This window comes from Iodobacter sp. BJB302 (assembly GCF_002735645.1).
Classification (GTDB): Bacteria; Pseudomonadota; Gammaproteobacteria; order Burkholderiales; family Chitinibacteraceae; genus Iodobacter.
Map to the genome: position 1 here is coordinate 1 of NZ_PDZG01000042.1, position 41,826 is coordinate 41,826.

The window sequence follows — 41,826 nt, forward strand, 5'->3', positions numbered from 1 at the left end:
TCGTTTTGATACCCGCTTCGCCAGTTAAATATTGCTGAACGACAGAGAGCTTGAATTGCGTTGAGTACTTGGACATAAAAACACCCCAAAAATATGGACGGGTGTCCAACTTTTGGGGTGCAGTTCAGAAACGGGGCTTTTTTTGATTGGATGCACTATGTATATTATTTTGATTGGCTATTTATACGTGGTGATGATGTTTTCTATCGTGATGGGCAGCATCGCCAAAGGTTTGCTTGTTTTCTTCATCTTTGGCTTCATGCCCACCGTGATTCTTATCTGGCTTAAGCGTGGTAAGCAGATTGTGAAGGAGCGTAAGCGGGAAGAAGAGGAAGACCTGTAGGGCGTATAAAATTCGCCATTTTCTTGCCTGAGGCCTGCACAGACCCGTATCTGAATGCAAAAAAGCCAATGTAAAAAAACCAGAGTCATCAGACTCTGGTTTTTTTGTTTGCCCGCTCAAAAAACTAGCAAGGGCATTTGCTGATTTTCCCTGCACCCGGAAAGCGCGCTTCAAGGCAGTATTGATAAAACTCTTTGCGCGTTTTAGCGGGTAATTCCGGGTGGTGGGCCTGCATATGTGCCAGATAATTTTCATAATCATGCACGCCCACCATCAGACGGCAGGTTTGCACCACCTTATAAGCATTGCTTCTGAAAGCGGAGCCGGGTTTTAGAAACTTAAGCATGGCTTGCCTCGCTGACTAATGGCCCGCCAGTTTCATGCACCGAGATATTTTTATTACTTAGTGCTTTGCGGATTTGAATAATGGCCGCCACCAGCATGGTCATGGCAACCAGCATAAAGAAGGCGCAAAGGGCCGTGTTGATCTGATTGTTAAACACAATCCTTTCCATGTCTGCAATGCTCTTGGCCGGAGCAAGCAGTGTGCCGTCGCTAATGGCGGTATTAAAGCGTTTTGCCTGTGCCAAAAAGCCGATTTTAGGATTCTCATGAAAGATCTTTTGCCAGCCAGCTGTCATTGAGGTGATAAACAACCAGATGGTTGGCAAAATGGTGACCCAGGCATAGCGCTGTTTTTTCATCTTAAAGATAACTACCGTACCAAGCAGCAGCGCCATCGTAGCGAGCATCTGGTTGCCAATCCCAAACAGCGGCCACAGCGTGTTGATCCCGCCCAGCGGATCAGTCACGCCCTGATAAACAAAGAAACCCCAGCCTGAAACCGCTACAGCAGTGCCGATTAAATTACCAACCCAAGATTGGCTTTTTGCCATGGCAGGAATAAATACACCCACGGTATCCTGCACCATAAAGCGGCAAGCCCGTGTGCCTGCATCGACGGCAGTCAGAATAAAGAGTGCTTCAAACAAGATTGCAAAGTGATACCAAAAGCCCATCATGGCCGTGCTGCCGGTAATGGTGCTGATGATATGCGCCATACCTACGGCAAAGGTAGGAGCGCCACCGGCACGGGACAGAATCGAGTGCTCGCCTACATCTTTGGCAATTTGTGCCAGATACTCTGGCGTAATAACAAAACCCCAGCCATTAATCACTTGCGATGCGCTTTCTACCGTGGTGCCAATCAGTGCTGCAGGAGAGTTCATGGCGAAATACACGCCCGGCTCCAGCACAGAGGCACAAATCAGCGCCATCAGAGCCACAAACGATTCCATTAGCATCGAGCCATAGCCAATCATGCGGATATGGCTTTCTTTCTCGATTAGCTTAGGCGTGGTCCCTGATGCCACTAAGGCGTGAAAGCCAGAGATTGCACCGCAAGCAATGGTGATAAACAGAAAGGGGAACAGGCTGCCGGCAAAAACCGGGCCGCTGCCATCAATAAAACGGCTGACGGCAGGCATTTTTAATTCGGGAGCGGCAAAGACAATCCCCACTGCAAGGCCCGCAATCACACCAATTTTTAAGAAAGTAGACAGGTAATCTCGGGGTGCTAAGAGCAGCCACACCGGCAATACCGAGGCAATAAAGCCGTAAATAATCAGTGCCCAGGTCAGCTCCGTGCCACGCATGGTAAAGTGCGGTGCCCATTCCGGATTGGCTGCAATATCGCCACCAAATACAATCGCCGCCATCATCAGTACAAAGCCAATCAGCGAAATTTCGCCAATATGCCCCGGGCGCAGATAGCGCATATAGACGCCCATAAACAGTGCAATAGGAATGGTTGCGGCAATTGAGAATACGCCCCAAGGGCTTTCAGCCAGGGCTTTTACAACGACCAAGGCCAGGGCAGACAGAATAATAATCATCACGCCCAGCGCACCCAGCATCACAATCACACCAGCAAATGCACCTAATTCCTGCTTGGCCATTTCGCCTAAGGAACGCCCGTCGCGGCGGGTAGAAATAAATAAAACTAAGAAATCCTGCACTGCTCCTGCCAGCATTACGCCGACCAGAATCCAGATGGTGCCGGGCAAAAAGCCCATTTGTGCCGCCAGAATTGGCCCAACTAAAGGGCCTGCACCGGCAATGGCGGCAAAGTGATGGCCAAATAACACCCATTTATTGGTGGGCACATAGTCTAGGCCATCATTGCGGCGTTGGGCCGGAGTAGGGCGGTTGTCATCGAGCTCGAATATTTTTTCGGCGATAAATTTGGAGTAAAAGCGGTAAGCAATGCTGTAGCAGGAGATGGCAGCTAAGACCAGCCAGACTGCGTTGACATGCTCTCCGCGGCTAAGCGCCAGCATGGCAAAGGAGAACGCACCGCCCAGTGCAACCAGCAGCCAGACCCCCCATTTTTTAAAATGATTCATCATCGTCCCTTGATTACTGTTTTTTTTGAATAACTTACGGTGTGGCTCATGATGAAACGATGCAAGTGATCGTCCCATAGGTGCTTTCCCTAGTGGTCAGTTAAAAATGGGATCTTTACAAGAATATGCCTGAATTTTGTTTCAAATAGCTGTGAATAGAGCGCTCAGGCGCTATCCCATGGCTTGCACGGGGCTGTTGTGATTTTGGAGGGTATCAGAAGATTGGGTATTGCTGAGGGGCGTGACTGAAGCACATTTGTGCCCCGGCCACGCAATACGGCGGATTAGTGCGGAAATAAAAAGTGCGGCACAGCAATAAACCCTACCCCTGCAAGAATCAGTGTTACCTGCTGAGCGGTATCTTTTAGCTGAGGGCGTTTATGCAGGCCAGGGATGAGGTCGGCAATGGCGACATAAATCATGCTGGATGCGCCCAGCGCCAGCAGGTAAGGCTGCCAGTGAGTCACCGTTTGCAGCGACCAGTAAGCCAGGAGTGCACCAATCAGCGCGGCAAGAGAGGACATTGCATTAAGCAGCAAAGCCTTGGTTTTGCTATAGCCAGAATGCAAAAGCACAATAAAATCGCCGACTTCTTGCGGCACTTCGTGTGCAATAATCGCCAGCGATGTGGCTATCCCAACGTTAATATCGGTCATAAAGGCTGCGGCAATCAGCGCGCCATCCAGAAAATTATGGAAGGTATCACCAATGATTATCATCAGCCCGGCGCGGCCGTGGCCATGCCCGTGTGAGTGTTCGTGCGGCTCTAATTCTTCACATTCTTCGTGATGGCAGTGCCGCCAGATCACGAGTTTTTCCATAATAAAAAATGCCAGAATCCCTGCGAGCAGCGTTAAAGAAATGCTTGATGCCGAGGGGTTTTGTGCGTGTTCTTCGTGGGCCGGGCTTGCTGCATGCCCGTGTTCTTCATGGCTGGGCTCTGCAATGATCGGGCCGCCGCTGTTTGTCGTTTGGACAACTGCGGGCCGGTGATCATGTTCACCAAAGGCATGGGGAAGGATTTCCAGAAAGGATGCGGCAAGTAGGGACCCGACCGCAAAGCTGACTAATTTAGGAATCCAGCTGGGCCGCGCAGCGTAGGCAATGCACGCAGCAGCAAGCACACTCAGCAGGCTGCCCGCCACGCTGGCGGTCATAATCCAAGCAAGAACACTCATTTAAATACTTTCAGAATATTTGTAGATGCAACAGTGTATCATTTCAGCATTCATCGGTCAGCCAAATTAAGCTGGCCATACGGCCTGTGCGCTGATCACGGCGGTAAGAAAAGAAGCGCTCAGAATCTGTAACCGTGCAAAAATCGCCACCATAAATTGCATTTACACCGCTGGCCTGAAGTCTTTGTCTGGCAAGCAGATAAATATCGGCAAGCCATTTTCCTGTGTTTGGGCTGGGTTTAAATGCGCCGGATGAGCGATGATCGTGCGCTATAAATGCCGTACGGACTTCATCTCCCACTTCAAACGCATCTGGCCCAATGGCCGGGCCCAGCCATGCCATCAGTGTTTCAGCAGGCGCTTGCATTTGCCGGATCGTGGCTTCGATAACACCGTTACAAAGGCCGCGCCAGCCTGCATGAGCCGCGCCAACTACCGTGCCTGCCTGATTACACAGTAAGACGGGCAGACAGTCTGCAGTCATCACAGCACATACTGCATTGGCCGTGTGTGCTGTGATGGCGTCTGCTTCGGTGTTTTGAGAGGCAGTAGCGGCATTTGCCACCTGCACACCGTGTACCTGCGTCAGCCAAACCGGGCTGGCAGGCAAATACTGGCGCACGATGGCCCGGTTGCGGGTAACGGCCTCAGGCGAGTCGTCAACATGGTTTCCCAGGTTGAGGCTCGCCCAGGGCGCGCTGCTGACACCTCCCTGGCGGCTGGTCGAAATAGCCTGCACCGTGGCAGGTGCAGGCCAGTCCGGCCTGATCCACATTGAGGGCAGAGGTTTATTCACGGACATACATGACTTCGCAATCACTGTCGTCAACATCCCAATCGTCGTCCCAGTCTTCTTCCAGCATGCCCGCGTCTAAGCGCAGTACATTCACCAGGATATCCATATCTTCTGGCAATGGTGCTTTCCAGGTCATGGTTTTGCCCGTTTCAGGGTGAATAAGCGACAGTTTGCGGGCATGTAATGCCTGCCGTGCAAATTCACTCAGCGCAATACTGACTTCTGGCGAGTGTATTCTGGGTTTCCCGCCGTAAATCGGGTCGGCTGCAAGCGGGTGGTTAATGTGGGCCATGTGTACGCGAATCTGATGCGTGCGGCCAGTTTCAAGCTGGCATTCAACCAGAGTGTGCGCTGTAAAGTGCTCACGAATCTTGTAATGCGTTACAGCATGTTTGCCTGAGTAGACGACTGCCATCTTGATTCTTTCTTTAGGATGGCGGCCAATTGGAGCGTCTACTTTTCCGTCGTTAGAAAGCAAACCCTGGGCGATTGCCATATAGTGGCGCTTAACGGTACGTGCTTGTAATTGTTGTACAAGGCTGTTTTGTGCCATTAAGGTGCGTGCAATTACCATGAGCCCACTGGTATCCTTGTCCAGTCGGTGTACGATGCCTGCGCGGGGAATGGTTTTAAGCTCCGGGTAGCGGTGGAGTAAGCCGTTAAGTACAGTGCCTGTCCAATTGCCTGTGCCAGGATGCACAACCAGCCCCGGTGCTTTGTTCAGCACAAGTAAGGTAGCATCTTCGTAAATAATATCTAATTCGATATCTTCAGGCTGAAAGGCACTTTCATCTGCTTCGGGTTGGGGTAAGACGCTAATCGTTTCACCACCCCATAATTTTGTTTTGGGGACGGCAGGGTTGCCGTTAAGAAAGACTAAGCCGTCTTTGATCCATGTTGAGAGTCGGTTACGGGAAAACTCGGGCAGCATCTTGGCTAAAGCAGCGTCCAAGCGCTCCCCTGCCAAATCGGATGGCACGGTCAGGACACGCGCCTGCTCGAAGTCGTTATAATCGTTTAATTCGTTTTCGGAATGCATCATGAATAAGATTCTACCGCGATTCATCGTCTCTGCAGTACTTGCCGGATTATTGGCAGCTTGCGCATCCACTCCTGATGAACAGGATGAAACCCGTGGCTGGACAGCTGAGAAGATTTTTACAGAGGCAAAAGCAGAGCAGGAAAGCCGCAATTTTGATCGTTCAAACAAGCTGTTTGAAAAGTTAGAAGCGCGTTTCCCCTATGGTCGGCATGCTCAGCAGGCACAAATTGAGACGGCTTATAACCATTATAAAAACCAGGAACCCCTCTTGGCTTTTGCGGCGATTGACCGTTTTATTAAGCAATATCCGGCGCATCCAAACATTGATTACGCTTACTATTTAAAGGGTTTGGTTAACTTTAATGAGGCGCAGGGCTTTTTGTCCAGCCTGATCAAGCAGGATATGTCAGAGCGCGATCCTAAGGCTGCCCGCGAATCATTCGATACCTTCCGCCAGCTTGTGACACGTTTCCCTGATAGTAAGTATGCGGCCGACTCAACCGTGCGGATGGGCTATCTGGTGGGGGCTCTGGCCAGCCATGAATTACATGTAGCCAAGTACTATTACAACCGCGGTGCATTTTTGGCGGCAGCAAACCGTGGTAAATATTTACTGGAAACATATTCGGGCACTAAGCAGGTTGAGCCTGCTTTAGGCATTATGGCGCTGGCTTACGATAAGCTTGGTTTGGTCGAGCTGCGTGATGATGCAAAAAAAGTGTTGTTTAAAAATTATCCGCAAACCACCGTGCTGGACGAGAGTATTTTGTTCTCCGATGCTGACTGGTGGAAACCTTGGTAAGAAATATTTAATTTATTTTCGATCTGGGGGTTTACAGGCTGAAATTTGCTCTGTAATATTCGGATCTCTTTCGGGGGGTATAGCTCAGTTGGTAGAGCGCTTGCATGGCATGCAAGAGGTCAGCGGTTCGATTCCGCTTACCTCCACCAGATTGAAGTAAGTCATAAAGCAGCATGGCTTACGATTAAAGAAGTATGTTCCCATCGTCTAGAGGCCTAGGACACTGCCCTTTCACGGCGGCGACCGGGGTTCGAATCCCCGTGGGAACGCCATGATTTAAAAGTTTTATCGTGCGGCTGTAGCTCAGTTGGATAGAGTATCTGGCTACGAACCAGAGGGTCAGGAGTTCGAATCTCTTCAGCCGCACCAATAGTTTATGTTCCCATAGTTTAGCGGTTAGAACACTGCCCTTTCACGGCGGCGGCCGGGGTTCGATTCCCCGTGGGAACGCCATCTAAAAAACCTGCCCATGTGGCAGGTTTTTTTTCGTCTGTAAAATTCAGCTTTAAGGTTTCCCGTGTAAGATCCTGGCGGGAAGCTCTCCTTTTTCAGGAACACAATCAATATGACAGCGTTGGGTCGTTTTCTTTCGGTAGAAGGTATTGATGGCGCGGGTAAAAGCACTCAATTAGCCTGGATTGCACAGTGGTTATCGCAAAAGGGCGTAGCGTTTGTACAGACGCGTGAGCCTGGTGGCACTGCTTTGGGCGAAAAACTGCGTGAACTACTCCTGACTGAGCCCATGCATCTGGAGACAGAAACCCTGCTGATGTTTGCCGGGCGGCGTGAACACCTGGCTCAGGTGATTTTGCCCGCATTAGAGCGCGGCGAATGGGTGCTTTGCGATCGTTTCAGCGATGCAAGCTACGCCTATCAGGGCGGCGGGCGAGGCTTGCCGCGTGAGAAATTTCTGGCTCTGGAAGAATGGGTACAGGGCAGCGGCCTACATAAAATCCAACCTGATTTAACCTTAATTTTTGATGTACCCTTGTCGGTCAGTCAGGAGCGTATGTCTGCCGGGCGTGCACTGGATCGGTTTGAGCGTGAAGCGGCCGATTTTCATGCGCGGGTACGTGCCGCATATTTAGAAAGGGCGGCCAGTGAGCCTGAGCGGATTCGTGTGATTGATGCCAATCGCACCCTAGAGCAGATTCAAGCCGAGCTGGCAGAGATACTGAGCGCCATCCTTTAACGCGAGTGCCACGATGAAAACACTTTACCCATGGCAAGCCGCACCTTGGTCACAATTGATGCGCGAAATCGACCGCTTGCCTCATGCCTTGCTGATCACAGGTGAGGAAGGGATAGGGAAGAGGCGTTTTGCCGAATATCTGGCTCAGCTATTATTGTGTGAAGACAGTGCAAAAACGACAACACCATGTGGCGTATGCGATGGCTGCCGCTGGTATCTGGCAGGGAATCATCCGGACTTTCGCCTGGTTTCCCCCGCAGATGCTGATGCAGAGGCGGGTGAAGATGCTAAACCTAAGCGTAAATCTCAGGTGATTGGTGTAGATGATATTCGCGATCTTGCCGATTTTGTCAATCTGACGGCGCATCGGCGCGGAATTCGTGTCACCCTGGTGTATCCGGCAGAGGCATTAAATATTGCTGCTGCAAATGCGTTTTTAAAAACACTGGAAGAACCACCCTCTGGTGCTGTGTTTATTCTGGTTTCAAATCACTGGCGGCGTTTATTGCCCACCATACGCAGCCGCTGCCGTGTGTTTCCTATGGCAACACCTGATCAAACGGTGGCGATGGCATGGCTGGCGCAGCAGCAGGTGGTTAACCCCGCGCTGCATCTGGCGCATACTGGCGGCGCACCCTTAGCCGCTTTAGAAGATGCCAGCGCTGAATGGCTCCCTAATCGGAAAGCCTTTTTAGCCCATATTGCTAACCCGGCTGTTTTAGACGTACTGGCGGTGGCCGCAGAGCTTGAAAAAGCGAAGTTGGAGATGTCTTTAGTGGTGAGCTGGCTGCAAAAATGGGTGCATGATTTAATCAATATAAAAATGACTGGCAAACTTCGCTATTATCCAGATTGGGACAGCGATTTACGCCGTATTGCAACTCAATCGCCCGCCTTTTTTCATTACACTGACCGCTTAAACGAGGCCATGCGCCTAGCGCATCACCCCTTGAATCAGCGCTTAGTATTTGAATCTTTATTGTTTGCTTACTTAGATGCATTGCGTGGCAAAAGCAGCAGAGGAAGAAAATGAGTGAACCTATCAAAGCACCGGTTTCCCGTCCTGGTGTGTTATCGCTGAATATTAAAGAAAAAGCCGCTTTATATGCTTCTTATATGCCTTTTGTAAAAGGCGGCGGGATTTTCATTCCGACCAATAAAGCCTATGTACTGGGCGATGAAGTATTTATGCTGCTGTCGCTGCTGGATGATCCGGCCAAAATTGCGGTTTCGGGCAATGTGGTCTGGATTACCCCTCAGGGCGCGAATAATAATCATCAGCAGGGTATCGGTGTGAAGTTCTCAGGCAATGAAGCGGGCAATCAGGCCAAAACCAAGATTGAAGGCTTGCTGGGCGGCTATTTGCAATCTGCCCGCACCACGCACACGATGTAATTGTTCGTGATTTAGGGTAAGTACTCTAGTGCGAACAAAAACCCAAATCTTGAACCGCAGAGAACACGGAGGACACAGAGTTTCACAGAGGAGGTGATAGAGTTGATAGCTTTCTCTGTGGCCTCTGTGTTCTCGTTTTACTCTGTGGTTCAAGGTTTAGCTCTCTATCCAAGCTAACTGAATAATTTTGTTAATCAGTTTGTTTATTGTATGTCTTAGCTCTTATTAAAAACCTTATTAATCGCCTCGAAGTCCCTATGTTTATTGATTCGCATTGCCATATTAATTTCCCAGATCTTGCCGCCAATATCGATCAGCACTTGGCTAAGATGGCTGAAAATAAAGTAACACACGCTTTGTGCGTAGCCGTAAATTTGCCAGAGCTGCCTTCGGTATTAGCTCTTGCCGATGCACACGCTAATATCTTTGCTTCGGTGGGAGTGCACCCGGATTACGAAGACACGCCAGAGCCAACGGTAGAGCAGCTGGTGGAGCTGGCTTTGCACAAAAAAGTAGTGGCGATTGGTGAGACGGGGCTGGATTACTACCGCTTGCAAGGCGATTTAGAATGGCAGCGTGAGCGCTTCAGAGTGCATATCCGCGCCGCAAAAATAGCGGGCCTGCCGCTGATTATCCATACCCGATCTTCAAGTGAGGATACGATTCGCATCCTCAAAGAAGAAGGCGCGGCTGAAGTAGGCGGGGTTTTACACTGCTTTACCGAAAGCTGGGAAGTGGCGCAGGAGGCGATGGAGCTGGGGTTTTATATTTCTTTCTCCGGCATCGTTTCATTCAAAAAAGCTGTTGAGTTGCACGAAGTGGCGCGTTTAGTGCCCTTAGACAGAATGCTGATCGAAACTGATTCGCCATATTTAGCGCCAGTACCGTTCCGTGGCAAGCAAAACCAGCCCGCTTGGGTGCGCCATGTTGCTGAATCGATTGCTGATTTGCGCGGGATTAGCGTGAATCAGATTGCGGACGCCAGTACGGCTAATTTCTTTAAACTCTTTCACCGGGCCACTGTATGAAAGTAGAGGCGCTTTTACTGGGCGTAGGTTCCAGCGGTGGCTCGCCAGCGCTGGGCTGCTCATGCCCGACCTGCGCCTCGGCTAACCCTAAAAACAGCCGTACCCGTGCCTCTGCCGTGCTGCGTGCCGGTGGTAAAACGTTTTTAATCGATACTGGCCCTGATCTGCGCCACCAGGCCCTACGCGAGCAGCTTTTGCATGTGGATGCGGTGCTTTACACTCATCCACACGCCGATCATTTAAATGGTATCGACGATATTCGCGCTTTTTGCTGGCTGCAAAAAGCCGCCATTCCGGTGTTTGGTAACGAGTTTATGCTCGACCATATCCGCCAGCGCTTCCCCTATACCCTGTTTCCGCCTAATAATTTCTGGGATAAACCGGTACTCACCCTGCATCCCGTAAGCGACAGCACTTTTGAATTTGCAGGCATTGCTATCGAGCCGATTCCCCTGATGCACGGCAAATGGCCGATTCTGGGCTATCGCATCGGTAATGTGGCGTATTTAACCGATGTCTCTGAAATCCCCGCGACCAGTATCGCTAAGCTGCAAGGCCTGGATATCGTCTTCTTAGACTGCCTGCGCCGCGTGCCTCACCCTACGCATTTTTCTGTGGATCAGGCCATTGCCGCCGCCAGGCAAATTGGCGCAAGGCAAACCGTAATGATCCATATGACCCACGAGCTGGAATACCAGGCGCTATCCAAGGAATTACCTGCGGGCATGGTGGTGGGATACGATGGCATGCGCTTAGTAAGCGGAGCCATTTAAGGACTGAAGCCGTATGCCACCTGAAATTTTTGCTGGCCTGCTTAATCATTTCAATCCGCTATTAATTAAAGAGAAAAAGATGAAAAATATTTTATTGGCTGCAGCTATTTTATTTAATTGCCCGCTCATATATGCCGGTGATTCAACAGATAATAAGCAAAGTACTAAAAGTATTTTTAAATCTGCGGATGAATATTTTGCGAGCTTTGCTGGTCTGGTATGCAAAGGGCAATCTTTGATGGATGAAAAAGGAAATCAGCTGCTTTTAAGCATGGCGATGCCCGAAAGTGGAAATGCACTGGAGGGGGTAATTAAAGATCATCGCTCGGAAAGCAAAATTTATGATTGCCGGGGCTTAACAGATAATGAGCTGCTGTGTATTGTCGATGCTGGAAGAATCAGTGTTCCTGTTTATTTTATGTTTTCAAAAAACAGGCGTTCTGTTGAAGCTGATATAAGAAGTAAAGAAGAGGGCGAGTTACAAATCACCAAATATTTATCTGCAAAGTGTACAAAAGGAAATTAAAAGGTTATATTTTTTGTGCATGCTGTAGTTATTTAATTTTTAGAGTATCTGCATTAAATTTTAAGCGGGTTCGTGTTGATTGGCGGGTGTAAGCTTGGCACATGTCTTATATGTTGCCGGGCATCACATCAGCCCGCCATAAAGTGGGCTGTGTTAAGGCGTATCAGAGGCCGGAATTTAAAGATTCTATTTGACCAGCTTGGCAACGTCGATTCAGCCATTCATCTACCGACCATTTTCCCGCGCCATAAATGGCTAATACGGCGAGCAATGCGCCCCAGAGATAATGATCTTTAAGGGCGATGGGCAGCAGGGCTGGGTAAGATATCACCGCCATTAGATTCAGTATAAATAAACCCGCCGCTGCAAATCGTCCTAAGCTGCCGCTAATCAGTAATACGGGCAGAATAAGCTCGCCCCCAGCGGCCATAATGGCGGCAATTTCTGGAGGGATAAATGGTACTTGATATTCAAAATTAAATAAAAATAAAGTACCATCCCAATTTCGTATTTTAGTCAGGCCAGACAGAAAGAACACCTGAGCCAGATAAATGCGCAATCCAAGATTAAATACCGGGCTTAAATATTGTATGCATAATGATTCGGCACAGCGATAGCCACTGTAGAGTTTGCAGAGTTGTTTTTTCATGGCGATCACCTGTTAAATAGATTTGAAATATGAGTGTCGTTTTAATGCCTGAAATCAAATTAAAAATTATATATCTGCTTTTTTATTAAAGGCAGGCCCTGTTTTTTGGCATAAATAACAGTATGCTTCGTACCTGCGGGAATGAAATACAAACACAGGTGGACTAATTAATTAATCTGGCACACCAAACCACGGCTGAATAGCTGAATTAAAACTGGCCCGGCATCATATTCATCATCTTTGGTGGCAAGCATGGCACTTTCTATATTCTGGTTTTTTAACAGGCATTCTAAAAATAGCATATCGCTGGCCGTGATGAGTTGCCACTGATCACGCCATACCCATACCTGCTCGCCACCTGCATTTAAATCGGCTGGTTTTTCGCCGTGGTGCATCATTAAAATTTGGTAAATAGGCCATACTGCCGATTTAACAATAGCGACTGCAGGATGCAGAATAAGGCGTAATTGGCCAAATTGCTCTGGTGTATAGAGGGCGAGCGTTTCAATGGCAATAAAATTGCAATCCTCACTGTAATGGGCTTGATGAATGGCCCAATCCAGCATGGCCACATCGCTTAAATAGGGCAAATCGCTGACATGTGGAAATTCGCTTAAAAATTCGGGAAAGCTTTCACCATCCAGATGCAAATTACCTGCATGCGATTCGCTGTTTTCAACGAACACCCTTGCCATGGCGCTAAAGAATTCTGTTCCGACTAATTCCACTACCGTAGGGTAGGTATTCGCAAGATTATTGCTGCGGTTGGCCCATGTATTATTGCGATACACATCTAAAAAAGGCAGGCTGCGGGTCAATACTGATTGCGGCTGATAATCTGTATTTTTATATATCTGGCTGAAGTCTTTTAATGTAGCAAGGTAATTCATGCGATTGCCCCCATGCTGTGCGGATGGTGGGCAATTTGCGCCTTTAGTTTGCCGTATTCATCCAGCAGGCCAGAGAGCGGCGGCAGATTTGTATCCCGCTCCAGCAGCACAGGTTTGGGGCCGGTGAGTTTGAGAGCGTCATCCAGCAGCTTCCAAACCGCATCGCAAACGGGTGCGCCGTGGGTGTCGATCACCAGGCCATCGCAATACTCAAAACCAGCTACATGGATCTCGGCCACGCGGTGCAAGGGCAGTCTTGCCAGCTCGGCCCTTGCATCGATGCCATGATTGAGTTGGTTCACATGCATATTGTTTACATCAAGCAGGAGGCCGCAGCCGGTACGGGCCACTAATTCGGCCAGCAGCTCGGCCTCGCTGAGCATTTCATCGCTAAAGGCGATATAACTGGATACGTTTTCTAGCAAAATAATGCGTTTTAAGCGGCTTTGTACCAGATCGATATGGGCGCAAAGGTGATCAATCGCACCGGCATAACGCGGCACAGGCAATAGATCGTTAAACCATACATCGCCATAGCGGTTCCATGCCAGATGCTCTGAAATAGCTGCAGGCTGGATGCGCTCGGTTAATTCTGCAAGTTGGGTTAAATGCCGCGCTTCGGGCGGCTCGGCATTGCCAAGGCCTAAGCCTACGCCGTGCAGGCTGACGGGATAATCGCGGCGGATTTTTTCTAAGGCGGCAGGTGCTGCGCCGCCGCCAAAGTAGTTTTCACTATGCACTTCCCACCATGCCACATTGGGCCGCGTGGCAAGCACTTCGGCCAGATGTGGAGACCGAAGCCCAAGGCCGGCCTGAATGGGAAGTGTAGTCATAATGCTTTCCTTAAGTTTTAGGAGCCATCAGCGAGCCTTGCATTTTTTCGCATGTACCCTTTTTGACGGCTTTCCACTCGGCTTTATCCAGATCTTTGGTACTTTGGCCTGCACAAGCATGCCCATTGGCTGCACAGTCGTTTTGGCCTGCTTTGGCCACGCCATAGCATTTTTCCATTTGTTTCATTTCTTCGGCACTGGGCGAAGCATTCGCACTCATAGCGGCACAGCCGATCACGGCAGCCAGGGCGGAAGACAGCATCAGGGATGTTTTCATGGGTATTGCTCCTTGTGAGATAGAAAGACTGCTTGGTGGCGTTTTCACCTGCTTACTGAGTCGGAACAGCGTTTGAAATCTGACAAAATAGTTTAAAAATATTTTTAGCCCCTGTCCGCCAGACTAAAAAACGATGGGATGAGGTTTATTCCCAATGCGAAGGTGCACGAGCCGCTTCCCGCATAAAGTGTAGTTGACGATTAAAATTTCGACAGTTGTTACATAACATCAGGTGTAGCCGTAAGCGATAGCGCTGGTTGAGCGTCAGTGGGCCATCCTGTTGGGCGGATAATAAAATGGATGCCTGGCGGCAGTTCATCATGGCGCGTTTCCAACCCCATTTTTTAAGTAAATTTTCATACTTATACGTGTGCCATCTCTCAGGCTGAGCATGAGTGGCTACAGTTTGTAGTGTTGCTCATAAAATAGCGGCTTTGTGCTGATTCATCATGGCGTGTTTCCAAACCAGTTTTTATCCAGGCAGAGTCGCAAGCTCATCCGGGCGCGATACAACATGGCTGAACAATTAGTCGCGGTAATCTCTAATTGCTGACAAATATGTTCAATCTCTAGGCCTAATTCTTCACGCATTGCAAAAACCATGGCGGTGCGCTTTGGCATCAATTGACTACAGCGTGCATACACAGCCCAAAATTGTTTGTCTTCCAGACTGGCTTCGGGCTTTTCCCAGCGCCTTGGCGCATCTGATCCCCAATGGCCTGTTTTATTAAACAGCACATCAAAATCGCTGCTGTCTTCTTCACCATCTGTGGCGGCCAGCAGCAGCGGGTCCCGGTAGATACGGCGCTGGGTATCGATAATTTTGAATTTTAAAATGCCGGTCAGCCAGGTTTTTAAAGACGATTGTCCATTAAAGGAATCGGGCTTTTCCAGTGCGGCCAGCAGTGTTTCCTGCACGGCATCTTCGGCGCTGCTGCTGTGCTGCAATTGGAAGAGCGCAAAACGGTAGAGATAATCTCTGAGTGGCTCTAGGTCTTCAATGCGAATAGCCATAAAGATTGCTCTGCAGGTTTGTGGGTTTGATTATATATTGCTTCTTAATCTTTTGTTTTGATAATAATTCTTATTTGTATTGTTTTGCCATGCTTTCTAAAGCCAGCAGCAGGCTGGTTTTATGCAGCCTTGCCACTGTTTGCCAAGGCTGGCCAGAAACAGCGCCTTCCAGTGCGTAGAGTAAGTTCAGGCTTGCATGTGGATTCATTTGCTTAACTTGCAGATAGGCACGGACTGATCCCAAGTCATAAATGGCTTGTACCGAGCAGATGCCCGCAGCTTCAAGCATGGCTTGAGACTGAGGGCCAAGGTTCGCCAGATCGCTGATTTTTTGGCGCATGATGTCCTCGCATGGTGCTGGTTTCTGCAGGCAGCTAAGCCCCGGATGCTTATCTGCCTGCTTATTTCAAGCTGCACAATCAGGCGGTTTTTTCTTCCAAAATATACTTCGCGCCTTTGCCTTGGCCGAGGATTTTGACCAGATAGGGCATGGTTTCTCTGAGTGTTTTAGCCAGTGTCCAAGGCGGGTTTAAGATAAACATACCACTGCCGTGCATACCAAAGCCATCTGCAGAAGGGCTTTGGACGGAGAGTGCCACATGCAGCCAGCTGTTGACACCCAGTTTTTTTAATTCTTCCGGCAGCTGTTTGGATTCTGCACGTTGCAGCTGCGGATACCAAACGGCATAGGTGCCGGTGGCAAAGCGGCTGAGCGCTTCGTGCAGCATATCGATCACATAGTCATAATCATTTTTGTCTTCATAAGGCGGATCGATTAGCGTTACACCACGGCGTGGTGGCGGTGGCAGCACGGCTTTAATCCCTGCAAAGCCGTCCCCCGCAATCACTGCAACACGGCGGCCAGCCTCGGCGAAGTTCTCTTTCAGAATTTTGCTATCCGAGCTGTGCAATTCAAACAGGCGCAAGCGATCGGTAGGGCGCAGCAGCTGATCGGCCACATAGGGCGAGCCAGGATACAGGTTCAGTTTGCCATCAGGATTTAGCGCTTTCACCACATCCATATATTCGGCGATGGATTCAGGTAAATCGTCCCTCTCCCACAGGCGGGCGATGCCGCTTTCAAACTCGGCGTTTTTAGTGGCATAGCCTTCCGTGAGCGAGTAAACCCCTGCGCCGGAATGCGTGTCGATATACCAGTAGGATTTATCTTTCTGATTAAAGTAAGACAAAATCTGCGTTTGAATATAATGCTTCAGCACATCGGCATGGTTGCCGGCATGAAAAGCGTGGCGGTAGCTAAGCATAACAATCTCTTTATTTGAAAATTTTTAAAAATGCTAAATCTTGAACCACAAAGAACACCGATGTATCCGATTCATTATCTAGTACACCGCGTAGAAACCAAGACCTTACTCAAAACCCAAACCTTAAACCACGGAGAAAAGGAGAACACGGAGTGGCACGGAGAAAAACATCATTAAAGCAAGGTTTTCTCCGTGAAACTCCGCGTTCTCTGTGTCCTCCGTGTTTTAAGACTTGGGTTTTTTTGCATGCGGAGGTGACTTCCGCTTCTCTGTACAGAATCTTGAACTCTTGTTTTCTCTGTGTTCTGCCTTACAACCCCGTGCTCTCTGTATCTGCAGACTTTAGCTTTGTCGGGGATGGAGCAAGGCAAAGCGTCATCCATTGTTGCAGGATCTGCCCGGATGAATAATGTTTTGCCCGCTGTTTCAGCCATATGGACAGCTCAGGGCGGCGTTGTGTGGAAATGAGTTCTGCCAGTGCTTCTCCGCTTGCGGTTTCGACGACAAACTCGCTACGTCTTTTGCCAAATAGCTCATAAACCCCACCTGCATTGGTGGATGCCACGACCACACCCAGTGGCATGGCCTCTAACACCACCAAGGGGCAGCCTTCAAAGCTGGAAGTCAATAGCAGCACATCGGCAGCGGCGAGGTAATCACCCACATTGCTTTGGTGGCCTGCGAAGCTGATTTGTTTATCAAGCTGCCTCGCTTTACTGGTGTTTTTTAGCCAGTCTTCCAGCGGGCCGTCGCCCACTACGGTAAGCCTGGCAGGGATGCCTTTTTTATTCAGGCACTCTAAAGTTTCCAGCCACAGATGAGGCTGTTTTTCTTCGGCAATACGGCCCACAAACAGTAGTTGCAGCGTGTGGCTGGCCATTTTCTCCGGATAAACTTTGTGCTGTTCTTCATCCACAAAATTAGGCAGAACTTGCCAGCCCTCAGCAATCGGCTGCTTTAACCAGCGCGCCAGCGAATCCCTTGCGTGTTCGGATACAAACACCAGTTCATTTAAGCGCCGGTAGATATATTGGCAAGCCCTGCGATGAATCGGGTTCATGGTGGCGAACTGGTCCAGCTCAAACAGCGGCCCGTGCACCCAGCCAATGACCCGCGTTTTTAAACCACGCGTAACGGCATAGGCCATATACAGCGGCATTAAAAAAGTGGCGGGAATGAGGATATCGGTGTCTTTAATCTGCTGCCTTGCCGCGCGCCAGCCAGCCAGCCAGGTCCATGGTTTTTTGCCCTGCCAGGTGCCGGATAAATCGATCACCCTGGCCTGGCCGGTACGTGCAGCCCACAGATTGCGATTGCCGCCCAGCATCACAATGCTGACGTCCATGCCGCGCGCAATCAGCCCTTCAGACACCAGCGCCACACAACGCTCTACGCCACCCAGGCCCAGATCACGGACAAAAAATACAATTTTCATGACGGCCTTTTAATAGGTAAAAAATGGCAGCAATTTGCTGGGGGGGTAAACCCAAATCTTGAACCACAGAGAGCACAGAGGACACGGAGTTTCACGGAGGAAACCTTACTAATTATGCTTTTCTCCGTGGCTCTCCGTGCTCTCCTTTTCCTCCGTGGTTCAAGGTTTGGGTTTGTCTGTTCTGTTGAATTTTTTAATCAACTGCCAAGCCCTATCACCGATTACGCAGCGGATTCTTTGGCGCTTTAGTTTGCCCATTTCACTGGCAGGTGGCGGCAGGGCTTTATTTAAGGCCTGTACCTTGCCCAGCAGAAACAGATTAACCCCGGAAGTGCGTTGCAGGGTATCGATCCATACTTCACCCAGCGGGCTGCGGCTTGCTGGCCAAGCCTCTGCCAGTTGCAGATAAAAATCACACATCCAGTCAAATTCAGCACGGCTGAGCTGGCGGGCGGGTTCGGCCAGCTCTACAAAGCGGCCTGCATGTTTTTGCATGGCAGCAGGCAGGGCGAAGCGGGCGTATTTGCTGCGGATAATTTGCGCGGTGGCACGCAGCTGATCCTTCTTACTTTGGGTGATTTGCCCGGCGTGGCAGCGGTAGCTCAGCAGCACTTCCGGTACCGTAGTAAAGGTTGCACCTGCCTGCGCCAGCTCGCACCACAGCGCGTAATCTTCGGCATGCACCGCGTGCGGTGAATAAGGATGCGCTTTGAGCAGCGCCGTACGGGCAATCACGCTGGGGTGGGCAAAGGCCGGGTTAAACAGCAGCATGGCCTTGATTGCACCATCACTGACCGGCGTCATCCACTCGCCGCTTTTGTCGCCAAAAAAACGAATCCAGCTGCCGCATATATCGGCTTGGGTGTCGTTCAGGCGCTGGAGTTGTTTTTCAATCCGCTGCGGATCGCAAATATCATCCGCATCCATGCGGGCAATCCACTCGCCCTGCGCCTGGGCTATCGCTTCGTTAAGCGTAGCAATCAGACCACGATTTTCTCTAGTGATAATAGAGAAGCGGGCATCTTTTGCCGCGTGCGCTTGCAAAACTGCCAGCGTGGCATCACTTGAGCCATCGTCTGTAGCGATACATTCAAAATCAGTAAAACTCTGGGCGCTGATTGAATCCAGCGTTTCTTGTAAATATGCAGCAGAGTTGTAGCAGGGCAGAACAAAGCTGACTTTAGGGGAAAAACTCATTTTTATCTCAATACATTTGATGCGTACATTAGTGGCTTATGCTCTGGCTGTGCTTAGCATAAAACCCAAATCTTTAACCACAGAGGGCACAGAGGACACGGAGTTTCACAGAGAAAACCTTGCGTATGTTTTTCTCCGTGGCCCTCTGTGTTCTCCTTTTCCTCCGTGGTTAAAGGTTAGGGTTTTGCACAGGGAGTACTCGTTTTTATTCATTTTTCCCTTGGCCTAAGCCACCATGCTCCGCATGGATTTTTCGTGCTTGCCACCAAAACGCCAGCACAATAAAGGCTTCAACTGTCAGCACGCTTTGTGCCGCGCGTAAGCCGCCGTAGGTGGAACCCGGCACCCACCAGCACATTAAAGCCACATTCAGTAAGCCAGCCGCCACCAGCACACGGCTGAAATAGCGCTCAAAGCCGAACACCAGCAGGGTTTGCTGACCGTAAACCAGAGACAAAGCACCGAGTAAAATCACTGGCGATAGCCAGACCATTACGTCTTGTGAATTATTCAGCGCCAAAAATGCACGGGATAAGCCGAAATCCGCGCCAAAGAGTTGGACACAAAGTGGGGTGAGCAGCGGTAAAAACAGCGCCAGCGCCAGCGTCATGACGAGGCCCACTGCGCCTTGGATGCGAAAGGCTTTTTTGATCAGTTGGATTGCTGCGGGTTTATCTTTGACCGCCAGCTGGGCAATGCGCGGATAGGTTGCTTGCACCAAGGGGCCGATCAGGCCTTGGGCGATATAAACCAGCTTGTTAGCGGCTGCAAACAAGCCTACTTGCAGCGGCGCGGCAAACATACCCAGTAAAACTGTGGTGGAGGTGGTGTAAAGGCTGGTGGAAATCGCCGAAAGGAAAAACGGCCAGCTTGCGCGCAGCGCGCCTTTTAATTCGTGCCATTGCACACGCACCCATTCTGGTTTTGGCACGCCCCAGCCGGTAAACCACCATAACAATCCGGCTAAAATTTGTGGCGTGGCCTGCAAAATCACCGCCAGCGCCAGGTCTTGCGGCCCGCTTACCCATAGTAATAAAAAGCCCAGCGTTAAGGCGCGGGCAAATACCATTAAGCCCGCCGCAAGCTGCAGCTTCTCCTGGCCCTGGAAATACCAAATTGGAAAAAGCACCGAGCTGACGATATACAGCTGGCTCCATAAAAAGATACTGGCGTGTTGCTGCCAGCTACCCAGTGCAAAAGTCAGCACCAGCAAGATCAGGCTGGATGCCATCATCAGCAGCGTTTTAGCCCAGGTCACCCGCCAGAAAATTCTTGCCGCTTCCCGGGGATTATCCCTGGCCTGAGCCACATCGCGCACCGCTGATAAATTAAAGCCAAAATCAGTCAGCAAAACGCCGTACTGGATGGAAGCAAAGGCAAAATTCATCACTCCAAAGCCTTCCGTACCTAATTGCACAAGCAAGAAAGGAAAGGTAACAAAAGACACCAGGTAGTTCAGCCCCTGCACAGCATAGAGGGCAAAGATATTGGATTTAAGGCGGGAGTCTGGCGACATGATGCGTTTCTGGATGCGGGGGCAGAGATTGTACCGCAGACGTGTGGGCTTTATGGTGTTCATGCTTGGCAATACGACACTCACAATATTTAAAATCAGCAGGGTAGAACTTGGTGTACGCTTTCATAAAAGCATCGAGTGGAAGCAGGTAATGCATTTATTACGCTTACAAATCACCAATTTTCGGGGCATCAGCCAGATTGATTTAAGCCTGGAGCGGGAACGCACCGCGCTGTTTGGCGAAAACAACTGGGGCAAGACCAGCCTGATTACCGCGCTAACCCGCTGCCTGAGCGAGGCAGTGCCGCTGGATGCACTGTTTACCCATGAAGATTTTCACCGCGTAGCCAATACGCGGGCGACGATTGCGCGGCGTTTAAATATCACGCTTTTTTTCTGTGGCACAAGCGATGAGCCGCTGCCCGACCCCGCTTTGCAAGATTTAAGCTGGCAGGATGACGAAGGCAGGCCGTGGCTGGCTTTGCGTTTCTCTGCCGAGCGTTATGGCCATGGCGAGGTGCGCAGCCACCGCAGTTTTATTGATGCACAGGGCGCGGAGCGGCAACACGCGGCCAGTGATCAGCTGGCGGTATTGCTGATTCGCCATCATCCGGTGCTGCGTTTTCGCGATATGCAGCTCACCGATTGGTTAGAGCATCCGCGTCTCGCGCAAAAAAACCGCAGTGAAGATTCGCCTCAGCCTGCTTCCGCCGCGGTGCGCGCCGTATTCGAGCGCATCCTTACTCTGCCACATCAGCTACACCCGCAGGAGCTGACTCAAGGCCTGGATGCCGTAGAGCAGTTTTTGTCAGAGCATGCCGAGCTGCTGCAAGCGCCCGTGCCCCTGCAACGCCTGGCCAAGCAAATTGCCAGCACGCCATTTAATTTGCGTGATGATGACAGCCTGCTGGATATTGCCGGGCGGGCCGGATCAAGCCAGCGGCGGGTAGCATTGTTGATGCTATTGGGGGCCTTGATTAATGCCCGTGGTGATTTGCCCTTACAGCAGGGGGCGCATCCGATTTTATTGATGGAAGATCCGGAAACGCATTTACACCCGATTCAGCTGGCAATGATGTGGGGTCTGATCGAGCAATTGCCATTGCAAAAACTGATTACCACTAATCATGGCGATTTGCTGGCCAGTTTTCCCCATCAGGCCTTACGCCGTCTGGTACGCCGGCATCAGCATGTGCACGTATATCAGGTTGGGGAGCAGGCTTTATCGGCCAGCGACGCGCGTAAAGTGGCGTTTCATATCCGCGCCAATCGCGCCAGCAGCATGTTTGCCCGTGTTTGGTTACTGGTAGAGGGCGAAACCGAGTTTTGGCTGATGCCTGAGCTGGCGCGAATTTACGGCGTGAATTTTCCTGTGGAGGGCATACGCTGCGTCGAGTTTGCCCAGGCAGGCTTAACGCCGCTGATCAAATTTGCCGATCGCTTAGGGATAGTCTGGCATTTAATTGCCGATGGCGATGAAGCGGGCCAGCGTTATATTGCCAAGGCCAGAAGCCTGCTGAATGACCGGCCCGACGCCCTGCATATCACCGCACTGGCCAGCCGTGATATTGAGCATTATTTATGGGATAACGGCTTTGCCGATACTTACCGCAACGCCGCCAAACCTCGCGGCCCGCTGAATCACTGGCACCAAGCTGCAATGGACGCCGCACCGCCGCGCCCAGATGAAGAAATTATTCAGCGCGCGCTGCGCTTTCATTCCAAGCCAGGCATGGCACTGGAAATTGCTGAAGCAGCGGAAATTGCTGGGGCAGAAGCTATCCCGCAAGAGCTGCAGCAGATGTTTGATACCTTGCAGCAGCTGGCGAGCTATAGCGAATAAGGCTTAGCGGAGGTTTGGTTTTTAAACTTAAATCTTGAAACAGGAAGATTATAGAGGACGAGGAGAAAAAATATTTTTGATGTGTCGAGGCCGCTGATTACTCTATATATTGGCAATCGTCTTAAAAAGTTGTATTTGGATTTTTTCCAATTTTTATACATTGATTTACAAATTAATGACAAATAAATATTGACCGGTGTTTGTGCGTGTAATAACTTAGCCAGGATTGCTGAGAATGATTGTTTCCCTGATTTAATTCTCTACATATCTGCATTATTTTTAACAAATCTCATTTTTAAATAATGGCTTTTTATGTGGCCAGCCCTTTATGCGGCTTTTATATGGGAAGTATCGATGAATATATTTTTTAAAAGAATAATTGCTATATCGCCACTATTATTATCTTCGGCTCTTTATGCCTCAGAAACGGCCTCCGAGACGGAAGCCATTAAGCTGGATGCGGTGACGACAAGTGGGATAAAAGACGCAGATTGGAAACCCTATGCAAGTATGCTTAAGGGAATGGATGCTTATGAAAAATTTAAATATCATGCACCTACTGCGCCGTTAAAATTTATTATCAGGCCAGAAAAAGGCAGGGCTCTTATTCCCGGGCTGGCTTTGCGAATCGAAGATGAAGGAAGTTCAATTGCCGTACCCATTGCTGAGGATGGCACGTTTGTCCTGCCAAGGGATCAGGCATTGGCGGATAAAAAAGCAGAGTTGGTATTGAATAAGCCTAAAGGTTATCGCTGGTCTGCGCGTATATTAAGTGCGAATTCATCAGAAAATGCATGGCGGATGGGAGATATGCGTTTGCAGTGTGAAGTGATGGTGGCGATAAATAAAGACAGCTTGTCATTTCTTGCCAGAACTGCGCTATTAGCTATTGATCCATGTCGTTCAAGTTTGATTCATCTGGTTCGTGAATTACCACACAAATCGAATGAACTGATTGCGGTATATGCTGGAAAGAGGGAGAAAGTAGAGCTGAGCGAAGATAAAGGAAAAATATATTTTAGAATTCCTTTAGATAATGACAAATATCCGGATGATACTCTTTTTGAAATTCAATATCCTGATCAAACCGCCGCTAAATAAGTGTTTGAAAAAGTCAATGCAGGGGAGTTAGTTGCAGGCGGTAGCGTGCGGGCATAAATTGTGCCTGCTTACATGGCTTCTATTAACTCCGCCAGTGCTTGTTTTAATAAAGCAGGCCGCAATGGTTTAGTTAAAAATAAATCCATCCCTGCATTAATACACAATTGTTTGTCTTCTTCTAAAGCATTTGCGGTGAGTGCCATAATAGGCAGGCGTTTGCCTGACGGGTTGGCTTGCTCCTGAGCGCGGATAAAGCGGGTGGCTTCTAAGCCATCCATTTCTGGCATTTGCATATCCATTAAAACCAGATCAACTTTTTCTTTGGCAAGAAAGTCTAAGGCTAATTGGCCATTCGCTGCGCTGAATACGGTATGCCCGTCATTTTCTAATAAGCGTGTCGCCACCAGGCGGTTGGTTGGATTATCTTCAGCCAGTAATACACGCAATTTACGTGGCTGTGTTTGTGTATCAGTAACTTGCGTATTAGCATCAGGCATAATGCCTTGAGGAAGCGTCAGTGAAAACTTAAATTGAGAGCCAATACGTTGTTCACTATGAGCTATTAATTCACCCCCCATGGCTTTAACTAAACGGCGTGCAATAGTCAGGCCAAGCCCTGTGCCCGTGTATTCCCGTGTAGAAGAGCCATCGGCTTGTACAAAAGCTTCAAATATATGCGGTAAGCGGTCTGCTGAAATACCGATTCCGCTGTCAATAACGGTGAAATCTATATGGTAATCAGATTGCTGTAATTGTGCTTTTACATGTAAAACCACTTGCCCGTGGTTGGTAAATTTAATGGCATTCCCCAGTAAATTGACTAATACCTGCCTCAGGCGCAAGCCATCCCCCAAGACCACAATATCGGGGTCTCCCTGGTAATCCAGTGTTAGCTTTAAACCTTTATTGCTGGCAGCCAGTTTGAACATTTGCTGCGCTTCTTGAAGCAGCACAGATAAATCAATTGGTCTTTTATGAATGGTGAGGCAATTGGCCTCCATTTTGGATAAGTCGAGTACGTCGTTCACCAGCTCTAATAGTAAATCGGCTGAATTACAAATGACGCCTACGGTTTCTTTTTGCAGAGGGGAAAGCGGGCTTTGTTCTAATAAGTGCGCCATACCTAAAATGCCATTCATAGGGGTGCGAATTTCATGGCTGACATTGGCAATAAATTCACTTTTTGCCCGATTGGCAAGCTCGGCATCATTTCTGGCTTTGGCTAAATCTTCGGCAAGGCGTGTCTGATCTAATTCTAAAATAAGGCTTTCAACAATCGTATCGTGATAGGAGCGTGCGCTTTTCATCAGCGTGAATAAAAAGAATAAACTCATTCCGCCTAGGGTTAAATCCATTTGCGTAGGTTGTACACAGGCATTAATGATGATTGGCAGCATCATCAGGCCTGCATAAATACGCATTGCAGGAATCATAGGGCCTAAGATGGGCAGGGAGCCCACGACTAAGCCTGAGAAAACAAAGGCGGTAAACATATTCAGTAAGATGCTGCTGGTCAGCATGAAATAAATGCCACCAGAACACCAAATCACGCCTGTTGCAGCAACGCCCAGCAAGTGCACTTTTCGCCAATAAGTAAAGTGGCGAGCTGCAGGGGCTTGCTGATATTTTTTAAAAATAGTGAGGCGATAAACCGCAAGGCTGCAGCTTAGTATCAGCCAGCCCGATAAAATGAAAAGAGAGTGGTCATCCCGGTGTGCAATAAATAAGATGCAGGCCGCAATAATGCCGATAATTTGCCCGTTGTGAGCATTGCGGTAGCTAAGCGCTGTGGTTCGTTGCAATACGGCAGGGTCGTTAATTTGCATGGATGCAGGCTTTAAAAGCGTTTTTGGGCCATCGTGTTTTACCGGCTACAGGCTGGTAACGATGCAATTTAGATCATTTTATGCTTAATTTAACACAAGCATTAAATTACACAAGATTTAAGCGTTTGCTGGTGCATGGCTGTCGCAGTTGCTGGCGGCCTCTTGGTTTGAATGCAACAAAGGCGCATAAAATGCGCCTTTGTTTTATTTTTCAGAAAATTGCTCAGCCGTAATTTTCTGGCCCGGCTATTTAATTAATTAAAGCCATTCGGGTTTTGGCTCTGCCATTTCCAGCTGTCCTGACACATATCATCAAGGGTTTTTTCCGCTTTCCAGCCCAGTACGGCCAGTGCCGAAGCTGGGTTGGCGTAGCAGGCGGCGATGTCGCCAGCGCGGCGCGGCACAATTTGATAAGGCACGGCTTTGCCGGAGGCTTTTTCAAAGGCTTTAACCATATCCAGCACAGAGTAACCAACACCCGTACCCAGATTGACGGTCACTAAGCCAGGCGCTGTCGCCAGCTTTTGCAGGGCTTTGACATGGCCCCGGGCCAGATCAACCACGTGGATATAATCGCGCACGCCAGTGCCATCGGGCGTAGGGTAGTCGTTGCCAAACACAGATAGTTTTTCGCGTTTACCTACGGCGACCTGGGCGACAAAAGGCATGAGGTTGTTTGGAATACCCTGCGGGTCTTCACCGATCAGGCCAGAAATATGCGCGCCAACCGGGTTGAAATAACGCAGCAGGGCAAAATTCCAGCTGGCGTCTGCTCTGAAAATATCACGGACGATATCTTCAACCATCAGCTTGGAGCGGCCATAAGGATTGGTGGCTGACAGCGGGAAATCTTCGGTAATCGGCACAGCATGCGGGTCGCCATAAACGGTGGCGCTGGAAGAGAATACCAGGTTTTTAACGCCTGCATCCTGCATGGCTTCAAGCAGGCGCTGGGTGCCAACCACATTGTTGTCGTAATACATCAGTGGTTTTTCAACCGATTCGCCCACCGCTTTCAGGCCTGCAAAGTGGATGACGGCGCTAAAGTCATAGCGTTGAAACAGGGCTTTTAATGCAGCAGCATCACGCACATCGCCTTCCACATATTCGGCAGCTTGCCCGGTAATGGTGGCGATGCGGTTCAGGACTTCTGGCTTGGCATTGTAAAAGTTATCAAAAATAACCGGTTTAAAGCCAGCTGCAAGCAATTCGATATAGGTGTGCGAGCCAATATAGCCCGCTCCGCCAGTCAGTAAAACATGCATGGAAAACTCCTGTTGATGTGCAGGTGCTTGCCATGAATCATGGGCAAGCTCCCTTGCAAATTGACTATTTCTTAGCGCCGTTCTTGTCGCCACAGCATAAAAGCCGCTGCAGACAAGAAAAGCAAGGTAGGGATAGAAACAACAATCGGCGGCGGCCAGTTATATAAGTCGCCTAAATACACCACAATCTGATTGGCAAAATGAAAAATCAAACCACAGGCGATGCCGATAAAAACGCGCACACCCGCATTGCCGCTGCGGCGCTGGCTTTGGGCAAAGGGCAGGGCGATCAGCACCATGGACAAACAGGCCAGCGGGTAAAATAATTTGCCCCAAAGCGCCAGCTCGTAGCGTGATGTTTTTTGTTTATTGCGCTTTAAGTGATCGATATAGCTGAGCAAAGAAGTGGCAGACATCTGCGCAGGCTCTACCAGCAGCACAGCCAGCATGGCGGGGGAAATGGAGGTCTGCCAGTTAAATACAGCGGGTTTACTCAGTGCTACACCAGCGTGTTCGGGCAAAAACTGCGTCACCGTGGCTTTTTGCAGTGTCCAGTTGCCCTTGCTTTGAAAGCGGCCGTTATGGCCTTCGATCACCCTTTCCAGCGTAAGTGTTTTGCCAAACTCATAAATGCGCGCATGCACAACGGTTAAGTCGGGCAGCATTTCAGCGATATTTACAATTTGCCTTCCGTCTTTAATCCAGACGCCGGATCGAAAGTCACCTACAAGCATCGATTGCGTGGCGGCCAGCCGGTGCTGATTGGCCATGCGTTTACCTGCAGGTGCGATGTACTCGCCCAGCAGCAGGGTAATTGCGCCGTAAAATGCGCCAATCAGGCAAAGCCAGAGTAAAAGCCGTTTGAGCGATACGCCGGAAGCGCGGATCACTGTCAGCTCGGATGAGCCGGATAAATGCGAAAGGCCAAAAATGCCGCCTATCAGTACGGCAATGGGCAAAAGCTCATAAGCATTAGCAGGCGCACGCAGTGCCACAAAAATCAGAGCATCACTGAGGCGGTAGCCGCCAACGCCCAGATCGGTCAGCTCGGCAATCAAATCAAAAAAGGTATAAAGACCCAAGAGGCCAATCAGGGCAAATAAAATAAACAGCGAGAGTTCGCGCATTAAATAGCGAGATAAGAGACTCATTTCAACTTCCCCGCAACTTGCCGCGCCAGACAAACAGCCCCAGCGTAATCAACAGCGCTGCCGCATGCAGCGGCCACATTCCCAGCATAAGCGGGATTTTTCCATCGCTAAGCCAGGCCTGTGCAATATTGATGCAGTTGTAATAAAAGAAATAGGCAAAAACGGCGACCAATAAATTAGATGCGCGCCCGCCACGTGGGTTAAAAAACGCCAGCGGAATCGCCGCGAGGCTGAGAATTAAGGCCGATACGGGGATCGCCAGCCGCCATGCCAGCTCTGCCTGGTGCTCTGGCAGCTTGCTCTTCCAGAGTACCATCGTGCTGGTGGCCTGAGTAGACGGGCTGGAGCGCGGGCTTTCACCTGCTTCGATACGCAGCCGTGCATTTTCAAATTCCAGTGTTTCATAAGCAGCGGTGCCCGGCAGGCCTTCATAGGATTTGCCTTTGGCGAGCCACAGCCAGCGGGAGCCATCGCTATCCAGATAGAGGCCGCCTTTTTCTGCCAGAATCACGGTTAATTTTTCGTCGCGGCGCAATTGCACAAACACATTATTGCCATTGCCGCCGGTGAAGTTTTCAACAAAATAAACACGGTCTGCTGCGGGCGATTCTCTGAATACGCCGGGCGCCACCTGAGTAACTTCCTGGCGGGAAAGTGATTTTTCTTTGTACTCCTGGCCTTTTTCTAAGGCCCAGGGAGAGAGCACGGTAGATAACAGCGCAATAAGAATCACTACAGGTATGGTAAATTCGAGGACAGGCCGGATAAAGCTGAGGATAGAGCGGCCACTGACAAACCAAATCACCATTTCATGGTCTTTCCAAAGCCGGGTCAGCACGGCCAGAATAGCAAAGAACAGCATCAGTGATAAAAGTATGGGCAGATAGCGCACGGCAGCAAAGCCCATCATGGCCCAGACCGCAGAACTGGCGAGAGCACCAATGGCGGCCTGGCCGAGCAGGCGTACAATTTGCGTTGTCATGATTAACATGAGCAACACGAAGAAGGCCCCAAGGGCGACCCAGGACATTTCTTGAATTAGGCTTTTACGAAACAGCATGGGCGTTTTTGACTTTGCGGGGGTACTAGGAAATAATCGAGCGAAATTTTCGCGGCCTTTAAACTTAGCAATAGGAAGCAATAATGGAATTTAGCATAAATCTATCTGTCCCCGAAAAAACAGCAGCGGATTGTCTGGTGCTGCCGGTGTTTGGTACACAACTTTCTGCACTTGCAGCAGGTCTGGACAAAGACGGTTGGTTGGCAGAAACCTGCAATGAATTGGGCGATAGCGTTGGCTCCACTTTATATATTCCCTTGCCAGGCCGCCGTGTTTTATTAGTACAACTTGGCGACGAGCAAAAGCTTGATGCGGATGCGTTCCGCAAGGCAGCGCTTGCTGCGGCTAAAGCTTTAGTGGCTGGTAAATCCACTTCGGCAGATATTTTCCTAGCAATTGCCGCTGCAAAAGCACTGGGTCTGAAAGACGCGGCCGCTATTATCGCTCAAGCGTTGGTTTTTGAAAGCTACCGTTTTGTGCAGTTTAAATCTGAGCCTGAAGCCGCTCCGGTTTTAACAGCTGTAAATATTGCCGTAAGCAAAAAATCCGAAGTAGAAAAAGCCGAGAATGGCCTGCAAGCCGGTGTTGCTCTGGGCCACGGGATGAATTTAACCCGTGACTTAGGCAATCTGCCAGGCAATATTTGTACCCCTACCTATCTGGCTAATGCAGCGCATCTGTTGGCTGCCAGCTACAAAATGAAATGCACCGTGCTGGAAAAGCCTGAAATGGAAGCGCTCGGCATGGGCTCATTCCTCTCTGTGGCCCAGGGCAGCATCGAGCCGCCTAAGCTGATTTGCTTGGAATACCAGGGCGGTAAAAAATCAGAGAAGCCAGTAGTGCTGGTGGGTAAAGGGATTACCTTTGATTCGGGTGGTATTTCGCTGAAACCTGGCCCTGAAATGGACGAAATGAAGTTTGATATGTGCGGTGCTGCTACGGTAATGGGCGTGATTCGCGCCATCGCCGAGCAAGGCCTGCCGATCAATGTGGTTGGCGTGATCCCGACTTGCGAAAACATGCCTTCCAGCAATGCGGTTAAGCCGGGTGACATTGTGACTTCGATGAGCGGCCAGACAATTGAAATCTTGAATACTGATGCCGAAGGCCGCTTGATTCTGTGCGATGCGCTGACTTACGTCGCACGCTACGAGCCAGAGCTGGTGATTGATATCGCCACACTGACCGGCGCCATTATTATTGGTTTGGGCCATGTGGCCAGCGGTTTATTCACCACCAACGACCAATTGGCCGATGATTTGATCAAAGCCTCACGCGAAACCGGTGACAAAACATGGCGCATGCCGCTGTGGGATGATTACCAGGAACAGCTGAAATCCAACTTTGCCGATATGGCTAATATCGGAGGCCGTGCAGCTGGCTCGATCACCGCTGCTGCTTTCCTTAGCCGCTTTACTAAGGAATACACATGGGCTCACCTAGATATCGCGGGTGTGGCGCATAAGTCTGGCGCGGCAAAAGGCGCAACAGGCCGCCCTGTGCCATTGCTGGTTGAGTTTTTAACTCAGCGTGCTGCAGCAAAAAAGAAATAATTCAGCCTGCTGTTTAACAGCCCGCTCAGAAGGATTAACTTCTGAGCGGGCTGTTGATTTATCGAATCTATTTTTTGTTCTGTCCAATGATGATTGTCTTCCAGGAATTCACCGATGCATATGCTGCTTAAGTGGAGCGCTGTATTGGCCTTCTGCGTGATGTCTTTTTCTGCCCGGGCAGAGCCTGCTGCTGCAATAGCCGCTCAGTTTCCCACTTATGCGCTGATTGGAAAATGTTCAGGCGATGAGATGGGCATCAGGGGTGAATCGGCTTTTGTTATTCGTGATAAAAAAGCCAGATTGATTCGTGTTATCTGGCTGGATGCGAAGGATAAAATTCAGCTCTTAGAAACCATGCAGGCAAAAGATTTTTATAATCGCGATGAGTTTGATGTGACGCGTTTTGAGCTCAATTGCTATGGGCCCAAAAAAGCGCAGGAAATAAAAAAGACCGCGATGACATCCGAAGGCATTTCGGCTTCTTTTAAGTTTCCTAAAGGCAGTGGCATTCTTTGTTACTTTGGGCCTTTACTTACTTCAAATTGCTGGTACTTTGACAAAAGAAAAGGTGCTCTTGCACAGGCAGGCGGCTGGTCTCTTTAAAATAAGTTAAAAATGAGTTGTTATACTTACTTGTAATGGCTGATCGCAACGATATTTCTTAGCATTTAAATTAATCCTCCGGGATTAAATACAAAATATGGTTTATTAAAGCTTAATGACTGAAATTTCTTTCTACTTCAATGTACCTAATCGTGAGCACGCACTTTGCCAGCTGGTAAGCAAAGCGCTGGCCAAGCGTTTAAGTATCAATATCCTCGCAGACAGCCAGGCCGCTGCTGCTGCGCTGGATGGCTTGCTGTGGGAAGTACCGCAGACGGGTTTTTTACCTCACTGTGCTGCAGATGATGCCATTGTGGCAGACACCCCGATTGTGCTGGATTACCGTCCCGAGCTGTTGCCTGCCCGGCAGTTGCTTTTTAACTGGACCAATGGCTTGCCTGCGGGTTTTGAGCGCTATCAGCGGGTTGTTGAAGTTGTGCCGATTGATGAAGAGGCGCGCAACCTGGCGCGCGGGCGCTGGAAGGCCTATGTGGCTCAGGGCTTTAAGCCGACTTCTTTCGATATGATGGATAGGGCAGGATGAGCCGCGTGTCTGAATCAAGCCCCTTATTTGATAAAATGGATGCCTTACTGGCGCGTCACCGTGGCGGTGCTGCGGCGGCTGAGGCTATCCCTGTATTGCTGGACGAGGCCGACGATATCCCGGTGCTGACCGAGGCCGTGAACGAAGCTGCTGTTTTTGACGATATTTTAATGTTTCCTCCCGAAGAATTTTTTGCGGCAGAGGATATCGTTGAAGACGAAGAAGTGCAGATCTTTGAGCCCGAGCCTGTGGCAGCACCCGTGGTGGAGTTTTTAGATCTGCCGCTGCTTGATTTAAATGCCTTATCGCAGGCCAATCCATGGGGCAGTGGCTGGGAAGAATCGCCTGTGGATCTGCCGGTTGTAGAAGAAATCCCTGAAGCAGAGAGCTTGTCTTCTATCCGGCTGGTGAGTGTTGCTGATGAGGCTGAGTGGGATGAAGAGCCGCTTTTTGACGCGATTGAGCCAGAGCTGGTGCCAGCAGAGCCTGAAGCACCTGGGCTGAGTGAGAAGGTCATTGCCGAATTAAGCGCAACGGTTGCAGCGCAGCTGGGTGTTGAAATTGCTACCGAGGTAGAGCAGCTTACCCGCCAGCATTTTGCCAGCCTGATGAGTACATTTTACGAAGATACGCTGCGCCGCTTAATGAGCGATATGACGATCGAAATTGAGCAAAAACTTTTGCCGCGTGTGGAAGAGCTGGTGAAAGAAGAGCTGCGTAAGCATGGTTAGAATTAAATGGCGGGAGCATTCCGCCATTTAATCAGCCACCGCGCTATTTAATTTGCCCCACATCCAGCCTGATAATCTGATTGTTTTCTATTTTAAAGTGCATATAGGTATTGAATTCCCCCCAGCGGTCGGTGTGGAAATAGCCGTAAATACTCGTGCCTTTATTTTCTTCTTTATCAATGCGCTTAAAGTAGCCGCGTGACTTTCCAAGCACAATATAAGCGCGCAGGCGGCCAAAGATTTCGCTGTCAGACCATTGGATAAATTCTCTTTCTTTACCATCGTCGCTGACAATTGCCCTAGGTGAAAAAACCTTCATCCAAGCCTCTCTGTCATTATGCTGCATGGCCTTTACTGCCGTTTTAACCAGCGGATTGCTGAGTTTATCCAGCCCTTCGGTATAAGTTTGTGCCTGCGCCACAGGGATACCCAGTGCGCTGATGAATAAAAGAGTGATGAGCCGCATTTGAGTATCCTTCTGATGTGGTTTTTGTTAGCGGGTGGTAAAGCCACCATTGGCAAAAATGGTCTGCCCGTTTACCCACCAGCCTTCGCTGACAAGAAATTTAATCAAAGGCACGATGTCTTCGATTTCTGTTAAGCCCGATTTATTAAAGGCGCTTAAATCAGCCGATGCTTTTAAGTAAGCCACGGCTTCTGGTGTTTCTTGGGCATAAAAGAAAGGCGTGTCCATAGGGCCAGGGCCAACGGCGGTAACAGAAATACCACGAGCACCAAATTCTTTGGCAGCAGCGCGGGTAAAGTGCTCAACAGCGGCCTTGGTGCCTGCATAAGTTGAGTAATAGCCGGTGTAGGCGGCCAGCAGCGAGGTGACAATGGTGCAAATCTTGCCGTTGTCGTTTAAATGCTTGCCTGCTTCGCGGATAAAGAAGAACGCGGCCTTGCTGTTGATATTACTCATCTCATCGAATTCTTCTTCGCTGACATCGACAATCGCTTTTTTGAGCACTTTGCCGACGGTATTGATGGCAATATCCACGCCGCCAAAACGTTTTACAGCTTCATCAAACAAAGCCACGCAGTTGGCCGCTTTGCTTAAGTCGCCCTGAATTGCAAACGCTTTGCCGCCCGTGGCTTCAATCGCTGCCACGGTCTCTGCAGCCGCCGCTGCTGTTGCATCGCTGTTGTAGTGAACCACAATCGATGCGCCTTCCGCGGCCAGGGTGCGGCTGATCAGCCCGCCCAGGTTTTTTGCGCCACCGCCGATAACAACGACTTTTCCTGCCAGTGTGTGTTTGGACATTTCTGCATTCCTTTAAAAAAGAGAGCGGGCTGAAATCAGCGCTCAGAAGAAGTGAATGCAGTATGCTGCGCGGCCTCATGGGGATAAATACGGCTAAAATGAAAACACTATTTTGTCTGGCAAAACAATGGGAGTGCTTGTGGATTTAATTCAGGCTATGCGTCTATTTGTGAAAATCAGTGACAGTGGCAGTTTTACCCGCGCTGCAGAGCTGATGCAGTTGTCCCGCCCGGTGGCTTCAACCACTTTGCAGCAGCTGGAAAGCCATCTGGGCACACGATTACTCAGCAGAACTACCCGCCATTTAGAGCTGACAGGCGACGGGCGCAGCTACTATGCGCATTGCCAGCGCCTGCTGGCTGATCTGGATAAAACGGCACAATTGTTTCGTGAATCCGGCCTGCAGGGCGTATTGCGGATCGATGTGCCCACCCGCATGGCCCGCAGCCTGATTGCACCCCATTTACCCGCGTTTTTTCAGCGTTATCCTGATATTCATATCGAAATGGGCATGAGTGATCATGTGATTGATTTACTGCGCGAAGGCGTGGATTGCGTGCTGCGGGTAGGCGCTTTGCATGAGGACCGGCTTGTTTCTAAGCGTCTAGGTTTATTGCCCCAGGGCAATTACGCCAGCCCCGCCTATATCCGGCAATGGGGAAAGCCTCAGTCTCTTGCGGAATTAAGCCAGCATTATATGGTGGGCTACAGCCGCTCTTTATCCGAGCAAACGGCGTGTTGGGAATATATGGAAAACGGAGAAAACCTTAGCCTTGCGATGCCGGCCAGGATCACGGTTAATAATGCTGAAAGCTATCTGGCTTGCGGCCTGGCGGGGCTGGGCTTGATCCAGGTGCCCGCTTATGATGCGGCGCTCTATCTTGCCAGCGGAGAGCTGATTGAAGTTCTGCCGCAATATCAGGCTGCAGCGCTGCCGGTATCGGTGCTTTACCCTTATCAGCGGCACAGCTCGCAGCGTGTACAGGTTTTTGTAGCGTGGATGTCGGGCATATTGGCCGGTGAATTAGCCGCAGGGTGTTTTATTCCCGCTGTTTAATGGCGCGAGTGCTACATGAAGCAGGCCGGTTAAGGATATAATCGCGGGTTAATCTATGAACGACTGAGCCTTTTTCCCATGAGCACAACGCCTAAAGAACTCGCTAAAAGTTTCGAACCCGCTGAGATCGAAAGCCGCTACTACCCAGAGTGGGAGAAAGCAGGATACTTTCAGCCAAATATGCAAGCTGCAGAATCTTTCTGCATTCAGTTGCCGCCACCCAATGTGACAGGCACCTTGCATATGGGCCACGCCTTTAATCAAACGATTATGGATGGCTTAACCCGCTACCACCGCATGAAGGGTGAAAACACCCTGTGGCAGCCCGGCACCGACCACGCCGGTATCGCCACGCAAATCGTGGTGGAGCGCCAGCTGGATGCGCAAGGCATCAGCCGCCATGAATTAGGCCGCGAAAAATTCGTAGAAAAAATCTGGGAATGGAAAAAAGAATCGGGTGCCACGATTACCCAGCAAATGCGCCGCATGGGTGCATCGGTGGATTGGCAGCGCGAATACTTCACCATGGACGAGCAATGCTCAGGCTCGGTGACTGAAGTCTTTGTTAGCCTATTTGAGCAGGGCCTGATTTACCGTGGCAAGCGTTTGTCTAACTGGGATCCAAAATTAGGCACCGCCATCTCCGACCTCGAAGTGGTTTCTGAGGAAGAAGACGGCCATATGTGGCATATCAAATATCCGGTGGTGGGCAGCGATGAATTTATCGTGGTGGCCACCACCCGTCCTGAAACCTTGCTCGGCGATGTGGCCGTAGCGGTTAATCCAGAAGACGAGCGTTTTACCCATCTGATTGGTAAGACACTGCAATTACCACTTACCAACCGTGAAATCCCAGTGATTGCCGACGATTATGTGGACGCGGCTTTTGGTACCGGTTTTGTAAAAATCACACCGGCGCATGATTTTAACGATTACCAGGTAGGTAAGCGTCATAACACCCAACTGATCAATGTGATGAGCCTGGAAGCCACGATTCTGGCTAAGGCGCAGGTATTTAGCTTTGATGGCGATGCACTGGGCAGTATTGATTTACCAGCGGCTTACGCAGGTTTAACCGCGCCTGAAGCGCGTAAAGCCATGCTGGCCGATCTGGATGCTCAGGGTTTATTGCTTGAAACCAAAAAACACAAACTGATGGTGCCGCGTGGCGATCGTACTGGCTCGGTGATTGAGCCTTTGCTGACCGACCAGTGGTTTATGGCCATGAGCAAAGCCGATGAAACCGGCCAGAGCATCACCGAAAAAGCACTGCAAGCCGTGGCGGATGGCGAAGTTAAGTTTGTGCCGGAAAACTGGGTAAACACATACAACCAGTGGCTGAATAATATTCAGGACTGGTGTATCAGTCGCCAGCTCTGGTGGGGGCATCAGATTCCGGCCTGGTACGATGAAGACGGCAAGGTTTATGTAGCACGCAATCAGGCGGAAGCTGAAGCGCAAGCGCAAGCGCCGGGCAAAACACTGCGCCGAGATGTGGACGTGCTGGATACCTGGTTCAGCTCGGCACTGGTGCCGTTCTCTACTTTAGGTTGGAAGCCGGGCCAGAGCACGCCAGAGCTGGATGCCTTCTTGCCTTCATCGGTGTTAGTCACCGGCTTTGACATTATTTTCTTCTGGGTTGCCCGGATGATTATGATGACTAAGCACTTCACCGGCAAAGTGCCGTTTAAGCATGTGTATATCCACGGCCTGGTGCGGGATGGTGAAGGCCAGAAGATGTCTAAATCGGAAGGCAATGTACTGGATCCGGTTGATCTGATCGACGGGATTGATTTAGAAACGCTGCTGGAAAAACGCACCTCTGGCCTGCGCCGCCCGGAAACCGCGCCTAAAGTGGCGGCTAAAACTAAGAAAGAATTCCCGGAAGGTATTCCTGCTTTTGGTACTGATGCTCTGCGTTTCACCTTTGCATCGCTGGCGACCTTGGGCCGCAGCATTAATTTTGATCAGCACCGCTGCGAAGGCTACCGCAACTTCTGCAATAAGCTGTGGAATGCCACCCGCTATGTATTGATGAATGTAGAAGGTAAAGACGTAGGTCAGGATGAATCATTGCCACTGGAATACAGCTTTGCTGATCAGTGGATGATTGGCCGTTTGCAGCAGGCGGAGCACGATGTCAGCACTGCGCTGGATACCTTCCGCTTCGATCTGGCGGCGCAAGGCATTTACGAATTTGTCTGGAACGATTACTGCGACTGGTATATCGAGCTGGCTAAGGTGCAATTGCAAACCGGCAACGAAGCGCAGCAACGCGCTACCCGCCGCACCTTGGTTCGCGTTTTAGAAACCACGCTGCGTATGGCTCACCCGATTATTCCGTTTATTACCGAAGAGCTATGGCAGGTTGTGGCTCCCTTGGCGAACGCGAAAAAGACCGAATCCATCATGGTGGCCGACTGGCCGGTGGCGGATTTAAGCCTGGTTAACGATGCGGCTAATGCACAGGTGGAAAACTTAAAAGCGCTGGCCTTTGCCGTGCGTAATCTGCGCGGCGAAATGGGCTTGCCGCCATCTCAAAAAACACCGCTGCTGCTGGAAGGCGGAGAAGAGCTGCAGCAGTACGCCGCTTACTTGGTGCCATTAGCCAAGCTTGCCAGCGTGACCATCGTGGCGCAATTGCCTGAAGATGATGCGCCGGTGGCCGTTGCAGGCAGCACGCGCTTAATGCTGAAAGTAGAAATTGATAAAGCAGCAGAATCAGCGCGTTTAACTAAAGAAATCGGCAAGCTCACTGAAAATTTGGAAAGAATTAAAGCCAAGTTTGAAAAGCCGGGTTATCTGGATAAAGCCCCGGCTCATCTGGTAGAAAAAGATCAGGGCCTGATGGTTGAATTTGCCGAGAAACTGGCTAAATTGCAAAGCCAGCTGGCCAAATTGCAGTAGCATTAACTCACAGGCTGCCTTGTGCAGCCTGTTTTTATTTAAGAGATAGTGGACGTTGTGTTCATTCGTAAGGTTTAAGGAAATAAAATGATTAATAACGATATTTTACGCAGCGTGCGCTATATGCTGGATTTAAGCGATGCTCATATTGTGGCGATTGCTAAACTGGCTGATTATGATTTAGCGAAAGAAGATGTTGCGGCTTATTTAAAAAAAGAAGATGAAGAAGGCTATTTGGAACTCTGCGATGAAGCAATGGCTTATTTCCTGGATGGCTTGGTATTTCATAAGCGTGGTAAAGATGAAAGCCGCCCGGCTCAGCCTATTGAATTGCCTATGAGCAATAATATGGTGCTCAAAAAACTGCGCGTGGCTTTTGAATTAAAAGAAGAAGATATGCACAGCATTCTGGCTGCTGCAGGCTTTGATGTATCCAAACCAGAATTAAGCGCCTTATTCCGTAAAAAAGATCATAAGCACTATCGCAGCTGTGGCGATCAATTGCTGAGAAACTTTTTGAAAGGTTTGACGCTGCGTTTGCGTGGTTAAATCTATTGCGTAGGATGGGTGGAGCCATGGTTTTTATTGCGATACCCGTCTTATACAAACGGTGGTGTCTTCATGCTCACTCTTAATATTATCGGCCCCGGTCGTTTGGGTAAATCAATTGCCCGATTAGCCGCGCAGCATTATCAAATCGCCGGGGTTTGCGCCAGCTCACTGGCCAGCAGCAGAGAGGCGGTGGCTTTTATAGGGGCAGGGCAGGCCTGCGCTGCGCTAGCCGATTTACCTCATGCTGAATTATTTCTATTGGCCGTGCCTGATGGCTTGATCGCAGAGATGGCGATTGAGCTGGCGGTAAGCGGTGTGGTGCAGGCTGGTAATGTGGTGTTCCATGCCAGCGGTGCTTCTGAAGCCTCTTTACTTCTTCCTTTAAAAGCAGCTGGCGCATCTATTGCCAGTTTGCATCCGGCTTTTTCTTTTGCTGATCCAGCCATAGCAGTGAGCACTTTTGCGGACACACTTTGCGCCCTAGAGGGCGATGCAAAAGCGTGTGATGTTTTGTATGACTTTGCGCGAGCCTTAGGCGGAAAGCCTTTTTATTTAGCAGAAGGCGGCAAAGCGGCTTATCACGCCTCATTAACCATGGCGGCTAATTATTTGGTTACCCTCGCTGATTTATCTGTTAAAACGGCCGGGCAGGCAGGAATTAGCGAAGAGATTGCTCAGTTATTGATTCATAATTTAATGCAGCAAACTTTAGGCAATATAAAAAAATTAGGGCCTGCTGCGGCATTAACAGGCCCGATTGTGCGTGGTGATCTGGGCACCATAGATAAACACCTGAGCGTTTTGAACGATATTAATATCCGGCATTGTTATCAAAGCCTGGGGCTGGCGACAATTAATCTGGCCGGTGACAGGTTGTCTGATGTGCAGCAACTTGCTCTTTCTCAAAGACTTTCATAATGTAAACGATGGGCTGGTTTAAAAGTTATTAAACCTTTTAAAAAAGTGAATTGTAATTTTCTCGCCAGATTAAGGAAAAGGCCGCTTTCTTCTTGCATTCCTTACAGACTCACCGTATATAAGCAGAAGATGGTTAAGAAAAAAATTCAAAAAGCTTTGGGGAGAATGATTGATGTCATTACGTAAAAAAGTATATCTGCTGGCATTTAGTATATTGCTGGCTTTAATCGGCATCATGCTGGTTGGGCTATGGACGATGCGCCAGGCCAGCAATGACGATAATAGTGCCCGTATCAAACAATTAATGGGCAGCACCTATAACGGCATTGTGCAGCTGGAAAACTTAGCCGCTGCAGGCAAACTTCCCGAGGCTCAGGCTAAAGAGATTGCCACTCAATTGTTGCGGGAAAATAAATACCATAAGTCTGAATACGTTTATGTGGTGGACGATAAATTAAACTTTGTTGCCACGCCGCTTGATCCGCAATTGCACGGCACCAGCTTTAATGATTTTAAAGATGCGGCAGGCAATAGCGTGGGGGCGATTGCTCAGGCGGCACTGGATAAATCTGGCGGTGCACTCACTGAATACTGGTGGACATCCAAGCGCGATGGCAAAGTTGTTGATTTACTTTCAGTTGCTCAAAAAACGCCACGCTGGGGCTGGATTGTAGGTAATGGAATCAGCTTTGCAGAGGCAGATGCGCGTTTTTGGGGCAATGCCCGCTGGCAGGTTTTGATCTGTCTGGGCGTCGCAGCGATAGTCGCTGCGATTATGCTGGCTGCCGTGCGTAATTTATTGCGTGATCTGGGCGGCGAGCCCAATGATGTGATGGCTTTGGTGCAGATTGTGGCGGATGGTAATTTGCAGGCCGACGATCGCCCGGCCAATGTATCTTCACAAAGTATCTATGGCTCAGTGCTGCGGATGCGTAAATCTTTGCGCGATGTGATTTCGCAGCTGTCATCCGTAGTACATACCCTGCATGCATCCGGCGATGAAATTGTGGCTAAGGCGGAAAGCAGCAATCAGTATGTTGGGGCACAAAGTAAGGCTGCATCAAGAATTGCTCAAACGGCTGAGGAGTTTACCCATCAGACCCAGCAGGCTGAGCAGCAGGCAAAAACCGCCAAAGGGCAAAGTGAGGCCGCTACAGAGATTTCTGCACAGGGCCTTGCCGTGATTTCGGCTGCTGTAGACCGCTTCTCGGAAATTGAACATTCCGTGGGTGAAACTCAAAGCAGTATTGATGATTTGGCACAGCGGGTAGGCAGTATTTCTGCGGTTATTGCGGTGATCCGTGAGGTGGCTGATCAGACTAATCTGCTGGCCCTGAATGCTGCGATTGAAGCGGCAAGAGCGGGTGAGCAGGGGCGCGGGTTTGCTGTGGTTGCCGATGAAGTGCGTAAGCTGGCAGAGCGTACCAGTACCGCTACACGCGAAATTGGCGACACCATTAACGCGGTGCAGGATAGTGGCCAGACCGCCAAATCGCGTATGGATGGTATGGTTGTTCAGCTTAAAGAAGGAATAAAGCAGACTAAGGAAGGCGGCGAAGCAGTTAAAGCGATCCGGGCAGAATCGGCGGCTACGGCATTGGTAGTTGGTTTGATTGGCGATGCATTGGCGGCGCAGGTGCAATCGAGCCAGGCGATCCGTAATGATGTTGATGAAGTGGCTAATTTTTCGTCGGGTACTTTAGATGCAGCGCAAAGCACCGTAGCGGTTGCTCAATCCATTAAACAGGTTTCGGATCAGCTGGAAGTTTTGATTAAACAATTCAGATTGTAAGCTTGGTTTTCTTCAGCAAAGGCCGTGTTGAGCACGGCCTTTTTTGTGTGCGGTAAAAAACAATCAGTAACAAGTACTTACAGTAATCATCAGGTGAAAAATACCTCCATGTTAGTGTCGATTTTCACTGCATTTTTTATAAAAAAACGGCAGGATAGCGGCATAGGGCAGTTCTGACAGATACCTCAGTTTTTACGCAATGTGCGTGATCAGCCTGCCCACTATATTTTTTTGGAGATGCATGATGTCAGAGCCTAAAACTCATCCGCTATTTTTAGCTGCGGCCGCTTCGGTGATTTTGGCTTCAGGAGTAGGTATGGCCAATTGGCTGGGCTTTATCGGTAAACCTGCTGCAGAGCCACAGGCCGTTGTTGCATCGGCCCCAGCCGTTGCCAGTGCCCCTGTGCTGGCTCTGGTTGCTACGCCAGCGCCCACTGCATTACCCACTGCTGTGCCAACTGCGGCACCCACACCCGCCCCTGCGCCTGCAATAAAGCCGCATCCAACTCCCAAACCTAAGCCGGTTGTGACCAAGCCTGCGGCTAAACCTGCAGAAGTGGCTCAACCCGATCCAACACTGCGACCTTTGCCTCCTAAAGAAATTTGCCGAAGCTGCGGCCGCGTGATTTCGATCCGCTCCGTTGAGAAAAAAGGCGAGGCTTCCGGCGGTGGTGCTGTTGCTGGCGGCGTTTTGGGTGGGGTAATTGGCCATCAGATTGGTGGCGGTAATGGCCGTACTGTGGCAGAAGTACTGGGGGCTATTGGCGGTGCTGTTGCCGGCCATCAGGTAGAAAAACAATATCGCAGTGTGACTGTTTATGAAGTACGTGTGTCGTTTGAAGATGAAAGCGAGCGCACTTACAGCTTCCAGGAGCGGCCACCGTTTAATCAGGGTGATCGTGTACGTACGAGTGGTGACAGCATCGTGCAATCAGGTAATTGATCAAACCAAGATTCCAGTAAAAAGCCGCAGCAATGAACTGCACCCCAAAAGTTGGACACCCGTCCATATTTTTGGGGTGTTTTTATGTCCAAGTACTCAACGCAATTCAAGCTCTCTGTCGTTCAGCAATATTTAACTGGCGAAGCGGGTATCAAAACGA

At 49.8% G+C, this 41,826-nt stretch carries 42 protein-coding genes and 4 tRNA genes; 24 read left to right on the plus strand and 22 right to left on the minus strand.

All coding sequences use genetic code 11. The features are described 5' to 3' along the window. Nucleotides 1-157: 157 nt before the first annotated feature. Nucleotides 158-343 carry a hypothetical protein gene (locus CSQ88_RS13850; protein ID WP_099398686.1) on the plus strand — a complete coding sequence of 62 codons (186 nt, stop codon included), beginning with the start codon at nt 158-160 and terminating at the stop codon, nt 341-343. Nucleotides 344-467: 124 nt separating this feature from the next. Here CSQ88_RS13850 and CSQ88_RS13855 read toward each other — a convergent pair whose 3' ends face one another. From CSQ88_RS13855 to rluD, 5 genes are all read right to left on the minus strand, one after another. Continuing rightward, complete coding sequence (locus CSQ88_RS13855; protein ID WP_099398687.1) at nt 468-689, minus strand: YbdD/YjiX family protein; 222 nt, start codon at nt 687-689, stop codon at nt 468-470. After that, nucleotides 682-2,748 (minus strand): carbon starvation CstA family protein, encoded by a 2,067-nt coding sequence (locus tag CSQ88_RS13860; RefSeq protein WP_099398688.1) that lies wholly within the window; start codon nt 2,746-2,748, stop codon nt 682-684. The genes CSQ88_RS13855 and CSQ88_RS13860 overlap by 8 nt, the downstream gene beginning before the upstream one ends. A 284-nt stretch (nt 2,749-3,032) precedes the next feature. Further along, nucleotides 3,033-3,926 carry a ZIP family metal transporter gene (locus CSQ88_RS13865; protein ID WP_099398689.1) on the minus strand — a complete coding sequence of 298 codons (894 nt, stop codon included), beginning with the start codon at nt 3,924-3,926 and terminating at the stop codon, nt 3,033-3,035. A gap of 43 nt (nt 3,927-3,969) precedes the next feature. After that, entirely contained in the window at nt 3,970-4,728 is a 759-nt protein-coding gene (pgeF, locus tag CSQ88_RS13870; protein ID WP_099398690.1) for a peptidoglycan editing factor PgeF, read from the minus strand. After that, nucleotides 4,715-5,764 carry a 23S rRNA pseudouridine(1911/1915/1917) synthase RluD gene (rluD, locus tag CSQ88_RS13875; RefSeq protein WP_099398691.1) on the minus strand — a complete coding sequence of 350 codons (1,050 nt, stop codon included), beginning with the start codon at nt 5,762-5,764 and terminating at the stop codon, nt 4,715-4,717. Before rluD ends, pgeF begins: the two co-directional genes overlap by 14 nt. Between rluD and CSQ88_RS13880 the strand changes: the two genes are divergently transcribed. The 11 genes from CSQ88_RS13880 to CSQ88_RS13930 all read left to right on the plus strand — a co-directional run bounded on the left by CSQ88_RS13880 (nt 5,763) and on the right by CSQ88_RS13930 (nt 11,480). Continuing rightward, nucleotides 5,763-6,566, plus strand: coding sequence for an outer membrane protein assembly factor BamD (locus tag CSQ88_RS13880; protein WP_099398692.1), 804 nt, complete (start codon nt 5,763-5,765; stop codon nt 6,564-6,566). The two genes, rluD and CSQ88_RS13880, sit on opposite strands and share 2 nt — an antisense overlap. Before the next feature lie 73 nt (nt 6,567-6,639). Continuing rightward, nucleotides 6,640-6,715 (plus strand) — tRNA-Ala (locus CSQ88_RS13885). Nucleotides 6,716-6,762: 47 nt separating this feature from the next. Beyond that, nucleotides 6,763-6,838, plus strand: a tRNA-Glu gene (locus CSQ88_RS13890). Nucleotides 6,839-6,858: 20 nt separating this feature from the next. After that, a tRNA-Arg gene (locus CSQ88_RS13895) sits at nt 6,859-6,935 on the plus strand. A gap of 9 nt (nt 6,936-6,944) precedes the next feature. Further along, nucleotides 6,945-7,019 (plus strand) — tRNA-Glu (locus CSQ88_RS13900). Nucleotides 7,020-7,131: 112 nt separating this feature from the next. Then, nucleotides 7,132-7,758, plus strand: a complete 627-nt coding sequence (tmk, locus tag CSQ88_RS13905) for a dTMP kinase (protein ID WP_099398693.1) — start codon at nt 7,132-7,134, stop codon at nt 7,756-7,758. 13 nt (nt 7,759-7,771) lie between these two features. Continuing rightward, nucleotides 7,772-8,791, plus strand: coding sequence for a DNA polymerase III subunit delta' (gene holB, locus CSQ88_RS13910; protein ID WP_218963093.1), 1,020 nt, complete (start codon nt 7,772-7,774; stop codon nt 8,789-8,791). Next, complete coding sequence (locus CSQ88_RS13915; protein ID WP_099398694.1) at nt 8,788-9,153, plus strand: PilZ domain-containing protein; 366 nt, start codon at nt 8,788-8,790, stop codon at nt 9,151-9,153. Before holB ends, CSQ88_RS13915 begins: the two co-directional genes overlap by 4 nt. A 257-nt stretch (nt 9,154-9,410) precedes the next feature. Then, nucleotides 9,411-10,181: a TatD family hydrolase gene (locus CSQ88_RS13920; protein ID WP_099398695.1), complete on the plus strand. Its 771-nt coding sequence runs from the start codon at nt 9,411-9,413 to the stop codon at nt 10,179-10,181. Beyond that, the gene (locus CSQ88_RS13925; RefSeq protein ID WP_099398696.1) at nt 10,178-10,954 is read left to right on the plus strand and encodes an MBL fold metallo-hydrolase; all 777 of its coding nucleotides are present in this window, start codon (nt 10,178-10,180) and stop codon (nt 10,952-10,954) included. Before CSQ88_RS13920 ends, CSQ88_RS13925 begins: the two co-directional genes overlap by 4 nt. Before the next feature lie 13 nt (nt 10,955-10,967). Further along, nucleotides 10,968-11,480 carry a hypothetical protein gene (locus tag CSQ88_RS13930; RefSeq protein WP_099398697.1) on the plus strand — a complete coding sequence of 171 codons (513 nt, stop codon included), beginning with the start codon at nt 10,968-10,970 and terminating at the stop codon, nt 11,478-11,480. 163 nt (nt 11,481-11,643) lie between these two features. On the opposite strand, the gene CSQ88_RS13935 is transcribed toward CSQ88_RS13930, so the two are convergent. The 11 genes from CSQ88_RS13935 to CSQ88_RS13985 all read right to left on the minus strand — a co-directional run bounded on the left by CSQ88_RS13935 (nt 11,644) and on the right by CSQ88_RS13985 (nt 20,556). Beyond that, complete coding sequence (locus CSQ88_RS13935) at nt 11,644-12,129, minus strand: DoxX family protein (protein WP_099398698.1); 486 nt, start codon at nt 12,127-12,129, stop codon at nt 11,644-11,646. A 167-nt stretch (nt 12,130-12,296) separates the two neighbouring features. Continuing rightward, entirely contained in the window at nt 12,297-13,019 is a 723-nt protein-coding gene (locus CSQ88_RS13940; RefSeq protein ID WP_099398699.1) for a DNA-binding domain-containing protein, read from the minus strand. Further along, nucleotides 13,016-13,852: a DUF692 domain-containing protein gene (locus tag CSQ88_RS13945; protein ID WP_099398700.1), complete on the minus strand. Its 837-nt coding sequence runs from the start codon at nt 13,850-13,852 to the stop codon at nt 13,016-13,018. The genes CSQ88_RS13940 and CSQ88_RS13945 overlap by 4 nt, the downstream gene beginning before the upstream one ends. A 10-nt stretch (nt 13,853-13,862) precedes the next feature. Continuing rightward, the gene (locus CSQ88_RS13950; protein ID WP_099398701.1) at nt 13,863-14,129 is read right to left on the minus strand and encodes a DUF2282 domain-containing protein; all 267 of its coding nucleotides are present in this window, start codon (nt 14,127-14,129) and stop codon (nt 13,863-13,865) included. A gap of 145 nt (nt 14,130-14,274) precedes the next feature. After that, nucleotides 14,275-14,451 (minus strand): zf-HC2 domain-containing protein, encoded by a 177-nt coding sequence (locus tag CSQ88_RS13955; RefSeq protein ID WP_099398702.1) that lies wholly within the window; start codon nt 14,449-14,451, stop codon nt 14,275-14,277. A gap of 125 nt (nt 14,452-14,576) precedes the next feature. After that, nucleotides 14,577-15,143 (minus strand): sigma-70 family RNA polymerase sigma factor, encoded by a 567-nt coding sequence (locus tag CSQ88_RS13960; protein WP_099398703.1) that lies wholly within the window; start codon nt 15,141-15,143, stop codon nt 14,577-14,579. Between the two features lie 70 nt (nt 15,144-15,213). After that, entirely contained in the window at nt 15,214-15,483 is a 270-nt protein-coding gene (locus CSQ88_RS13965; protein WP_099398704.1) for a TfoX/Sxy family protein, read from the minus strand. Nucleotides 15,484-15,562: 79 nt separating this feature from the next. Further along, the gene (locus CSQ88_RS13970) at nt 15,563-16,408 is read right to left on the minus strand and encodes a 23S rRNA (adenine(2030)-N(6))-methyltransferase RlmJ (RefSeq protein ID WP_099398705.1); all 846 of its coding nucleotides are present in this window, start codon (nt 16,406-16,408) and stop codon (nt 15,563-15,565) included. A gap of 310 nt (nt 16,409-16,718) precedes the next feature. Beyond that, nucleotides 16,719-17,843, minus strand: coding sequence for a glycosyltransferase (locus CSQ88_RS13975; protein ID WP_099398706.1), 1,125 nt, complete (start codon nt 17,841-17,843; stop codon nt 16,719-16,721). 159 nt (nt 17,844-18,002) lie between these two features. After that, on the minus strand, nt 18,003-19,040 hold the full coding sequence (locus tag CSQ88_RS13980) for a glycosyltransferase family 2 protein (protein ID WP_099398707.1): 1,038 nt from the start codon (nt 19,038-19,040) through the stop codon (nt 18,003-18,005). 205 nt (nt 19,041-19,245) lie between these two features. After that, nucleotides 19,246-20,556 (minus strand): oligosaccharide flippase family protein, encoded by a 1,311-nt coding sequence (locus tag CSQ88_RS13985; protein ID WP_180273662.1) that lies wholly within the window; start codon nt 20,554-20,556, stop codon nt 19,246-19,248. 28 nt (nt 20,557-20,584) lie between these two features. Here CSQ88_RS13985 and CSQ88_RS13990 point away from each other — a divergent pair, with 28 nt between their 5' ends. Beyond that, nucleotides 20,585-22,399 (plus strand): DUF2813 domain-containing protein, encoded by a 1,815-nt coding sequence (locus CSQ88_RS13990; RefSeq protein ID WP_180273663.1) that lies wholly within the window; start codon nt 20,585-20,587, stop codon nt 22,397-22,399. 312 nt (nt 22,400-22,711) lie between these two features. Continuing rightward, nucleotides 22,712-23,500, plus strand: a complete 789-nt coding sequence (locus CSQ88_RS13995) for a hypothetical protein (protein ID WP_099398709.1) — start codon at nt 22,712-22,714, stop codon at nt 23,498-23,500. Nucleotides 23,501-23,568: 68 nt separating this feature from the next. Here the strand turns inward: CSQ88_RS13995 and CSQ88_RS14000 are convergent, their stop codons facing one another. From CSQ88_RS14000 to lptF, 4 genes are all read right to left on the minus strand, one after another. Then, nucleotides 23,569-25,326 carry an ATP-binding protein gene (locus CSQ88_RS14000; protein WP_099398710.1) on the minus strand — a complete coding sequence of 586 codons (1,758 nt, stop codon included), beginning with the start codon at nt 25,324-25,326 and terminating at the stop codon, nt 23,569-23,571. 254 nt (nt 25,327-25,580) lie between these two features. Further along, entirely contained in the window at nt 25,581-26,591 is a 1,011-nt protein-coding gene (gene galE, locus CSQ88_RS14005; RefSeq protein WP_099398711.1) for a UDP-glucose 4-epimerase GalE, read from the minus strand. A gap of 71 nt (nt 26,592-26,662) precedes the next feature. Then, nucleotides 26,663-27,742, minus strand: coding sequence for an LPS export ABC transporter permease LptG (gene lptG / locus CSQ88_RS14010; RefSeq protein ID WP_099398712.1), 1,080 nt, complete (start codon nt 27,740-27,742; stop codon nt 26,663-26,665). Between the two features lies 1 nt (nt 27,743). Next, a complete protein-coding gene (gene lptF / locus CSQ88_RS14015; RefSeq protein WP_099398713.1) occupies nt 27,744-28,802 on the minus strand; it encodes an LPS export ABC transporter permease LptF in 1,059 nt (352 codons plus the stop codon). An 83-nt stretch (nt 28,803-28,885) separates the two neighbouring features. Here lptF and CSQ88_RS14020 point away from each other — a divergent pair, with 83 nt between their 5' ends. From CSQ88_RS14020 to CSQ88_RS14035, 4 genes are all read left to right on the plus strand, one after another. Continuing rightward, entirely contained in the window at nt 28,886-30,355 is a 1,470-nt protein-coding gene (locus tag CSQ88_RS14020; protein WP_099398714.1) for a leucyl aminopeptidase, read from the plus strand. Nucleotides 30,356-30,469: 114 nt separating this feature from the next. Further along, nucleotides 30,470-30,958: a hypothetical protein gene (locus CSQ88_RS14025; RefSeq protein ID WP_099398715.1), complete on the plus strand. Its 489-nt coding sequence runs from the start codon at nt 30,470-30,472 to the stop codon at nt 30,956-30,958. A 115-nt stretch (nt 30,959-31,073) separates the two neighbouring features. Next, nucleotides 31,074-31,502 (plus strand): DNA polymerase III subunit chi, encoded by a 429-nt coding sequence (locus tag CSQ88_RS14030; protein WP_099398716.1) that lies wholly within the window; start codon nt 31,074-31,076, stop codon nt 31,500-31,502. A 5-nt stretch (nt 31,503-31,507) separates the two neighbouring features. Continuing rightward, the gene (locus CSQ88_RS14035; protein ID WP_143449482.1) at nt 31,508-32,233 is read left to right on the plus strand and encodes a hypothetical protein; all 726 of its coding nucleotides are present in this window, start codon (nt 31,508-31,510) and stop codon (nt 32,231-32,233) included. Between the two features lie 43 nt (nt 32,234-32,276). On the opposite strand, the gene CSQ88_RS14040 is transcribed toward CSQ88_RS14035, so the two are convergent. Both CSQ88_RS14040 and CSQ88_RS14045 read right to left on the minus strand, forming a co-directional pair. After that, a complete protein-coding gene (locus tag CSQ88_RS14040) occupies nt 32,277-32,699 on the minus strand; it encodes a hypothetical protein (RefSeq protein WP_099398718.1) in 423 nt (140 codons plus the stop codon). A gap of 27 nt (nt 32,700-32,726) precedes the next feature. Continuing rightward, nucleotides 32,727-33,497, minus strand: coding sequence for an SDR family oxidoreductase (locus CSQ88_RS14045; RefSeq protein WP_099398719.1), 771 nt, complete (start codon nt 33,495-33,497; stop codon nt 32,727-32,729). A 127-nt stretch (nt 33,498-33,624) separates the two neighbouring features. Between CSQ88_RS14045 and CSQ88_RS14050 the strand changes: the two genes are divergently transcribed. The 6 genes from CSQ88_RS14050 to CSQ88_RS14075 all read left to right on the plus strand — a co-directional run bounded on the left by CSQ88_RS14050 (nt 33,625) and on the right by CSQ88_RS14075 (nt 41,666). Next, nucleotides 33,625-34,554 carry a LysR family transcriptional regulator gene (locus CSQ88_RS14050; RefSeq protein ID WP_257212605.1) on the plus strand — a complete coding sequence of 310 codons (930 nt, stop codon included), beginning with the start codon at nt 33,625-33,627 and terminating at the stop codon, nt 34,552-34,554. Nucleotides 34,555-34,632: 78 nt separating this feature from the next. Then, nucleotides 34,633-37,461, plus strand: a complete 2,829-nt coding sequence (locus CSQ88_RS14055) for a valine--tRNA ligase (RefSeq protein ID WP_099398720.1) — start codon at nt 34,633-34,635, stop codon at nt 37,459-37,461. Nucleotides 37,462-37,548: 87 nt separating this feature from the next. Beyond that, entirely contained in the window at nt 37,549-38,010 is a 462-nt protein-coding gene (locus CSQ88_RS14060; RefSeq protein ID WP_099398721.1) for a DUF1456 family protein, read from the plus strand. Nucleotides 38,011-38,082: 72 nt separating this feature from the next. Beyond that, nucleotides 38,083-38,931: a Rossmann-like and DUF2520 domain-containing protein gene (locus CSQ88_RS14065; protein ID WP_099398722.1), complete on the plus strand. Its 849-nt coding sequence runs from the start codon at nt 38,083-38,085 to the stop codon at nt 38,929-38,931. Nucleotides 38,932-39,103: 172 nt separating this feature from the next. Next, entirely contained in the window at nt 39,104-40,723 is a 1,620-nt protein-coding gene (locus CSQ88_RS14070; RefSeq protein WP_099398723.1) for a methyl-accepting chemotaxis protein, read from the plus strand. Between the two features lie 241 nt (nt 40,724-40,964). After that, a complete protein-coding gene (locus CSQ88_RS14075; protein ID WP_143449483.1) occupies nt 40,965-41,666 on the plus strand; it encodes a glycine zipper 2TM domain-containing protein in 702 nt (233 codons plus the stop codon). Nucleotides 41,667-41,826: the final 160 nt, after the last annotated feature.

What these genes read in the sequence shown, in the direction of transcription:
- CSQ88_RS13985 (WP_180273662.1), bottom strand. Translation starts at nt 20,556, where the DNA reads ATGTCGCCAGACTCCCGCCTTAAATCCAATATCTTTGCCCTCTATGCT.
- CSQ88_RS13955 (WP_099398702.1), bottom strand. Translation starts at nt 14,451, where the DNA reads ATGATGAACTGCCGCCAGGCATCCATTTTATTATCCGCCCAACAGGAT.
- CSQ88_RS14020 (WP_099398714.1), top strand. Translation starts at nt 28,886, where the DNA reads ATGGAATTTAGCATAAATCTATCTGTCCCCGAAAAAACAGCAGCGGAT.
- CSQ88_RS13925 (WP_099398696.1), top strand. Translation starts at nt 10,178, where the DNA reads ATGAAAGTAGAGGCGCTTTTACTGGGCGTAGGTTCCAGCGGTGGCTCG.
- CSQ88_RS14030 (WP_099398716.1), top strand. Translation starts at nt 31,074, where the DNA reads ATGACTGAAATTTCTTTCTACTTCAATGTACCTAATCGTGAGCACGCA.
- CSQ88_RS13960 (WP_099398703.1), bottom strand. Translation starts at nt 15,143, where the DNA reads ATGGCTATTCGCATTGAAGACCTAGAGCCACTCAGAGATTATCTCTAC.
- CSQ88_RS14065 (WP_099398722.1), top strand. Translation starts at nt 38,083, where the DNA reads ATGCTCACTCTTAATATTATCGGCCCCGGTCGTTTGGGTAAATCAATT.
- galE (WP_099398711.1), bottom strand. Translation starts at nt 26,591, where the DNA reads ATGCATGTTTTACTGACTGGCGGAGCGGGCTATATTGGCTCGCACACC.
- CSQ88_RS14070 (WP_099398723.1), top strand. Translation starts at nt 39,104, where the DNA reads ATGTCATTACGTAAAAAAGTATATCTGCTGGCATTTAGTATATTGCTG.
- CSQ88_RS13855 (WP_099398687.1), bottom strand. Translation starts at nt 689, where the DNA reads ATGCTTAAGTTTCTAAAACCCGGCTCCGCTTTCAGAAGCAATGCTTAT.
- CSQ88_RS14045 (WP_099398719.1), bottom strand. Translation starts at nt 33,497, where the DNA reads ATGTCCAAACACACACTGGCAGGAAAAGTCGTTGTTATCGGCGGTGGC.
- CSQ88_RS13915 (WP_099398694.1), top strand. Translation starts at nt 8,788, where the DNA reads ATGAGTGAACCTATCAAAGCACCGGTTTCCCGTCCTGGTGTGTTATCG.
- CSQ88_RS14050 (WP_257212605.1), top strand. Translation starts at nt 33,625, where the DNA reads ATGGGAGTGCTTGTGGATTTAATTCAGGCTATGCGTCTATTTGTGAAA.
- rluD (WP_099398691.1), bottom strand. Translation starts at nt 5,764, where the DNA reads ATGATGCATTCCGAAAACGAATTAAACGATTATAACGACTTCGAGCAG.
- CSQ88_RS14040 (WP_099398718.1), bottom strand. Translation starts at nt 32,699, where the DNA reads ATGCGGCTCATCACTCTTTTATTCATCAGCGCACTGGGTATCCCTGTG.
- CSQ88_RS13995 (WP_099398709.1), top strand. Translation starts at nt 22,712, where the DNA reads ATGTGGCCAGCCCTTTATGCGGCTTTTATATGGGAAGTATCGATGAAT.
- pgeF (WP_099398690.1), bottom strand. Translation starts at nt 4,728, where the DNA reads ATGTCCGTGAATAAACCTCTGCCCTCAATGTGGATCAGGCCGGACTGG.
- CSQ88_RS13930 (WP_099398697.1), top strand. Translation starts at nt 10,968, where the DNA reads ATGCCACCTGAAATTTTTGCTGGCCTGCTTAATCATTTCAATCCGCTA.
- CSQ88_RS13975 (WP_099398706.1), bottom strand. Translation starts at nt 17,843, where the DNA reads ATGAAAATTGTATTTTTTGTCCGTGATCTGGGCCTGGGTGGCGTAGAG.
- CSQ88_RS13935 (WP_099398698.1), bottom strand. Translation starts at nt 12,129, where the DNA reads ATGAAAAAACAACTCTGCAAACTCTACAGTGGCTATCGCTGTGCCGAA.
- CSQ88_RS13970 (WP_099398705.1), bottom strand. Translation starts at nt 16,408, where the DNA reads ATGCTTAGCTACCGCCACGCTTTTCATGCCGGCAACCATGCCGATGTG.
- CSQ88_RS14075 (WP_143449483.1), top strand. Translation starts at nt 40,965, where the DNA reads ATGATGTCAGAGCCTAAAACTCATCCGCTATTTTTAGCTGCGGCCGCT.
- CSQ88_RS14060 (WP_099398721.1), top strand. Translation starts at nt 37,549, where the DNA reads ATGATTAATAACGATATTTTACGCAGCGTGCGCTATATGCTGGATTTA.
- CSQ88_RS14000 (WP_099398710.1), bottom strand. Translation starts at nt 25,326, where the DNA reads ATGCAAATTAACGACCCTGCCGTATTGCAACGAACCACAGCGCTTAGC.
- CSQ88_RS13965 (WP_099398704.1), bottom strand. Translation starts at nt 15,483, where the DNA reads ATGCGCCAAAAAATCAGCGATCTGGCGAACCTTGGCCCTCAGTCTCAA.
- lptG (WP_099398712.1), bottom strand. Translation starts at nt 27,742, where the DNA reads ATGAGTCTCTTATCTCGCTATTTAATGCGCGAACTCTCGCTGTTTATT.
- CSQ88_RS13850 (WP_099398686.1), top strand. Translation starts at nt 158, where the DNA reads ATGTATATTATTTTGATTGGCTATTTATACGTGGTGATGATGTTTTCT.
- CSQ88_RS13950 (WP_099398701.1), bottom strand. Translation starts at nt 14,129, where the DNA reads ATGAAAACATCCCTGATGCTGTCTTCCGCCCTGGCTGCCGTGATCGGC.
- CSQ88_RS14055 (WP_099398720.1), top strand. Translation starts at nt 34,633, where the DNA reads ATGAGCACAACGCCTAAAGAACTCGCTAAAAGTTTCGAACCCGCTGAG.
- CSQ88_RS13865 (WP_099398689.1), bottom strand. Translation starts at nt 3,926, where the DNA reads ATGAGTGTTCTTGCTTGGATTATGACCGCCAGCGTGGCGGGCAGCCTG.
- CSQ88_RS14025 (WP_099398715.1), top strand. Translation starts at nt 30,470, where the DNA reads ATGCATATGCTGCTTAAGTGGAGCGCTGTATTGGCCTTCTGCGTGATG.
- CSQ88_RS13940 (WP_099398699.1), bottom strand. Translation starts at nt 13,019, where the DNA reads ATGAATTACCTTGCTACATTAAAAGACTTCAGCCAGATATATAAAAAT.
- CSQ88_RS13880 (WP_099398692.1), top strand. Translation starts at nt 5,763, where the DNA reads ATGAATAAGATTCTACCGCGATTCATCGTCTCTGCAGTACTTGCCGGA.
- CSQ88_RS13945 (WP_099398700.1), bottom strand. Translation starts at nt 13,852, where the DNA reads ATGACTACACTTCCCATTCAGGCCGGCCTTGGGCTTCGGTCTCCACAT.
- tmk (WP_099398693.1), top strand. Translation starts at nt 7,132, where the DNA reads ATGACAGCGTTGGGTCGTTTTCTTTCGGTAGAAGGTATTGATGGCGCG.
- CSQ88_RS13860 (WP_099398688.1), bottom strand. Translation starts at nt 2,748, where the DNA reads ATGAATCATTTTAAAAAATGGGGGGTCTGGCTGCTGGTTGCACTGGGC.
- holB (WP_218963093.1), top strand. Translation starts at nt 7,772, where the DNA reads ATGAAAACACTTTACCCATGGCAAGCCGCACCTTGGTCACAATTGATG.
- CSQ88_RS13980 (WP_099398707.1), bottom strand. Translation starts at nt 19,040, where the DNA reads ATGAGTTTTTCCCCTAAAGTCAGCTTTGTTCTGCCCTGCTACAACTCT.
- lptF (WP_099398713.1), bottom strand. Translation starts at nt 28,802, where the DNA reads ATGCTGTTTCGTAAAAGCCTAATTCAAGAAATGTCCTGGGTCGCCCTT.
- CSQ88_RS13920 (WP_099398695.1), top strand. Translation starts at nt 9,411, where the DNA reads ATGTTTATTGATTCGCATTGCCATATTAATTTCCCAGATCTTGCCGCC.